Origin of the sequence: Streptomyces caeni (assembly GCF_042678285.1) — a bacterium.
GTDB lineage: Bacteria > Actinomycetota > Actinomycetes > Streptomycetales > Streptomycetaceae > Streptomyces > Streptomyces caeni.
In genome coordinates this window covers 1-41,902 of the sequence record NZ_JBHUDX010000139.1, presented here as the reverse complement: position 1 = coordinate 41,902, position 41,902 = coordinate 1, and the positions used below count along the sequence as shown (strand labels likewise).

The 41,902-nt window shown below is 71.9% G+C and carries 33 protein-coding genes and 4 pseudogenes; 13 read left to right on the top strand and 24 right to left on the bottom strand.

The window, feature by feature from the left end; all coding sequences use genetic code 11:
• Nucleotides 1–526 (bottom strand): annotated as a pseudogene (locus ACFSL4_RS36130) (protein phosphatase 2C domain-containing protein); the annotation flags it as partial.
• 557 nt (nt 527–1,083) lie between these two features.
• On the opposite strand from ACFSL4_RS36130, the gene ACFSL4_RS36125 reads away from it, so the two are divergent.
• Nucleotides 1,084–2,064, top strand: coding sequence for a helix-turn-helix domain-containing protein (locus tag ACFSL4_RS36125; protein WP_381092241.1), 981 nt, complete (start codon nt 1,084–1,086; stop codon nt 2,062–2,064).
• A gap of 85 nt (nt 2,065–2,149) precedes the next feature.
• Here ACFSL4_RS36125 and ACFSL4_RS36120 read toward each other — a convergent pair whose 3' ends face one another.
• From ACFSL4_RS36120 to ACFSL4_RS36065, 12 genes and pseudogenes are all read right to left on the bottom strand, one after another.
• Nucleotides 2,150–3,382, bottom strand: coding sequence for an SGNH/GDSL hydrolase family protein (locus ACFSL4_RS36120; RefSeq protein ID WP_381092239.1), 1,233 nt, complete (start codon nt 3,380–3,382; stop codon nt 2,150–2,152).
• Between the two features lie 204 nt (nt 3,383–3,586).
• A pseudogene (locus tag ACFSL4_RS36115) lies at nt 3,587–4,081 on the bottom strand (methylated-DNA--[protein]-cysteine S-methyltransferase); the annotation flags it as partial.
• Between the two features lie 2 nt (nt 4,082–4,083).
• A complete protein-coding gene (locus tag ACFSL4_RS36110; protein ID WP_381092246.1) occupies nt 4,084–5,559 on the bottom strand; it encodes a DNA-3-methyladenine glycosylase 2 family protein in 1,476 nt (491 codons plus the stop codon).
• 140 nt (nt 5,560–5,699) lie between these two features.
• Nucleotides 5,700–6,809, bottom strand: a complete 1,110-nt coding sequence (gene rsgA / locus ACFSL4_RS36105) for a ribosome small subunit-dependent GTPase A (protein WP_381092237.1) — start codon at nt 6,807–6,809, stop codon at nt 5,700–5,702.
• Nucleotides 6,810–7,085: 276 nt separating this feature from the next.
• Complete coding sequence (locus tag ACFSL4_RS36100) at nt 7,086–7,529, bottom strand: NAD(P)H-dependent flavin oxidoreductase (protein WP_381092235.1); 444 nt, start codon at nt 7,527–7,529, stop codon at nt 7,086–7,088.
• Nucleotides 7,522–7,860: pseudogene (locus ACFSL4_RS36095) on the bottom strand (3-hydroxyacyl-CoA dehydrogenase); the annotation flags it as partial. The pseudogene ACFSL4_RS36095 and the gene ACFSL4_RS36100, both read right to left, overlap by 8 nt.
• A complete protein-coding gene (locus tag ACFSL4_RS36090; protein WP_417822062.1) occupies nt 7,772–8,338 on the bottom strand; it encodes an enoyl-CoA hydratase/isomerase family protein in 567 nt (188 codons plus the stop codon). The pseudogene ACFSL4_RS36095 and the gene ACFSL4_RS36090, both read right to left, overlap by 89 nt.
• Nucleotides 8,339–8,465: 127 nt before the next feature.
• Nucleotides 8,466–9,674, bottom strand: coding sequence for an acetyl-CoA C-acetyltransferase (locus tag ACFSL4_RS36085; protein WP_381092229.1), 1,209 nt, complete (start codon nt 9,672–9,674; stop codon nt 8,466–8,468).
• 97 nt (nt 9,675–9,771) lie between these two features.
• The gene (locus ACFSL4_RS36080) at nt 9,772–10,935 is read right to left on the bottom strand and encodes an acyl-CoA dehydrogenase family protein (protein WP_381092227.1); all 1,164 of its coding nucleotides are present in this window, start codon (nt 10,933–10,935) and stop codon (nt 9,772–9,774) included.
• Between the two features lie 51 nt (nt 10,936–10,986).
• Complete coding sequence (locus ACFSL4_RS36075) at nt 10,987–12,045, bottom strand: alcohol dehydrogenase catalytic domain-containing protein (protein ID WP_381092226.1); 1,059 nt, start codon at nt 12,043–12,045, stop codon at nt 10,987–10,989.
• Nucleotides 12,042–12,509: a DUF4334 domain-containing protein gene (locus tag ACFSL4_RS36070; protein WP_381092224.1), complete on the bottom strand. Its 468-nt coding sequence runs from the start codon at nt 12,507–12,509 to the stop codon at nt 12,042–12,044. The genes ACFSL4_RS36075 and ACFSL4_RS36070 overlap by 4 nt, the downstream gene beginning before the upstream one ends.
• 8 nt (nt 12,510–12,517) lie before the next feature.
• A complete protein-coding gene (locus ACFSL4_RS36065; RefSeq protein WP_381092222.1) occupies nt 12,518–14,143 on the bottom strand; it encodes a succinic semialdehyde dehydrogenase in 1,626 nt (541 codons plus the stop codon).
• Nucleotides 14,144–14,340: 197 nt separating this feature from the next.
• Here ACFSL4_RS36065 and ACFSL4_RS36060 point away from each other — a divergent pair, with 197 nt between their 5' ends.
• The gene (locus ACFSL4_RS36060; RefSeq protein ID WP_381092220.1) at nt 14,341–15,549 is read left to right on the top strand and encodes an oxygenase MpaB family protein; all 1,209 of its coding nucleotides are present in this window, start codon (nt 14,341–14,343) and stop codon (nt 15,547–15,549) included.
• Nucleotides 15,550–15,844: 295 nt separating this feature from the next.
• Here ACFSL4_RS36060 and ACFSL4_RS36055 read toward each other — a convergent pair whose 3' ends face one another.
• Nucleotides 15,845–17,011, bottom strand: coding sequence for a TetR/AcrR family transcriptional regulator (locus tag ACFSL4_RS36055; protein ID WP_381092218.1), 1,167 nt, complete (start codon nt 17,009–17,011; stop codon nt 15,845–15,847).
• A 215-nt stretch (nt 17,012–17,226) separates the two neighbouring features.
• Here ACFSL4_RS36055 and ACFSL4_RS36050 point away from each other — a divergent pair, with 215 nt between their 5' ends.
• Nucleotides 17,227–18,810, top strand: coding sequence for a long-chain-fatty-acid--CoA ligase (locus ACFSL4_RS36050; protein WP_381092216.1), 1,584 nt, complete (start codon nt 17,227–17,229; stop codon nt 18,808–18,810).
• Nucleotides 18,811–20,360: 1,550 nt separating this feature from the next.
• Nucleotides 20,361–21,719, top strand: a complete 1,359-nt coding sequence (locus ACFSL4_RS36045; protein WP_381092214.1) for a PP2C family protein-serine/threonine phosphatase — start codon at nt 20,361–20,363, stop codon at nt 21,717–21,719.
• 342 nt (nt 21,720–22,061) lie between these two features.
• Here the strand turns inward: ACFSL4_RS36045 and ACFSL4_RS36040 are convergent, their stop codons facing one another.
• Complete coding sequence (locus tag ACFSL4_RS36040) at nt 22,062–22,289, bottom strand: hypothetical protein (RefSeq protein WP_381092244.1); 228 nt, start codon at nt 22,287–22,289, stop codon at nt 22,062–22,064.
• A gap of 490 nt (nt 22,290–22,779) precedes the next feature.
• Here ACFSL4_RS36040 and ACFSL4_RS36035 point away from each other — a divergent pair, with 490 nt between their 5' ends.
• The gene (locus ACFSL4_RS36035) at nt 22,780–23,532 is read left to right on the top strand and encodes a hypothetical protein (protein ID WP_381092212.1); all 753 of its coding nucleotides are present in this window, start codon (nt 22,780–22,782) and stop codon (nt 23,530–23,532) included.
• Between the two features lie 436 nt (nt 23,533–23,968).
• Here ACFSL4_RS36035 and ACFSL4_RS36030 read toward each other — a convergent pair whose 3' ends face one another.
• Nucleotides 23,969–24,982: a hemolysin family protein gene (locus ACFSL4_RS36030; protein ID WP_381092210.1), complete on the bottom strand. Its 1,014-nt coding sequence runs from the start codon at nt 24,980–24,982 to the stop codon at nt 23,969–23,971.
• Nucleotides 24,979–26,307 carry a hemolysin family protein gene (locus ACFSL4_RS36025; RefSeq protein ID WP_381092208.1) on the bottom strand — a complete coding sequence of 443 codons (1,329 nt, stop codon included), beginning with the start codon at nt 26,305–26,307 and terminating at the stop codon, nt 24,979–24,981. The genes ACFSL4_RS36030 and ACFSL4_RS36025 overlap by 4 nt, the downstream gene beginning before the upstream one ends.
• 527 nt (nt 26,308–26,834) lie before the next feature.
• Here ACFSL4_RS36025 and ACFSL4_RS36020 point away from each other — a divergent pair.
• The 4 genes from ACFSL4_RS36020 to ACFSL4_RS36005 all read left to right on the top strand — a co-directional run bounded on the left by ACFSL4_RS36020 (nt 26,835) and on the right by ACFSL4_RS36005 (nt 28,979).
• On the top strand, nt 26,835–27,053 hold the full coding sequence (locus ACFSL4_RS36020) for a hypothetical protein (protein ID WP_381092206.1): 219 nt from the start codon (nt 26,835–26,837) through the stop codon (nt 27,051–27,053).
• 75 nt (nt 27,054–27,128) lie between these two features.
• Complete coding sequence (locus tag ACFSL4_RS36015) at nt 27,129–28,133, top strand: sporulation protein (protein WP_381092204.1); 1,005 nt, start codon at nt 27,129–27,131, stop codon at nt 28,131–28,133.
• A 99-nt stretch (nt 28,134–28,232) separates the two neighbouring features.
• Nucleotides 28,233–28,688 carry a tellurite resistance TerB family protein gene (locus tag ACFSL4_RS36010; protein ID WP_381092202.1) on the top strand — a complete coding sequence of 152 codons (456 nt, stop codon included), beginning with the start codon at nt 28,233–28,235 and terminating at the stop codon, nt 28,686–28,688.
• Between the two features lie 27 nt (nt 28,689–28,715).
• Nucleotides 28,716–28,979 carry a GlsB/YeaQ/YmgE family stress response membrane protein gene (locus ACFSL4_RS36005; protein WP_381092200.1) on the top strand — a complete coding sequence of 88 codons (264 nt, stop codon included), beginning with the start codon at nt 28,716–28,718 and terminating at the stop codon, nt 28,977–28,979.
• Nucleotides 28,980–29,052: 73 nt separating this feature from the next.
• Here the strand turns inward: ACFSL4_RS36005 and ACFSL4_RS36000 are convergent, their stop codons facing one another.
• From ACFSL4_RS36000 to ACFSL4_RS35985, 4 genes are all read right to left on the bottom strand, one after another.
• Nucleotides 29,053–29,982: a M56 family metallopeptidase gene (locus ACFSL4_RS36000; RefSeq protein ID WP_381092198.1), complete on the bottom strand. Its 930-nt coding sequence runs from the start codon at nt 29,980–29,982 to the stop codon at nt 29,053–29,055.
• Nucleotides 29,983–29,990: 8 nt separating this feature from the next.
• Complete coding sequence (locus tag ACFSL4_RS35995; protein WP_381092196.1) at nt 29,991–30,374, bottom strand: BlaI/MecI/CopY family transcriptional regulator; 384 nt, start codon at nt 30,372–30,374, stop codon at nt 29,991–29,993.
• Between the two features lie 189 nt (nt 30,375–30,563).
• On the bottom strand, nt 30,564–31,778 hold the full coding sequence (locus tag ACFSL4_RS35990; RefSeq protein ID WP_381092242.1) for an MFS transporter: 1,215 nt from the start codon (nt 31,776–31,778) through the stop codon (nt 30,564–30,566).
• A 77-nt stretch (nt 31,779–31,855) separates the two neighbouring features.
• Nucleotides 31,856–32,533 (bottom strand): ArsR/SmtB family transcription factor, encoded by a 678-nt coding sequence (locus tag ACFSL4_RS35985; RefSeq protein WP_381092194.1) that lies wholly within the window; start codon nt 32,531–32,533, stop codon nt 31,856–31,858.
• 118 nt (nt 32,534–32,651) lie between these two features.
• Between ACFSL4_RS35985 and ACFSL4_RS35980 the strand changes: the two genes are divergently transcribed.
• A complete protein-coding gene (locus ACFSL4_RS35980) occupies nt 32,652–33,941 on the top strand; it encodes an MFS transporter (RefSeq protein ID WP_381092192.1) in 1,290 nt (429 codons plus the stop codon).
• Nucleotides 33,942–34,176: 235 nt separating this feature from the next.
• Here the strand turns inward: ACFSL4_RS35980 and ACFSL4_RS35975 are convergent, their stop codons facing one another.
• The 3 genes from ACFSL4_RS35975 to ACFSL4_RS35965 all read right to left on the bottom strand — a co-directional run bounded on the left by ACFSL4_RS35975 (nt 34,177) and on the right by ACFSL4_RS35965 (nt 38,014).
• On the bottom strand, nt 34,177–35,709 hold the full coding sequence (locus ACFSL4_RS35975) for a cellulose binding domain-containing protein (protein ID WP_381092190.1): 1,533 nt from the start codon (nt 35,707–35,709) through the stop codon (nt 34,177–34,179).
• Between the two features lie 214 nt (nt 35,710–35,923).
• Nucleotides 35,924–37,279, bottom strand: coding sequence for a radical SAM protein (locus ACFSL4_RS35970; protein WP_381092188.1), 1,356 nt, complete (start codon nt 37,277–37,279; stop codon nt 35,924–35,926).
• Nucleotides 37,280–37,339: 60 nt separating this feature from the next.
• Complete coding sequence (locus ACFSL4_RS35965) at nt 37,340–38,014, bottom strand: pyridoxamine 5'-phosphate oxidase family protein (protein ID WP_381092186.1); 675 nt, start codon at nt 38,012–38,014, stop codon at nt 37,340–37,342.
• A gap of 157 nt (nt 38,015–38,171) precedes the next feature.
• On the opposite strand from ACFSL4_RS35965, the gene ACFSL4_RS35960 reads away from it, so the two are divergent.
• From ACFSL4_RS35960 to ACFSL4_RS35950, 3 genes and pseudogenes are all read left to right on the top strand, one after another.
• Nucleotides 38,172–39,428: a D-arabinono-1,4-lactone oxidase gene (locus ACFSL4_RS35960; RefSeq protein ID WP_381092184.1), complete on the top strand. Its 1,257-nt coding sequence runs from the start codon at nt 38,172–38,174 to the stop codon at nt 39,426–39,428.
• 106 nt (nt 39,429–39,534) lie between these two features.
• On the top strand, nt 39,535–40,779 hold the full coding sequence (locus ACFSL4_RS35955; RefSeq protein ID WP_381092182.1) for an ROK family transcriptional regulator: 1,245 nt from the start codon (nt 39,535–39,537) through the stop codon (nt 40,777–40,779).
• 390 nt (nt 40,780–41,169) lie between these two features.
• Nucleotides 41,170–41,865, top strand: a pseudogene (locus tag ACFSL4_RS35950) (ABC transporter substrate-binding protein); the annotation flags it as partial.
• Nucleotides 41,866–41,902 lie beyond the last annotated feature (37 nt).

The following is a 41,902-nucleotide window of genomic DNA, read 5'->3' as shown; positions in this document are numbered from 1 at the left end:
GGCCGACGGGCGGCGGCGCACCGGGCGCGGCCCCGTCGGCCCCGGCCGCCCCGCTCGTCGGGAGTGCGTCCGTCGGCGGGCGGCCCGGCAGGGGTGGCGGGCCGCCCGGGGTGGCGTCGTGCGGGGGCTCCGCGCGAAATCCCGGTGGAGTGCGTCCGGGCGGGAAGGTCGAGGGGTCCGGTGGCCGGCCGGCCGGGGGATCCCATGCTGCGGGCCGCTGGGCGGGACCGCCGAGCCGACGGGGGTCCTCCCCGGCGAGCGGCGCAGGGGGACGGCCCGAGGGCGGGGAGGCCGCATCCGCAGGCGTGCCGGGCCGGGGTCCCGCCGCGCGTTGCCCCGGCACCGTCGACGGTGCCTCGGGCCCGTCCCCGGTCACCCCCGAGCCCACGGTTCCCGCTGCCGAGGCGAAACGGTCGTCGAGGCTGTCAGCGGCGGGAGCCGCCCCCGTGTCCCCGGCGGAGTCGTCGTACAACTGCCCCCACCAGTCGTCCTCGTGGCCGGTGGGCCTCTCCCCCTGTTGGCTCATGCCCCCAATTGTCCACCGCGCGGGCCCTGTGAAAACGGGGCATCGGGAAAATCCGGCCGGGCGAAAGGCTCCTGACGGCGTGTCGGGTCACCCGGCTCGAACGGCGACTCGACCGGTGACGCGACCGGCGATACGGGACGGGCCCACGCCGGGCAATCCCGCCCCCCACACACACAGGGGAACCGCCCGGCGGCACCGCGGTGACCGGGTCCGGCACGCCTCCGGGCCCGTCACGCTCTCAGGGCCCCGGCCACCCCCGGCCCGGTGGACCGGTGTGCGACTCGTCGCCCGGGGTGGTGCCCGGCACTCCGGGGCGTCGTGTGCGACGACCGGGGCCGGCCTTCCCCGGGTCCCCTCCCAGGGTCGCCCGCCCGTGTCCGCGCAGGCCGGGTCGCCCCATTCCGGGCATTGCGGATGGCGCTCGCCACCGCGGTGGCGTCACCTTGGCAGAGTGACAGGAGGTACGGCGATGATGTGCCGGGGCGGGTTTGCACCGTGGCCGTTCTCGGCCACGGACCGCACCGCGGGGTCTTGTCTTCGGGGAGGGACAACGGCTGATGCTGGCAGCGATAGGGCTGGACGAGACGCACGAGTCGGCATACCGGGCACTGGTGTCCGTGGGCGCCGCCGACGTGCCGGATCTGGCGCGGCGGCTGATGCTCGGTGAGCACGACACCGAGCGCGCCCTGCGCCGTCTGGAACGGCAGGGCCTCGCGGCCCAGTCGTCGGCCCGGCCGGGCCGCTGGGTGGCGGCACCGCCGCGGGTGGCACTGGGCGCGCTGCTCACCCAGCAGCGGCACGAGCTGGAGCAGGCGGAGCTGACCGCCGCGCTCCTCGCCGAGGAGTACCGGGCGGCGGCCGGGGAGCCCGCGGTGCACGACCTGGTCGAGGTGGTGACCGGCGCCGCCGCGGTCACCCAGCGTTTTCTGCAGCTCCAGCTCGGCGCGGCCGAGGAGGTGTGCGCCCTGGTCACCGGCGCTCCCGTGGCCGTGACTGGCATGGAGAACCACGCGGAGGAGCAGGCGGCCGGGCGCGGGGTCCGCTACCGGGTGGTGGTCGAGCGGGCGGTGCTGGACGGGCCCGACGGCATCACCGAGCTGCACACCGCGCTCGCCCGTGACGAACAGGTGCGGGTCGCGGACACGGTGCCGACCAAGCTGGTGGTCGCCGACCGGTCGCTGGCCATGGTGCCGCTGACCTCGCACACCGCGGAGCCGGCCGCGCTGGTGGTGCACGCGAGCGGACTGCTGGAACTGCTGTCCGGTCTCTTCGAGTCGGTGTGGCGGGAGGCGCTGCCCCTGCGGCTCGGGGCGTCCGGCGTCACCGAGCAGGGACCGGACGGCCCCGACGGCATCGATCTGGAGGTGCTGTCGCTCCTGCTGGCCGGGCTGACCGACGCGAGTGTCGCCAAGCAGCTCGACCTGGGGCTGAGGACCGTGCAGCGCCGGGTGAAGCGGCTCATGGAACTGACCGGGGTGACGACCAGGCTGCAACTCGGCTGGCACGCGTACGAACGGGGCTGGGTGGCGCGCGACTGATCCGCGCGGTCCCCGGACGCCGCCCGGACGTGCTCATCGGCACGGTGCCGGTGTCCCTGGGCCCCGCGCCGGGACGCGGGTCCGGTCAGCGGGTCAGAGCGGCCAGGTCGACGGCGTCGGCGAGCGCCTTCATCCCCGCGTCGTTGAAGTGGAGGTGGTCGCCCTGGTCGTAGGCCGGGCGGATGCGGTCCGGGCGGGCGGGGTCACGGACGGCGGCGTCGAAGTCCGCCACCACGTCGAACAGCCCGCCGCGGATGAGGGCGTTGATCTCCCGCCGTGCGCCCTCGCGGGCCGGCGTCCAGCCCCTGTTGCCGCCGAACGGGGTGAGGGTGGCACCGACGACGCGGAGGCCCTGGGCGTGCGCAAGGGCCACGATCCGGCGGTACGCGCGCACGAAGGCGCCCGGATCGGTCAGGGGCGGAGTGCCCTTGAGGTCGTTGACGCCCTCCAGGACGATCACCGTGCGCGCTCCCGTGCGGGAGAGGACGTCGGCGTCGAGGCGGGCCAGGGCGCTGGGGCCCACGCCGTCGCGCAGGAGGCGGTTGCCCGCGATCCCGGCGTTCAGCACGCCGGGCCGGCCGCTCGCGGGCCGGGCGGCACGCAGGCGCTGCGCGAGCCGGTCAGGCCAGCGGTGGTTGGCGCCGTACGTGGATCCGTTGCCGTCGGTGAGCGAGTCGCCGAGCGCGACGACGCTGCCGGCGGCCGGCCCGAGGACGTCGACGCCGGTCACGTAGTACCAGTGGGAGACCTTGGTGGTGTAGGCGGCCCCGCCCGTGTCGCCGGCTCGATTGCCGTGCCGGGCGAGGAAGTTGGGCTGCAGGGCGGTGCGGTGGTAGGTCGCCGGGCCGCAGTCGGTGGGGGTGTGCACGGTGACGAGGAGGTTGGCGTCGGCGGGGACCCTCAGCCGGACGGGATCGGTGACGCGGTCCTGGCCCGGCGGGACGGTCACCGAGGTGGCCCCGGCGAAGGTGGCGGTGCGCAGGGAGCCCGGGACCGCGTCGGGGCTCGCGGGGGCGTCCGGGCGCTGCAACGCGACGGTGACGGCGTCCAGCCGGAGGGGCGCCGTGCCCAGGCGGTTGGTGATGCGGACGCGGACGGCGCCGCCGCCGACGCTGGTGTGCACGACGTTGCGGATCGAGGCGTCCGGCAGGGCGGGGGCCGTTCCGGAGGGGGCGGCCTCCCAGGTGCCGGTCCATCGCGGGGCCGTCTCCGGGCGGGTGGACGCGCCCGGGAAGGTGGCCGCGGTGGACACGACGGTGAGCGCCAGGACGGCGAGGCACCGGCGCCGGGCTCCGGCGGCGCGCTGCGGGTGGACCATGTGGACGCGCCCTTCCTCCCCTGCGGTCTCCGTGGCACGGGACCGGCGAGCTCTCCATGGCTTCCCACGACACGCCGGGGAGGCAACACCGCTTCACCCTTTCGGGCGCACGGCGGGCGGGTCGGAGGGCGGGGTGGAGAGCAGGCCGGAGGGCGCGTGGGAGGCCGGGGCGGAGAGCGCGTGGGAGGCCGGGGCGGAGGGCGGCTGGAGCGCGCCTTCCAGGGTGAGCAGCCGCAGTTTGCGGTCGAGACCGCCCGCATAGCCGGTGAGGGAGCCGTCGGCGCCGATCACCCGGTGGCAGGGGCGGACGATGAGCAGAGGGTTGGCGCCGATCGCCCCGCCGACGGCGCGGACGGCGGCCCGGGACGCCCCGATCCGGGCGGCGATGGCACCGTAGGTCGTGGTCGCGCCGTACGGCACGGCGGCGAGCGCGGCCCAGACCCGCTCGCGGAACGCGGTGCCGTCCGTGCGGAACTCAAGGCGGAACTCCTTGAGTTCACCGGCGAAGTAGGCGGCGAGCTGCCGCTCGGCCTCCCGGAACGCGGCGGGTGCGTGCCGCCATTCCGGCCGGAGGGTGCGGCCGCCCTTCTGCCCCGGCACGGACAGGGAGGTGAGGGCGCCCGACGCGTCGGCGGTCAGCAGGAGGCGGCCGACGGGGCTGTCGAGCACGGTGTAGTGGACGGCGTCGTGCTGAGCCATGGTCAGTGGTCTTCCTGTGCGTCCGGTTGGATCGGTTCAACCGCTGTCCGAAGGTGCTGAACGGCGTAGGAGCGCCACGGGCGCCACGCTTCGGGCAGGTCCTCGCCGGGTGGCGCCACATCGGGGTCGCCGAGGGCGCGGGTGCGGATGACCGCGGCGGTGCTCGGGTCCATGCCCGGCAGCGCGAGCAGCGCCCCGTGCGCGTCGTCGCGGTCGGCGCCGGCGTCGAGGCGGAGGGTGCCGTCGGCGAGGGCGGAGGTGAGGGCGGCGAGCGTACCGTGCGGCCCGGCCGCGGTGCCGGTCCCGGCGTTGCCCGCCGACGCGGCGCCGGCGAGCGCGGCCGGCTCCGGGAAGACGTGGGTGAGGGTGCCGTACGGGAGGTCCAGCGCCTTCCCGTACCGCTGGACCAGCCGCTCGGCCCGGGACCGTCCGACGAGGGCGCGCACGGCGAGCTCCTCCGGGTCGGCCGCGCCGGGCGAGCGCAGTCCGGGGCGGGCCGCCACCAGCGGGGCGAGCCGGGCGTCGGCGCCGAGGCGTTCGTCGACGGCGTACGGATCGGCGTCGAGGTCGAACAGCCGCCGCAGCCGCTGGACGGCGGTGGTGAGGTCGCGCGGGTCGGTGAGGTGGAGCCGGGCGTCGAGCCAGCCGCCGGGGTGGGCGGCCTGCCTCGCCTTTGGCCGGTGGGGCGCCCGGCCGCCCTGCCGCCGCTCCTCGACGGCGACGACGGCGGTGCCGTAGGGCAGCCGGAGCGTACGGCGGTAGGTACGGCCGCCGCGCGGACCGTCGACCTCCTCGACGCCCGCGACCGCCTCGCGGGCGAGCAGGTCGAAGACGGCGGTGGACTGGTACGGGCCGCGGTGGGCGAGCCGCAGCGGGATCCCGGCGGACGCGGCCTCCGGGCGGCGCACGGCCGGTCCGCCGCGTGGTGCGGCGGCACGCAGTTCGCTCGGGGTGGCGGCGTAGACCGCCCTGACCGTGTCGTTGAACTGGCGCACGCTGGCGAACCCGGCCGCGAAGGCGATCTCCGTGACCGGCAGCGCGGTGGTCTGCAGCAGGACGCGTGCCGTGTGGGCGCGCTGCGCGCGGGCCAGCGCGACGGGTCCGGCGCCGACCTCGGCGGTGAGCTGCCGCTGCACCTGGCGGGCGCTGTACCCGAGGTGCCGGGCGAGCCCGCAGACGCCTTCGCGGTCGACCACGCCGTCCTTGATCAGGCGCATGGCACGCCCCACGACGTCCGCGCGCACGTTCCACTCGGCGGAGCCGGGCACGGAGTCCGGACGGCACCGCCGGCAGGCCCGGAACCCGGCGTGCTGCGCGGCGGCCGCCGTCGGATAGAACCGCACGTTCCGCCGTTTCGGCGGCACGGCGGGGCAGCTGGGTCGGCAGTAGATCCCGGTCGTCTCGACGGCGAAGAAGAACTCCCCGTCGAACCGGGCGTCCCGGCTGCGTACCGCCTCGTACCTGGTGTCTTCGTCTATCACGCCTTCCAGTCTGGTCGACGGGAGGGGGACGGGTCCGGCGGGTTTCGGACACCGAGTCCCCGGCCGCCGTCCCCCGCGCCGCCCCTCAGCGGCGACGCCCCCGCTTCATCTCCATCGCCCGTCCCCCGCGCCGCCCCTCAGCGGCGACGCCCCCGCTTCATCTCCATCGCCGCCCTGCCCTGGGCCCCCCTGCGTTTCCACTCGCGCCGCAGTTCGGCCCGTACCCGGGCATCCGTCTTCGCCACGATCCGCTGGTTCTCCCGGAGCAGCTTGCGGTAGCTCTCCAGCCGCCGCTCGGACAGCTCTCCGTCCGCCACCGCCGCGAGCACCGCGCAGCCGGGCTCGGCGACATGCGCGCAGTCGTGGAAGCGGCAGCGGGCGGCGAAGTCCTCGATCTCGGAGAACACCTGGCCCACGCCGCTCCCGGCGTCCCAGAGCCCCACCCCCCGCAGACCGGGGGTGTCGATGAGGACGCCTCCGCCGGGCAGGGCGAGCAGATTGCGCGTGGTGGTGGTGTGGCGGCCCTTGCCGTCCACGTCCCGGGTCTCCCGCACCGTCATGACGTCCTCGCCGAGGAGCGCGTTGGCGAGGGTCGATTTCCCCGTGCCGGACTGCCCGAGCAGCACGGCCGTGCCGCCAGCCAGGAGCGCGGCGAGGGCGTCGAGTCCTTCTCCGCGCCGCGAACTGACCGGCAGCACCTGCACCCCGGGCGCGGTCTGCTGCACGTCCTGGAGGAGGTACGAGAGCGTCACCGCGTCCGGCACCAGGTCGGCCTTGGTGAGCACCACGACGGGCTGCGCCCCGGACTCCCAGGCCAGCGCGAGGAAGCGTTCGAGGCGGCCCAGGTCCAGTTCGGCGGCGAGGGAGACGGCGATGACGGCGTGGTCGACGTTGGCCGCGAGGATCTGCCCCTCGGACCGCTTGGAGGAGGTGGAGCGCACGAAAGCGGTGCGGCGCGGCAGATACGCCCGTACGTAGCGGGGGGTGCCCGCGGGTTCGACGGCGGCCCAGTCGCCGGTGCACACGACCCGCAGGGGGTCGTGCGGGGTGACGAAGGCGGTGTCGGCTCGGACGGTGCCGACGGGGGTGACAACGTCGCACTGGCCGCGGTCGACACGTACGACACGGCCGGGCAGGAAACCCTGCTCGGCATACGGAGCGAACTCCGCTTCCCACCCCTCGTCCCAGCCGTAAGGGGCCAGAAGGTGCGAGGAAGCGGAAGAAGCCGAAAGAGAAGAGAGATTCAAGGGGAACCCTTCACAAAGGGCCCCGGCCGCGCGCACTCGCAGGCGCGAAGAAACAGGAAAGATCAGCCGGAGACCGCGGAGGTGGAGTGGATGAACTTCTGATTGCGGGCAGCGCCCGTCACAGAGACAGCCATCGGTCACACCTCCCGTTCCTCACTCGGCCGACAGCAGCGGCCGACAGCCGCTGCGAGAAGCGAACCTCACCCTAGAGGCACGCACACTCGGGCGCCACCGATTTTCGGCAGGGTCACAGCCCGTGCCCGTCGAGGAGCCGCATCAGGTTCCGCCTGCGCGCTGCAGCCGGGAGCCCTTGGCGAACAGTCCGGTCACTCGCGTGATCACGTCGTGCGCCTCGCTCACGATCCGCCTCACCAGATCGGGACTCGATCCCGCGGTCTCGACGATCGTCACCCCGGAGTCGACGATGGCCCGCCGGTCGTCGTCGTAAGGCGGGGGTGTGATCGTCGGCAGGATGGTGAGGTTGACACCGAACGGCTTGTCGGCGAGTCTGCGCGTGCGCTCGATCTCGCGCGCGAGGTCCGCCGGGGTGGGTTGGGTGAGGGCCGTGATGATGCCCAGGCCGCCCGCCTCAAAGACGGCGGCGGCCAGTTCCGCCCGGCAGACCCACATCATCCCGCCCTGGACGATGGGGTGTTCGATCCCCAGGAGTTCGGTCAACCTGGTGCGCAGCAGGGTTCCGGCCGGGCCGTCCTCACGCAAGGATCTCACCGCGCTCGGCGCGCTCCACCAGCGATGCGGGCGGCAGGAACCGCTCGCCGTAGGTCGCGGCGAGTTCCCGCGCCCTGGTGACGAAACCGGGCAGTCCGCCGTCGTACTGGTTGACGTACTGCAGGACGCCGCCGGTCCACGCCGGGAAGCCGATGCCGTGGATCGAGCCGATGTTGGCGTCGGCCACGCTCGTCAGCACGCCGTTGTCGAGGCAGTCGACGGCGTCGAGGGCTTCAGCGAAGAGCATCCGCTCCTGGAGGTCCTCGATCGGCAGCACGCGCTGCCCCGAGCCGTACCGCTCGCGGACACCAGGCCAGATGCTCGTCGACGAGGCCGAGGGCCAGCGCTGCCCGGGGGGTGAACTTCTTCGCGGGCAGGATCACCTCCGAGAGCGCTTTGTGCAGGCCGAGCATGCGCACGGTGCGGGTGATGCCTCCGCCGCCGGGAAGCAGTCCAAGGCTGACCTCCGGCAGGCCGAAGCGGCTGCCGGGCAGGTCGGCGGCGATCCGGTGGTGGGCGCAGAGGGCGACTTCGAGGCCGCCGCCCAGTGCGGTGCCGTTCAGCACCGCGACGACCGGCCTGCCGAGTTGTTCCAGTCGGCGCATCCAGCCCTTCATCCGGTTGATGTACGCGGTCTCCTCGGCGGCTTTCTCGGCGCTGCCCGCACGCAGCCGGTTCAGATCACCGCCGGCGAAGAAGGTCTTCTTGGCGGACACGAGCAGCACGCCGGCGATCTCGTCGCGCTCTGATTCCAGCCGTGGGACGCACTGCTCCAGGCCGGTCATGAAGGCGTCGTTCATGGTGTTGACCGACGAGGTGGGGTCGTCCAGGGTGAGGGTGACGATGCCGTCTGCGTCGCGGGCGTAGGTGATGGCGGATTCGGTCATGTCTCTGGCTCTCTTCGGTATGCGGTGAGTCCGGAGGGTGTCAGAGGCGCTCGATGACGGTGGCGATGCCCATCCCGGCGCCGACGCACAGCGTCGCGAGGCCGCGGTGTCCGCCGGTGCGCTCCAGTTCGTCCAGGAGGGTGCCGAGGATCATGGCTCCGGTGGCGCCCAGCGGGTGGCCCAGCGCGATGGCACCGCCGTTGACGTTGACCTTCTCGTCGGGGACCTTGAGGTCGCGCTGCCACTTCATGACGACCGCGGCGAAGGCTTCGTTCAGCCCGAACAGGTCGATGTCGTCGATCTCCAGGCCCGCGTTGGCGAGAACCTTCCTGGTGGCCGGCGTGGGGCCGGTGAGCATGATGGTCGGCTCCGCGCCGGTGACGGCGGTCGCCACGATGCGGGCGCGCGGGACGAGACCGAGGCGCTCGCCGATCTCCCGGGTGCCGATCAGGGTCAGCGCGGCGCCGTCGACGATGCCGGAGCTGTTGCCGGCGTGGTGGACGTGGTTGATCCGCTCCAGGTGGTGGTACTTCTGCAGCGCGACCGCGTCGAAGCCGGCCTGCGCGCCGACGGCGGCGAAGGACGCGGGCAACGACGCGAGGCTCTCCACCGTGGTGCCGGGCCGGCGGTGCTCGTCGTGGTCGAGCACCAGCACGCCGTTGAGGTCACGGACGGGCACGATCGACCTGCTGAAGCGGCGCTCGCGCCAGGCGGTCTCGGCCCGCTCCTGCGAGCGGGCGGCATAGGCGTCGACGTCCTCGCGGCTGAAGCCTTCCAGGGTCGCGATCAGGTCGGCGCCGATGCCCTGGGGCACGAAGTACGCGTCGTACGCGGTGGTGGGATCCTGCGCGTAGGCCCCGCCGTCCGAGCCGATCGGGACCCGCGACATCGATTCGACCCCGCCCGCGAGCACGAGGCTTTCATAGCCGGAGGCGACCTTCTGTGCGGCGAGGTTCACCGCTTCCAGGCCGGAGGCGCAGAAGCGGTTGATCTGGACACCGGCCACCGTGTGCGGCAGCCCTGCAACCAGGGCGGCGGTGCGGGCGATGTCGCCGCCCTGCTCGCCCACCGGCGACACGACACCGAGCACGAGGTCGTCGATGCGGCTCGGGTCGAGTGCGGGAGTGCGCTCCTGGATCGCGTGGATCAGCCCCACGGCCAGGTCGACGGGCTTGGTGCCGTGGAGCGCGCCGCCGCGGTTCCTGCCGCGCGGCGTCCGGACGGCGTCGTATATGTAGGCGTCGGACACGACGCCCCCTTTCTCGGGACGGGACGTTGTGCAGAACGGCTCGGACACCGGAGCGCTCGGCGCGGGAGATCTCCCCCCGGGGCGCCTCAGCGGGGGTCTACAGGCCCAGGTCGCGGCCGACGATCTCTTTCATGATCTCGGTGGTGCCGCCGTAGACGGTGGTGATGCGCGAGTCGAGGTAGTCGTGGGCGATGCGGTATTCGAGCATGTAGCCGTAGGCGCCGTGGAGTTGCAGGCAGCGCCCGACGATGGTGACGTACTGCTCCGTGGCCCAGAACTTCGCAGCCGCGGCGTCCACCGCCGTGAGCTCGCCGCAGGAGTGCCTGGCGAGCAGATCGTCGAGGTAGGCGCGGCCCACCCGGGCGGTAGTGACCATCTCGGCCAGTTCGAAGCGCGTGTTCTGGAAGGAGCCGATCGGCCTGCCGAACGCCTTGCGTTCCCTGACGTACTCCAGGGTGCGTTCGAGCACCCCCTCGACGGAGGCCACGGCGCCCGCGGCGATCGAGATCCGTTCCTGCGGAAGGTTGCGTATCAGGGACGTGAAGCCCGAACCTTCCTCACCGAGCCGGTTGGCGGCCGGCACTCGGACGTCCTGGAAGAACAGCTCGCTGGTGTCCTGGGCGTGCAGGCCGATCTTCTCCAGGTTGCGGCCGCGCGAGAAGCCGGGACGATCGGCCTCGATGACCAGCAGGCTGATCCCGCTGTGGCGGTCCGGACCGGTCCGGACGGCGGTGACGACGAGGTCGGCGTTCTGGCCGTTGGAGATGAAGACCTTGCTGCCGTTGACCACGTAGTCGTCGCCGTCACGGACGGCGGTGGTGGTGATGCCGGCCAGGTCGCTGCCGGTCCCGGACTCGGTCATCGCCACCGCGACGATGAACTCACCGGCGGCGATGCCAGGCAGCCAGCGGGCCTTCTGCTCGTCGTTGGTCAGGTCGGTGAAGTAGGGCACGACGATGTCGTTGGACAGCACCACCCCGGCGAGCCCGTCCGACACCGGACGGCGCGAGAACTCCTCACCGATCACGGCGTTGAAGCGGAAGTCGGTGACCCCGCCGCCGCCGTACTCCTCGGGGATGTTGAAACCGAGGATCCCGGCGCGGGCGGCCTCCTGGAACAGCGAGCGGTCGACCTTGCCCTCGGCCCGCCACCGCTCGGCGTGCGGGGCCGCGTGCTTGTCGGCGAACGCACGAACCGTCTCCCGCAGGAGTTCGTGCTCGTCCTCGTACAGCGACCGCTCCGCGGAGATCACATCGGCCATCAGAACTCCTGTTCCAGATCATGATCGGGGGGGGAAAGGCAGTGCGCGCGGTCAGCGTCGGCTCCCCGGCAGGAGAACCGGCTTCAGCGTCACTCCGGCCTGCTGGTCGGCCACCGCCCGATCGAAGTCGCCCAGGGGGTAGGTGGTCACCAGGTGGTCGAGGGGCAGGAGACCGGACCGGTACCGCCGGACCAGTTCGGGTATCAGGACCGATGGTTCGGCATCGCCCTCGACGCAGCCGCGCACCTGGAGCCCACGCAACATCAAAGTCCGCATGTCGAGGCTGACTTCGGCAGGGCCGAGCCCGACCAGCACCAACACACCGTGCGGCCGGAGCAGGGTGAGTGCGCGAGCGATCGACTCGGGCCGCCCCGTGGTGTCCAGCGCGTGGGTCACCGCCGGGATCGAGTCGGCCGGCGAGGCGACGGCCGTGGCACCGTACCGGGCTAGGAGTGCGCGGCGCGCCGCGACAGGCTCCGCCACGACGACCTCGACGCCTTCGGAAAGAGCCGTCAGTGCTGCGGCGGCGCCCACGCCGCCGGCGCCGACCACCAGCAGGCGGTCACCCGGCCGAGGGCGAAGGACGTTGAGCACCGCGCCCGCGCCGGTCAGGAATCCGCAGCCCAAGGATGCGACGGCTGCCGGTGGCACGTCGCCGACCGGAACGCATGATCCGGCATCGGCCAACGCGGCCGTGGCGAACGACGACTGGCCGAAGAAGGCCCCGAAGACCGGCTCGTCGCGGACGCGTATGGTCGGCGTTTTGTCCAGCCGCCGCCCCGAACCGTTGAGCGCGGTCGCCCAGGCGCAATACCCCGGCCGGCCGGCCCGGCACTGGGCGCATCCTCCGCACGACGCGAAGGAGATCACAACCCGGTCCCCGACCGCGAGCCCGTCGACGGACGAACCCAGGTACTCGACGGTGCCGCAGCCCTCGTGGCCGAGGACCGCCGGCCGCTCGCCGAGCTTCTTGCGGGTGACGAGGTCCGTGTGGCACACCCCGACCGCCTCGATCCTGACGATCACCTCGTCGGGCCGTGGGTCGTCCAGCTCGGCTTCGACGAGTTCGCTGGGCGCGGAGCCGCGCGAGAGCAGCGCGGAGATCTTCATTCGCGCTCCAGGCCGAAGTAGAAGAGGTGGCCGTCGGCGGACACGGCAGCCGCCTTGCCGTTCATCACGCCCATGAGGGTGTCGTCGTCCACCTGTTTGAAGTGGTCGAAAACCGGCATGCCGTCGTACACCATCGTGGCGGTCACCTCGCCGCGGAACTCGATGTTCCACAGGCTGGCCTCGCCTCGGCCCGAGGCGGTGTCGGAGTAGAGGCCGCCGTCCTGCGCCCGGCAGATCAGCGGTTTGGCGTCGTCCAGTGCGACGAACCTCTTGCCGTGCCACCGGCTGCCGGTCAGCACCCGCTCGACGGGATGGCCCGTCGGGAAGGCGAAACCCCGCCAGGAGCCGAGGATCGACGAAGCGTCGACGGTCTTGAGGTCCGCCCACAGGGCGTCGAGCTCGCCCGGGTCTATCGGGCCCGCCGCTGCCCGCAGGGCTCGCCACCGCTCGGGTACCGGGGGCATGCCGCCGCTCATCGCACACCCAGCCGACGCATCAGGGCCAGTTGGCCGTTGGTGCGGCGGACGAAGCTCTCCACCGGCTGCTTCGGCGACGGGCCGAGCGGCCTGATGCGCTGCACGGCGACCGTCTGGCTCTCGGTGTACTTGAGGATGCCCTCGGCCCCGTGGCGGCGGCCGAGTCCGCTGTCGCCCATGCCGCCCATGCCGGCCTCGATGCTGCCGGCCGCCGCGGCGGCACCGTCGTTGATGTTGACCGATCCGGAGCGGATCAACCCGGCCATCCGCTCGGCCTCGCGGGTGTTCTTCGACCAGATCGACGCCGACAGACCGTAAGCCCCCTGGTTGGCCAGCCTCAGGGCCTCGCTGTCCGTGGCATAGGGGTACAGCGAGATGACCGGGCCGAACGTCTCCACCGCGCAGACGGCCATCTCGGAGGTGACGCCTTCGAGGATCGTCGGCTCGTAGCACAGCGGCCCGATGTCGGGCCGGGCCCGGCCGCCCGCGAGCACGGTCGCTCCTTTGGCCACCGCGTCGTCGACATGGGCCTCGACCGCCGCGAGCTGCGCCGGCGAGACCAGCGACCCGATGTCCGCCGAGTAGTCGTAGGACTGTCCGAGCCGCAGCGCCTTCGTCGCCCTTACGAACTCGTCGCGGAACGCGTCGTAGACCTTCTCGTGCACATAGGCGCGTTCGATGTGGATGCACATCTGCCCGGTGTTCGCGAAGGCGGCCACGACCGTGCCCGCCGCCGCGGCGGCGATGTCGGCGTCGGCGCGCACGATCAGCGGGTTCTTCCCGCCGAGTTCGAGGGAGGAGCCGATGAGTCGCCGGGCGGCGCGCTCCGCGACGGTGCGTCCGGTGGCGGTGGACCCGGTGAAGCAGACGAAGTCGACGGTGTCGACGACGGCGGTCCCGACCACGGCGCCGTCACCGGCAACGATCTGCCACAGATCGGCGGGCAGGCCCGCCTCGGCCAGCAGGGCGCGAGTCCACAGCATGGTCAGCGCGGCCTGGGAATCCGCCTTGGAGACAACGGCGTTGCCGGCCAGCAGCGCCGGGATCACATCGCCAACCCCGAGGTAAAGGGGATAGTTCCACGGGGAGACGACCCCGACCACGCCCTTCGGCACCCGCAGTTCCCTGACCTTCGTCAGACCGGGCACCATCCCGCGCACATGACGGGTCGCCAGGTATTTCACGGTGCGGCGCGCGTAGTGCCGGGCGATGGCCGCGATCTGCGCCACCTCCTGCCAGGCGTGGTACCGCGCCTTGCCGGTCTCCCACTGGATCAGGTCGAGCACCTGGCCCTGCCGTTGCAGCAGCAGGTCGTGGAAGGCGAGCACGATGTCGGCCCGGCGCGCGATCGGCGTCCGCGCCCACTCCCGCTGCGCGGCCCGGGCCGCGGCGGCGGCGGACTCGACGTCCTCCGGGGCGCACGCGGGGACGGGCGCGATCGGCGACAGATCGTACGGCGCGACCGCGGTCGCCGGGGCGACGGCGCCCCGCTCTGGACGGGTCTCGTCCCGGTGCACCCACGCACACCACTGCCCGATCAGTTCGTCGGTCACCCATGCGGGTCGGGGGCTCGCCGCCGTCCGGGGCGGAGGCGCGTCGATCTTTTCCTGCTCCGTGCTCATGGGGCTCCTAGGGATGCCGGACGGGTGCGGGACGGCTGCGGTGACGTCTGGGCCGTGCAGAGGCCTTGCCGCCGGGGTGACGCCTCGTTATGTTAATCAAAAATCACACCTATGGGCAACCTTGAAATCAGCTCGCATCCTGCGCTTCAGGCACAGATGCTGGGTGAGATGCAGCCTGCCCCGAAGTAGGGAAGTAAATGGAAAATCTCACTAGAAGGCGCATTCTGACGCTTGGCGCCGCGCTGGGCCTCGTGAGCGTGGCGGACGTGTCCCACGCATGGTCGTGGTCGTCCACGGGCTCGATCGCCGGGACCGACACGGTCACCGACCCGTTCTCGGTCTGGGATCCCACGGCGGACGAAGTGGCGGCCCGGCTCCTCGCCGACGGCGCGATCCCGGCGGTCAACACGGCCTGGGAGTCGTGGGTCAACAACAGCGACTCCCTGCCGTCCGGCATGCCGGACTACCTGACCGACTACCTGTCGCAGGTCAACCGGCTGCCGTCATGGGCCGACTCCGCCCTGCTCGCCGCGTCCCAGAAGCTCTACAAGCGCCTGAGCAGCTATCTGTTCGTGTCCGAGAGCCTCGGCAGCGGAATCCTGAGCACCGTGATCCCGCGGGAAGCCAGAGCGGTCTACTGGTCAGCCGGCGGCGCCGACATGAAGGCCCGCGCGGCCAAGACCTTCACCTTCGGCTACGACCTGCACAGCGAGAGCGCCTGGGAGCCCACGGGGCACTTCGTCGTCAGCGCCAACAAGACGCGCCTGGTGCACTCCGCGGTCCGCAACCTGCTGCCGAACTCGCCGCACTTCATGGCGACCGCGGATGAGCCGAAGCCGATCAGCAACGGCGACATCCTGATCACGTTCCACTCCGTGGCCACCGTCGCGCACAACAACCTGCAGAAGTGGGGCGTCACGCTGTCGGCCGCGGAACAGGCCGCGGACCTGCACGCCTGGCAGGTCGCCCTCCACCTCCTCGGCGTGCAGGACCAGTTCATTCCCGCCAGCTGGTCCGACGCACAGCAGCAGGCCACCCAGATGCTGTGGCCGGTCGTCGCCCCCACGGTCGAGGGCACCAGCCTGGCCAAGACACTGCTCGGGTACGTCGAGGACCCCGTCCTGGGCCTGGACACCGGGTTCGTCAGCGAGATGGTCCGCTACCTGATCGGCGACGAGTACTCCGACTGGCTCGGCCTGCCCCACGACCTGGTGTCGCGGGCCCTGATCAAGGCCGCATGGCCGGCGTACGTCAAGTTCCGCGAAGGGCTGTCGCCCATCGTGCCGGACGGCTTCTACCTGTTCGACCAGTTCGTGCGCGGCATCGCCATGCTGTACCTGAACAACGGCACCTCGGCGACGCAGACCCCGATCACCCTCCCCACCGCGAACCGGCCCGGCGCCTGAGCCGGCGGACCCGCTCACGTGACGCCCCGCGACCGGCCCGGCGGGTCGCGGGGCGCCTCCCGCCCGGCTCAGAACACCCGCTCCGTCCCGAGGTCCTGACGACCCGTCTCAGAGCCGGCATGGGCATTCGCAGCCCGGCCCGCGCCACTCGCACCGTGCTCGCCGCCAGGGCCCCCGCGGCGGACCCCGCGCATGCCATGGCCCGGAACCGCCGGTACGGGCTGTCCTGGAGGGAGTTCAGTCGTGGACTCCACGTCCGCAGCGGTCCCCTGCGGCGATCGGCCGGAGGGCACCGCTACTGCAGGCCCAGGGCACCTACGACCAGGGCGGTGACGGCGTCCCGGTGTTCGCGCGTGTCCTGCCAGTGCAGCCTGCGACCGGCCTCGACCACGACGCCGAACCCCGCGTGCACCAGGACCCGGGCCTGGCGCGCATCCAACTCCGGTCGGGCCAGCCGCAGTTGCTGCTCCCACACGGCGATGTGCTCGCGCTGCGCGAGGATCAAGGGCTGTCGCAGGTCTGCCGGCAAGCCGGCGACCTCGGCTTCGGCGACGCTGGTGAGCTCGGTGTGCTCGAAGCTGTAGGCCACGTACGTCGCCGCCAGCGCGACCACGGCGTCGTGCGGGTCGGTCACCTCGTCGAGGTTCTGGTCGACCGCCTGGGCCAGCAGTCCCGCCGCCTGCAGGCAGGCAGCCACCAGGATGTCCACCTTGGTGGGGTAGTGGCGGTAGATGGCGGACGTTGTCAGTCCCACCGCCTCTGCGATCTGCCCGTTGGTGACCTTGACGAACCCGTCCCGCGCGAACAGCGGGACGGCGGCGGCCAGAATCTCCGCGCGCCGAGTGCGCGGCACCGGCTGGACGGGCAGCTCGACAGGGCGCGGGCCGCCGACGGACGTGGCGGGGTCGGTCGTGGCCACGCGCAGGGCACACGCCGACAGCACATCCTCGACCCGGCGTTGGGCGATGGAGACGTGATGCATCGTGATGGACCCGATCGCCCCGAGGGCCGCCGCGGCTCGCAGCTGCGCGTCCGGCAGCGGGGACTCGCGCCGCACCGCCTCGGTCACTCGCCCGACAACGCGCGCGAACTTCGCCCAAAGGAGCCGGCGGTCCTCACGATCGAGGTACCGGGCCTCCCACCGGTAGAGGCCGCCCGACGCGCGCTGGGCCACGGTGACCTGGGTGACGGCGCCGAGCACCGCCGTCAGGTCCGCCTCGGGCGGCACATCGTCGAGCGCTGCGACGAGCCGGTCCACCATGACGTTCGCACACTCGGCGAACAGCGCGTACTTGTTGGGGAAATGCCGGTACAGGGCCGCCGCGCTGATGCCCACACCGGCGGCGATCTCTTCCATGGACGCCGCGTGGTAGCCGCGCTCGCTGAACACTCGGCCGGCCGCCTCGACGATGAGCCGCCTACGGTTGCGCGGTCGAGTGGCCGCGATCGGATCGGCGTTCACCGGCGGGCAGGAGTACGCGGAGACAGGGCCATGCGCGCTAGTGAATCACAAGACGATCGAGGGTCAGAACCCACTGCGGCGCTGGTCGCGCCGCGCGTGACTCCCCCTTCACTTCCCATGTGATTTTCCATTAACAAAAGGCTTCTTGACCGGCGCTATCGCAGGCATAATGACGCACGATCCCGCCCCCACCCACCCGGAACCCGAGGAGTGGCATGTCCACTGACACGGCTCCCGCCTGGTCCTTCCGCCACCACTGGATGGCACAGGCGGCCACCCACGCGATGATGCGGCCCGACAAGCCCGCGCTGCGGTACCTCGGGGCCACCAGGACCTGGGCTGAGCTGTCGCGGCGGTCGCTGCGACTGGCGGCCGCACTCGCCGACCGAGGCGTACAGGCGGGTGACCGGGTGGCCATGCTCACTCTGAACCACCCATGGTTCGTGGAGAGCGTGTTCGCGGCCAACAGCCTGGGGGCCATGGCCGTCCCGCTCAGCTTCCGGCTGGCGCCGCCGGAGGTCGGCTACATCCTGGCCGACTGCACTCCTTCGGCCGTCGTGGTCGACGCGCAGCTGCTGCCGCTGCTCCAGGCGGTGCCGGCCGCCGCATCCATCGCCACGGTGATCGTCATCGGCGAGTCGGACGCGGCCGAGGGATACACCGGTTACGAGAGCTTCCTGGCCGCGCACGAGCCGATGGAACTGCCCGACATCAGCGAGGAGTCCACGGCGCTGATCATGTACACCTCGGGCACCACCGGTCGGCCGAAGGGCGTGATGCTGTCCCACCGCAACATGCAGGTACAGGCGATCACCTGCATCCGGGCCATGGAGATGTTCGACGACTCCGATGTCGGCTTCCTGACCGCACCGTTCTTCCACATCGCGGGCCTCGGTTCGATCGTCGCGAACTTCCTGGTCGGCGGCACGGTGGTGATCCACCCGCTCGGGGCCTTCGATCCGCAGGCCGTGCTCGACGCCTATGAACGCGAGGGCGCCACCATCGTCTTCAACGTGCCGCAGCAGTGGGACCTGATCTGTGCTCAGCCCGGCATCGACCAGCGTGATCTCAAGCTGCGCGTCATCAGCTGGGGGGCCGCGCCTGCGAGCGACGCGACGCTTCGAGCCATGGCGGAGAAGTTCCCCGACGCCCTCAATGTCGCGGTGTTCGGCCAGACCGAGACCTCACCGATCACCTGCGTCCTTCGGGGTGAGGACTCGCTGCGCAAGCTCGGATCGGTCGGCCGGCCGATCCCGACCGTCCAGTACCGCATCGTCGACGCCTCCATGAACGACGTCGCGGTCGGCGAAATCGGTGAAATCGTCTACCGAGGCCCCACCGTGACACAGGGGTACTGGAACAAGCCCCAGGAGACCGCGGACGCCTTCCACGGAGGCTGGTTCCACTCCGGCGACCTGGTCAGGCAGGACGAGGAGGGCTTCATCTGGGTGGCCGACCGCAAGAAGGACATGATCATCAGCGGCGGCGAGAACATCTACTGCGCCGAGCTGGAGAACGTCATCGCCGAGCACCCCTCGGTGCTGGAGGTCGCGGTGATCGGCAGATCCGACGAGCGCTGGGGCCAAGTGCCGGTCGCGTTCGTCGCGGTCGCGCCGGAGACCGACCTGTCGCTGCGGAGGCTGACCGCCTTCCTCGACGGGAAGCTCGCCTCCTTCAAGATGCCCAAGGCCCTCGTGGTGGTTCCCCGGCTTCCCCGTAACGCCGGCGGAAAGGTCGTCAAGAGCATGTTGCGCGCCCAGGACGCGCACGGACACCTGGCACGGACCGAATCGCATTGACGGTTCAAGGGTTCCCGCACGGCCGTCGCACCCGCGGGGATGGTCCCCGTCACGCACGGCCGGCACTGCACCGGCCGCGCCGCTCCCCGCACCCGCGGGGCCGTCCTCGGAGATGCTCTCCCGCAGCCGGGAGTACGCCGGGGGCAGGCCGCCGCTCGCCACCAGCCGCAGCCCTCGGGCGATGTCCCGCACGCATATGTGGGCCATGCCGCCCAGCGCTCCGAGCTCGGCCATCGCCAGCCGCAGGGCGCACTGCAGCACCCGGGCATCCCCCAGACGGCCGTCCACCGCATCGAGGAGCCTCAGCCGGTCGACCCGAACGCGATCAGGCCCTTCCCGGACGTCTTCGCGATGCGCGGCTTGCGCGGCCGTGCCGGACTCCCGATCGGTCCTCTCCCGACACATCGAGCACTCTCACCCGGCGATCAGGGATCCCGGCCGGTCGGCGATCACCGGGCATGTCCGACGACACACTTCACCATGACGTCGCATCCAGGGCGCGTGCGACCAGCGCGGAGCCTTCCGCAGGCACCCCGGCAGCCGGGCGTGCCCGCGCCCTCCCCCTCGCAAGCACCGTCAGATCGGAGGCCGAGGAGCCGAGCCCGCCGGTCGCAGCCCGCTACTTGACATATTCACCTCCGTCACTTTCCGTGTTCGTCTCCGTCGCCCTGTTCAAGACCCGTGCATCGCCCCCATGCGCACAGTGACGCAGCCCTCCGCCCAGGGTGGGCTCACAGCCCTAGGGGGTGTTTCGAGAGTCCTGTGCGGTGCCCGCGGTGTCCGGTGCGTGCTCTCGGCGTGCCGGACGAAAGCCCTCGTACTGGACGTGCTCGGGGTTTCGCCCGGTGCGGCGAGTGGGGGTGCCCCCTGCTCGAAGAGCCTGGGGGAGCGTGCCGGGCGCCGTGGGTGCTGTGCGGGACTTTCGAAACACCCCCTGGCTAGACGGCGTCCGCGCCTTTACGCCGAACATTTCGGTGGACGGCCTCTCCACGCCATTGACGATCAAGAGGGGCCGGAGGTTCTGAGGACCGCCTGGGCGGGCTCGCCGTCGATCTGTCCGTGTCCGCGCAGGGCCCGGGCACCCGATCGGCCCCATCCGGGCAGCGCGGATGGATGCTGCGCGGGGCTGGGCTCACCGAAGCGCCCGACCGGTGAGCGACGCGCAGCATGGAAGGAACGAACAGCCCCGGTCCCTCCTCCCAGAGGTGAGGTGCGATGGCCCTTCCCGCACGACATCGGTCCGGCAGTCCGCTGGAGCACGCCTTCCCCTGGTCGAGCCGACGGCCGCGAACTTCGACAGACTGTTGGAGAGGACGAACCGGTTCCTGAAGACCGCCGCGCCGTCCTGGACCGAGCCGACCGACCCGAGCAAGATCGGTGACGCACACGTTCCGATGGCGCAGCCGCCAAGCCCCGCCCTGTGGAGCTCCCGGCCGGGCCCCTACTGGGCCGGGCAGTGGCCCGTCGGCCGGTGCGGACGGGTGGAATGGCCGTCTGCTTCTGCCCGCGTCGGAGGGCCTCGGCAGCGTGGATGCAAGGGGAAAGACCTGATGGAGCGCGAAGAGCCGTCACAGCCCAGCCTGCACGTTCCTGACCTGCGGTCCGCTCAGGACGCCGATCTGGAGCGGATCGGTGAGACCTTCCAGGTGCTGGCCCGCGCCCAGGACCGGCTGCAGGGTCTGCTGGATGCGGTACTGGCGATCAGCCGCGAGCTGGAGCTGCCGGCGGTACTGCACCGGATCGTCACCACAGCCATGGAACTGGTCGACGCCCGCTACGGAGCGCTGGGCGTGCTCGACGAGGCGAGCGAGCAGCTGGGGCAGTTCATCCCGGCTGGATTGAGCGAGCGGGAGCGTGCCGATCTGGCCGGTGTGGAGTTGCCCCGCGGCCGGGGGGTTCTGGGGCATCTGATGCGCCATCCCGAACCGCTTCGGGTCGAGGACGTTCCCTCGCATCCCGCCTCTGCGGGGTTCCCGCCCGGTCATCCGCACATGCGTACGCTGCTGGGTGTCGCGATCAGCGTACGTGGCGAGATCTTCGGAGACCTGTACCTGTCGGAGCGCCGCGACGGACGGCCCTTCGACCGGGCCGACGAGGACATCGTCGTCGCGCTGGCGGGTGCCGCCGGGATCGCCATCGAGAACGCCCGCCTCTTCGATCAGGTCCGAGCCGGTGCGGAGCAGTTCCAGCGGCTGCTGCTGCCGACCCTGCCGGATCTGCGGCCCTTCACCGGGGCCGCCGTGTACCGGCCCGCCAGTGCCCCCGCGCACCTGGGCGGTGACTGGTACGACGCGGTCCTGCTGCCCGACCGTGTCTGCGCGGCTGTGATCGGCGATGTCGTCGGCCATGACCTGCGTGCCGCAGCTGCCATGGCCGCCACCCGCAATATGCTTCGCGCCCTGCTGTTCGACCGGCGTACCCCGCCCAGTGCCGTCCTCACCCAGCTCGACCACACCCTTCACGCGATGACCGAGAACCCCGTCACCACGGCCTGCCTGGCCCGCATCGAACCGGTCGGTGACGACTGGAGACTGCACTGGTCCACCGCCGGCCACGTCCCGCCGCTTCTGATCGCTCCGGACGGCCGGGCGGAGTACCTGCATGCCGAGCCCGGCGTGCCTCTCGGGGTCGATACCGCGCAACGGCGCCCCGACCACACCCGACCGCTGGCTGCGGGAGCCACCGTGGTCTTCTTCACCGACGGGTTGATCGAGCACCCGGCCCACCCCATCGACGTCGGCCTGCGCGCCCTCGCCGAGCTCGCCACGGCCTACGCCGGTCTGCCCCTGGACGATCTGGTACAGGCATTGGCCGACCACCATCCCAGCGACGGCCACGACGACATGGCCGTCCTCGCCCTGCGTACTCCCGCCCGGGCCCAGTCACCGGCCGCCGTGCCCTGCTGCTGAGCATGGCGCCCTCCGTCGTACCGACGGTGCCGATCTTGCGCGGCAGGTCCGCATTCAAGCGGTCGGGGCGGGTCCGGGGAGCCGGTCCCCCGCCGCGGCCAAGCGGTTTCTCGCTCGGACCGTTCAAGGGAACCGGCACGGTACCACGGTGATCGTCGCGGACAAGCTCCGCTCCCACGACACCGCTCACCGCGAGGTCATGCCTTCCGTGGAGCGCAGCCCGCACAAGGGCCTGAACAACCGGGCGGCGTAAGCCACGGGCCCCCGGCAGCATGAACGCGCGATGAGAGACTTCCGCTCCATGAGCGCGGCGCAGCGCCTCCTACGAACCGTCACGAGGCCTTACCTACGGAGGTTCAATCGCTGGGCGGCGAACAGTTCCAGGTGCGCACAGTTCGGGCAGCGGAAGGCATCGATCTGCCACTGCGGCAGGCCCCGCGTCCTGGCTATGCCTATCACGCCCCGCTCAAGGAGGCTTCCGAACCATCGTGCGTACCCGCGGGCGCCGCTGCCGCTGTCGCTGACGAAGCCCTGCTCAAGACCGACCTGGCCGCATTGGGTGCACCGCATGTTGTTCACCGGGGAAGTGTAAGTGGTGGCCGGGGATTGATGCCGGTGAGTGTCGCGTCTTCAACTGTCGCGAGTTCCCCGGGTCGCCGGGTCCACTACCTGCGGATCCCACGCGCCCGACAACGTGGCGCGTACCGGGCTGCGGCGGCAGCAGCCCGGCACGACGACTCCGTGGTGGACTGCTTCGAGCCCGCGACTGTCAACGTGGTCTGCCAGGCGCACGCACGGGAGGCAACGCGGTTGCCGGTCGGGCGCCCGTCGGCGCAGGGGCCGCGGCCGCTCCCCGGAGCCGATTCGAAGGCTTTGCATTCGGTGCCGGGTTGATCGCGCATCAGATGATCGACGGTATGCGGTCGGCACGACATGTGCACCTGAGTGGCCCTCCTGGATCACACCTGCATCACGCCCAATATGACACTAAAAGCCGCCTTCAGTACCTTCGTCGAAGGTCGGCTGTCCGGCCGACGTCTCTCAGATGGAGGGAAGTGACATGCCTACGCGCACCTTCGCTGTGGCCGCCGCCGTAGTGGGCGCGGCGGCCCTTGCCACCACCGGTATCACCTACGCCACCTCGATCGTCGACGCCAACGAGAGGGCGGCCCCGCCCGGCCACCACGCGGCCCCGTCGGCCCAGCCGTCGTCACCGTCCGCGCAGCGATCGGCCTCGGCTGCCCACGCCAGCGGCAGCGCCGGGGGAAAGAAGGAGAACCGCAGCCAGGAGAACCGCAGCCAGGAGAACCACGAAAAGCAAGACCACGACAAGCAAGGCCACGACAAGCAAGGCCACGACAAGCAAGGCCACGACAAGCAAGGCCACGACAAGCAAGGCCACAACAAGCAAGGCCAGGACAAGCAACTCCAGGGCCAGGGAGGCGGGGATCACGGTGACGGCCACGACCGCGGCCACGGATACGGGTTCGGCGACGACCGCGGCTACGGATACGGCTACAGGCACAAGGGAAGGATCTACTTCAACGGCCGGACGTACTCCGCCCACGCGGACGGCTGCGTCACCGTGGCCAAGAGTCTGAGCTCCAACAGCTTCAACGTCTACAACGACAGCGGGCTGATCATCGAGGTCTTCCGGGGCTTCACCTGCGACAACGCCGCTCCCGTCGCCACCGTCGGTCCGCACGACCGCAGCAACGGCGTCGTGGCCCGCAGGGCCCGCGGGGGCGTGTCCGGCGACAACGACGTGGTAGGCAGCTTCCGGGTGATCGGCCGCCACCACGACGACTGGTGACCGTGCCGTCCGGAGCGGGGGAAGACGCCGGCGGGGTCGCGGCGGACGCGCTTGCCGATACGCGAACGGGGCGGTCCTGTGCGCTTCCCGGACTGCCAGGCGTGGAGATATCCGCAAGGGGCCGCGCCATCGACGCCCTCGCTGCCCGCTCCCCCCGCCCAGCGCCGGGCCGGCGATGCTCGCTCCGAGTGCTGCCCAAGCAGCGCGCTCGGCAGGCCTGACCCGGTTGCCGCTGCTTCGGGTGTTGAGGATCGGTAACCGGGACCCCCTCCCGGTGAAGGCTGAAGACCGGGCTGGGGCATGGGTGTTCACCAGCTGTCCCGTCAGCGGTTCAGCGTCCTCCGGTACGTTCAGGTGAGCGAAGGGGCCGGCATGGCCCGCATCGGCGATGCCGAAGATGCCGACTGGGCCATCGGCGGTGAGCGGCCGGATTTCGTCAGGTCGTGGGGCCGACGAGTTCGGAGAGAACGTCTTCCATGGTGACGAACCCCAGCACGGTTCCCTTGTCGCCGGTGACGGCCGCCAGGTGGGTGCCGTCGGCTCGCATCGCGGTGAGGGTGTCGTCGAGCGGGGTGCCGGTCTTGACACGCGTGACGGTGTGCAGCGCGGTGCGGGGGAAGGGCTTGTGGCGTTCGGTGACGCCGAGGGCGTCCTTGATGTGCAGGTAGCCCAGGACGACGGAGCCGGGGGCGAGGACCGGCAGACGGGAGTAGCCCGCGGTGGTGGCGGCGCGTTCGAGTTGCGCGGGGGTGATGGTGTGGTCGACGGTGACCATCTTGTGGATCGGGACGAGGATCTCGCCGACGGGTCGGGTGCCCAGTTCCAGGGCGTCGCGCAGGCGTTCGCCGTCGGCGGCGTCCAGGAGGCCGGCCTGGCTGGAGTCGGCGACCAGGCGGGCGAGTTCGTCGTCGGTGAAGACGGATTCGACCTCGCCCTTCGGATCGACCTTGAGCAGGTGCAGCAAGGAGTTGGCGAAGGCGTTGATGCCGAAGACGACCGGTTTGAGGGTGCGGGTGAGGGCGACCAGCGGGGGTGCGAGCAGCAGGGCGGTCGGTACGGGCGCGGCCAGGGCGATGTTCTTGGGCACCATCTCGCCGATGAGCATGTGCAGATAGGTGGCCAGAGTCAGTGCGACGACGAAGCCGATGGGGTGGATCAGCGCGTGCGGGACGTGCACGGCATCGAAGGCGGGCTCCAGCAGGTGGGCGATGGCCGGTTCGGCGACCGCGCCCAGCACCAGCGAGGAGACGGTGATGCCGAGCTGGGCGGTGGCCAGCATCGCCGAGAGGTGCTCGATCCCCCACAGAGTGATCCGGGCTTGCTTGTCGCCGGCCTGTGCCCGGGGTTCGATCTGGCTGCGGCGTACCGAGATCAGGGCGAACTCGCCGCCGACGAAGAAGGCATTGGTGAGCAGGGTCAGCGCGCCGACGAGGAACTGGACGGTGGTCATCGGGCGCTCTCCTGCTCGGCCGGGGTGGTCGCGGGCGCGGTGAGGGTGACACGGCCGGCGCGGTGATGGTCGACGGCAAGGACCGTGGCGTCCCAGCCGTCGAGGTGGATGCTGTCGCCTTCGGCCGGGATGCGTTCCAGACGGGTGGCGATCAGGCCGGCCAGGGTCTCGTACGGCCCGTCAGGCGCCGCAAGACCGATCTCGGTGAGCTGGTCGAGGCGGATGCCGCCGTCGGCCTCCCACACCGCGCGGCCGTCAGCGGCCGGGGCGGGGAGCAGGGCGGGGACTTGGTGGGGGTCGTGTTCGTCGCGGACCTCGCCGACGACCTCCTCGACGATGTCCTCCACGGTCGCGACCCCGGCGGTGCCGCCGTACTCGTCGATGACCACGGCCATGGTGCGCGTCGCGCGCAGACGCTCGAGCAGGGTGTCGACCGGCAGGCTGTCGGGCACCTGCAGCGCCGGCGTGATCAGGTCGGTGACCGGGGTTGTGGGGCGCTTGCCCTCGTCCAGGGCGAGAACGTCGCGTATGTGCACGGTGCCGATGACCTGGTCGAGGGTGTGGCGGTAGACCGGGAAGCGGGACAGTCCCGTGGCGTGGGTGAGGTCGGCGGCGTCCGCGGCGGTCGCGTGGGCCTCGAGTGCCTTGACGTCGATGCGCGGGGTCATGACGTTCTCGGCGGTCAGCTCGCCCAGGTGCAGGGTGCGCACGAACAGCTCGGCCGCGTCCGCCTCGATGGCGCCCTCGCGCGCCGAGTGCCGGGCGAGGGCCACCAGTTCCTCCGGGGTGCGGGCCCCGGCCAGTTCCTCGGCGGGCTCCAGGCCGAAGCGGCGCACGAATCCGTTGGCGGTGTTGTTCAGGTGCCGGATGAAGGGGCTGAAGGCGGCGGTGAAGCCGCGCTGCGGACCGGCGACCGCCCTGGCGACGGCCAGAGGGCGGGAGATCGCCCAGTTCTTGGGCACCAGCTCTCCGACGACCATGAGCAAGACGGTGGAGACCGTCACGCCGAGCACGGTGGCGGCCGTGGCGGCGCCGCCGCCCAGGCCGATCGCCTCCAGCGGCCCGCGCAGCAGGGCGGCGAGCGACGGCTCGGCGAGCATGCCGATCACCAGCGAGGTCACGGTGATGCCCAGCTGGGCACCGGAGAGCTGGAAGGTCAACGTGCGTACGGCCTTCAGGGCGCCGTCGGCACCACGCTCGCCGGCCTCGGCGGCCCTCTCCAGCTCACCGCGTTCGACGGTGGTCAGGGAGAACTCGGCCGCCACGAAGACGGCGCACGCCAGGGTGAGGGCCAAGGCGAGCAGGAGCAGCAGGATCTCGGTCACCGTGCCACCCCCGTACCCGTCCGTATCGGCCGGCGGGAAGCGGCACGGTTGGTACTGGGAGGTTCACCCATTGCGGGCCTACTGCTCCTTCGTCGACGAGGACCGGGCGGTCCGGTCCTTGCATGTCCGGCGGGAAGGGATGTTTCCCCGAACCCATCGTAAAGGGTCTGCAAAGCACCTCGTCGGGCGAGCGTCCCCAGCCCGTCGGCGGGGCGCCTTTTCGGACTTTTCCCCAGCCGTGACGCAAGGAACCCCCCGAGGGCCGCACCACCTCTATGCTTCTACATGCTTGTAGAAAACGCGAGGGGCCGGCCGGCTGTTCCCGACCGCTTTCGCGCGCAGACGTCCGCCGGAGAAGGAGGTGCCGCGCGATGAGCGGTGATCCGCTCGCCGCGAGCGGCGACGGGTCGACGTACCGTCGGCCGGCGCGGTTCCCCACCGCACGTCACCGTGGTCCGCCCCGGGAACCGGGCGCCGCATACGCCCGCACGCGTCCTCACCCACTCACCTCGCCCGGGAGGGCACACATGGCTTCGACCGACCTGGGCAAGGTGGTGGACAGGGCGTGGGCAGGCAGGAGCCTGCCGGAGATCCCGGCCGCGCCCGTCGCCGCACTGAAGGGGGTCTCCGACCGTGACGGCGAGCTGCCGAAGGAGGCGTTCGGCGTCACCACCGTCGCGGACCTGGCCGAACTGAAGTACGTCCGCCGGACCCAGGCCCTGGCCGCCATGGAAGCGGACAAGTAACCATCGCGCCCGGTGGTGCGGCCGGCCGCACCACCGAAGCGCCGTACGTCACGCACACGAAGGAGTGAACGCCAGATGGTGTTCAAACGGCTGCTCGGCTCGCTCGGTGTGGGCGGGCCCACAGTGGACACGGTCCTCGCCCCGGGCGCTGTCCTGCCCGGCGGCACCCTGTCGGGCCGGGTCCACCTCGAGGGCGGCAACGCGGACTTCGACATCGACCGCATCACCCTCGAACTCGTCGCCCGCGTCGAGGCCGAGCACGACAGCGGAGAGAGCGAAGGTGTCGTCGTCTTCGACCGGTTCACCATCGGCGGCGGCTTCCGCCTCGCCGCGGGCGAGCAGCACGGCGTCCCGTTCAGCCTCACGCTGCCGTGGGAGACGCCGATCACCGAGCTGCACGGGCAGGGCCTGGGCATCGCACTCGGCGTGCGCACCGAGCTGGCGGTGGCCGGCGCGAAGGACAAGGGCGACCTCGACCCGCTCGCGGTGCGCCCGCTGCCGGTGCAGGAGGCGGTCCTGGAGGCCCTCGGCCAGCTCGGGTTCGGCTTCAAGTCCGCCGACCTGGAGTACGGGCGCATCCGCGACACCGGCCAGCAGCTGCCCTTCTACCAGGAGATCGAGCTCACCCCGGCGCCGCAGTACGCGCACCGGGTGAACGAGATCGAGGTGACCTTCCTCGCCGCCCCGGGCGGCATGGACGTGGTACTGGAGGCCGACAAGCGCGGCGGCTTCTTCTCCGCCGGCCACGACGCGCTGACCCGCCACACCGTCTCCCACGACGGCGTCGCGCACCAGGACTGGAACGCCGTGGTCGACGGCTGGATCCAGCAGCTCGTCGAGCACCGCACCGCCCACGGCGGTCACGGCTCGTACGGGCACGGCGAGCCGTACGTGGGCCACGGACACGGCGACCACCACGGTGACCACCATGGCGGCCACCGGTCGGGGCCCGGGATGGGCACCGCGATCGCCGCGGGCGCGGCCGGTCTCGCCGTCGGTGTGGTCGGCGGCATGGTCGCCGCCGAAGTCGTCGACGAGGTCGGTGACTTCTTCGAAGGCGACGAGGAGGACGAGGGCTGAGGAACCACCTCACCCTGCTAGCTTCTACATAATTGTAGAAAATTTTTGGTGTCCGGGCCGCCGTGCGGCCCGGACCGCCGACCGAGACCGGGAGTGCTCATGGCCCTGTGGGACCGCATCAAGGAATCCGCCGCCACCATGCAGACGCAGCTCGTGGCGAAGAAGAACGACCTCAAGTCCGGTGCCTTCCGCGACGCCTCCATGGCGATGTGCGCGCTCGTGGCCGCCGCCGACGGCACCATCGACCCGGCCGAACGGCAGCGGGTGGCCCAGCTGATCGCCACCAACGAGGTGCTGCAGAACTTCGACGCCATGGACCTGCAGCGCCGCTTCGAGGACAACCTCGCCAAGCTGACCGCCGACTTCGCCTTCGGCAAGGTCAGCGTGCTGCAGGAGATCGCCAAGGCGAAGAAGAAGCCCGCTGAGGCCCGTGCCGTCATCCAGATCGGCATCGTCATCGGCGGCGCCGACGGCGACTTCGACAAGACCGAGCAGGCCGTCGTCCGCGAAGCCTGCTTCACCCTCGACCTGCCGCCCCACGAGTTCGACCTGTAGGCCGCAACACCAGAGAAGGAGACCGGTGTGGAAATCTCCGGGATCATCAGCGCCATCGTGATCGGCATCGTCATCGGCACGCTCGGGCGGCTGGTGCTGCCGGGCCGGCAGCGGATCGGCGTGCTGTGGACGATCGCCGTCGGTATCGCCGCAGCCTTCGTCGGCACCGGCATCGCCACCGGCCTGGGGGTGGCCGACACCAGAGGCATCGACTGGATCGAATGGCTCATCCAGATCGCTCTCGCGGCCGCGGGCGTAGCCGCCCTCGAACGCTTCAAGGCCCGCACCTGACCGACGTTCCCGCCAAGGGCGCCGACGCCTGCCGGGCGCCGGCGCCCCCTGGGGCACGCGGCGGCCTTCCCGTCTATACGGGAGTGGCGGCGTGCAGGATGAGGAACAGTGTGACGGCCGAGTTCGCCGAGGACAGCGCCGAGGCGGTGGCGCCCGCCGCGGCACCCCAGACGGCCAGACCCACCGCGGTGAACACCGGCGGCCAGACACCCCCGGTGGGAATGGGGCCCAGCAGGGCGGCCACCCGGCGCGGCACCGGACCCGTGGCCGCGAAGCCCGCCAGCGAGGCGGCCGGCCCGCCCCGGGAGATCAGCGCGGACCGGCCGACCGCCAGCGCCACGGTGCGTCGGCTGCCGACCGTCTGGGCCGCCTCCTCGTCCGCCCATCGCTCAGTCGTGTACGTCACCGCGGTCCTCAGCGGGCGCAGGAACGGGTTCGCCCGCGCCGCCAGCTGCACGGTCAGCAGGAACCGGTGGTGACGGCGGACCAGGTGCGCGCGCTCGTGGGCGAACAGGGCCCGACGCTCCGCCGAGGTGAGACCGGCCAGCATGCTCGAGCTCACCACGATCCTCCCCCGCCTGCCCGGCAGCGCATAGGCGTACGGCAGCCCGTCGGGCAGCACCGCCACCTCAGTCGCGGGCAGACCGGCAAGAGCGCGCTCGGTGCGGCGCCGCACGCGACGATGGCGCCACACCACCCGCGTACACGCGGCCAGCACCGCGAGCAGAGCGGGGATGGCGGCCCTGCCCGCGACCTCGTCGCACGGCACCGCCTCACGCACCTCCGGATCCGACCAGCCATCAGGCAACGGGTTGCCCGGAAGCTGCGCGGTGCCGACCACCATCAACAGCCCCAGGCACAGCGTGCTGCACACCGCGAGCACCCCTGCAACCGCCGACAACAGCCAGGTCGCCGCCCGCGGGTGCAGATACTGCTCGGCCAGACGGGCGAGCGGCCACGCCGTCAAGGGCAGCACCAGCGGCAGGAAGACGAAAACTCCCATGACCGCCTCTACTCCTCCTCTTCCCGTGCCCGCTCCAACAGCTCCCGCAGCACCTGCTCATCCTGCGGCGGCAGACCGGTCACGAAACTGGCCAGCACCGCCTCCCGGTCACTCTCCCCGTCCAGGACCCGCCGCATCCGCAGCGCCGCCAGACCCGCCTCGTCGGCCCTCGGCGTCCACACGAACGACCGGCCCGCCTTCTCTCTCGCCACCGCGCCCTTGGCCAACAGCCGCGTCAGAATGGTGATCACCGTGGTGTAGGCCAGGCCGCCGCCGAGACGCTCCTGCACCCACGCCGTACTCACCGGCACCGGCGCCTCGCGCAACGCCGCCAGCACCTGAGCCTCCAGCTCGCCCTGGCCGCGCCGCCGCCCACGCTCCTGGTCCCTCACCCGTCTCCCTCCAGCCGCACGCCCTGCTCGCCCCACGCGGAGGCGGTCCATCGTAGCCAGCGGCCCCACGGCCCCCTGACCCACACTTCTACGGTGCCGTAGATCCACCGCGTCGTCCCGGGCGTGAGCGTGCTCCCCTGCGCGGGCATGAGGGCGGCACCCGTCGAGCGCCCGGTCCGTGGCGGGTGGTCATCGGCCGTGGGCGGTGGCGGCCACCGCGGGCAGGACGGCGAGGGAGAGGATGCCGCCGGTCAGGGCGAGGACCGGGTAGCCGGCGAGGTCGACGACGACGCCGGAGGCGAGACCGCCGGTGGCGCCGGCGATGGCGATGGCGACGTCGACCGTGCCCTGGGTCCTGGCGCGGGTCGCCAGGGGCACGGTGTCGGTGATGATCGCGGTACCGGACACGAGGCCGAGGTTCCAGCCCAGGCCGAGCAGGGCGAGGGCGAGCGCGAGCAGGGCGACGGAGTCGGCGGGAGCGGCGGCCGCGAGGATGCCGGCCCCGAGGAGGATGATGCCGGAGGCGGCGGCGACGGCCAGGCGGCCGTAGCCGTCGACGAGGCGCCCGGTGAGCGGTGAGGGCAGGTACATCGCGCCGACATGGATGGCGATGACCAGGCCGGAGGCGGCGGTGCCGTGGCCATGGTCATGCATGTGCACGGGCGTCATGGTCATGATGGCGACCATGACGAGCTGGGTGACGACCATGACGAGTGCGCCGAGCACGGCCCCGCCCCGCGCCCGCGGCGGTGCCGCGGGCGCCTGGGCCCCCGTCTCGACCGCCGGCTGCGCGGTGTCGAGGGTGCGGGCGAGGCGCAGGGGGTCGGGGCGCAGCCAGAGCGCCAGGACGAGGGCGCCGCAGGCATAGGCGGCACCGGCCAGCAGGAAGGGGCCGGCCAGACGGGGGATGCCGAACGTGGCGGCGAGGTCGCCGGTGGGCGCGGCCAGGTTGGGGCCGACGACTCCGCCGAGGGTGGTGGCGACCAGGACGGTGGAGATGGCGCGGGCACGGTGGGTGGGGGCGGCGAGGTCGGCGCCGGCATAGCGGGCCTGGAGGTTGGTGGCGCTGCCCGCGCCGTAGACGAAGAGGGCGGCGAACAGCAGGACGGGGTTGTCGAGGACGGCGGCGGCGATGACGCCCGCGCTGCCGAGCGCGCCGGTCGCGTAACCTGCCGCGAGTCCGGGGCGGCGTCCGTGGGCCTGGGAGACGCGGCCGACGGTGATCGCGGCGACGGCGCTTCCCGCAGTGAACAGGGCGCTGGGCAGCCCGGCGAGGCTGGTGCTGCCGAGCATGTCCTGGGCGAGCAGGGCACCGACGGTGATGCCGGCGGCCAGGCCCGCGCCGCTGAGGATCTGGGAGATGACCAGAACGGTCAGGGTCCGTCGCTGTGCGGCGGTGCGTATGTCTGTGGGCGCGGCGGCGGCGCGGCCCGGACGGACCGGCCCGCCGGCCGGTCCCCGATGCGTCGGGACGTCCTCGTTCACACCATGGCCCCTGTTTCGACGGGGAGTTCGGCCAGGCGCCACTCCAGCATGCCGTCGTCGAGGCGGATCGCACGGCGGCCACGGGCCTTCAGCAGCCGTACCGCGTCGTAGGCGAGCACGCAGTACTCGCCGCGGCAGTACACCACGATCTCCGCGCCCTCGGGCAGTTCGTCGATCCGCTCGGCCAGTTCCTCCACCGGGATGGACAGCGCGCCGGGGATGTGTCCGGCCTGGTACTCCTCCGCCGGGCGCACATCGAGGACCAGGGCGTCGCCCGTCCCGGGCCGGGCGAGCAGTTCCTCGCGGGTGACCTCCGCGGCGCCGTCGTCGCCGAGGTAGGCGTCGCGGGCGGCGGGCACGGCGGTCCGGTGCGCCGCGGCGACCCTGCGCAGCAGCGCGAACAGCCGCGCCACATCGTCTCCGGCCAGCCGGTAGTGGATCCGTACGCCCTCACGGCGGGTGGCTACGAAGCCGGCCTGCTTGAGGATCTGGAGGTGGGCCGAGGCGGTGGTCAGGTTCAGCCCGGCCGCCTTCGCCAGCGCGTCCACCGTGCGTTCGCCCTGCGCGAGCAGGTCCAGGAGCTCCAGGCGCTTTCCGCTGGCCAGCGCCTTGCCGCTGACGGCGAACGCCTCGTAGAGCTGCGCCTTCACATGGGCCTTCGTGTGCTCCGCCACAGACATCCTCCATAACTCCATGGAATACCGTAAGGGAGGACGGGCGCAGAAGCCAGAGCCCTTCCGCCGCCTTCCCCGAACGGGCCGCCGGCACCGGCCTCGACCTGGAGCACGGATCATGCCCCACCCCACCCCCGCCCTGCCCGCCTCGCTCGGCCCGATACGCCTGGGCCTGCGGGCCAACCTGGCCCAGTTCGTGCTGCTGGTCGCCGTCAACGCCCTGGTAGGCGGCGAACTGGGCCAGGAGCGCACGGTCGTGCCACTGCTGGCCGACCAGATCTTCCACCTGTCCGCGTACACCGCCGCGCTGACGTACATCGTGGCGTTCGGCGCCACCAAGGCGGCGGCCAACTTCTTCGCCGGAACGCTCTCCGACCGGTTCGGCCGCAAGCCGGTTCTGGTGGCGGGCTGGCTGGTCGGAGTGCCCGTACCGCTGATGCTGATCTGGGCCCCCTCCTGGGGCTGGGTGGTCCTCGCCAACGTCCTGCTCGGCGTCAACCAGGGCCTGGCCTGGTCCACCACCGTCATCATGAAGATCGACCTGGTGGGCCCGGCACGCCGGGGCCTGGCCATGGGGCTCAACGAGGCCGCCGGCTACGGCGCGGTGGCGGTCACCGCGATGGCCACCGGGGCCATCGCCGCCCACTCCGGGCTGCGGCCCGAGCCGTTCTTCCTCGGCATCGCCTACGCCGCCCTGGGACTCGGCCTGTCGGCCCTCGCGGTCCGGGAGACCCGCGACCACGCCCGCGCCGAGGCCGCCCTCCACCCGGCGCCCAGGAACCCGGACCGCCACGGCGAGCTGACCACCGGCCGGATCGCCCGGCTCACGAGCGTCGGCGACAAGGCGCTGTCGTCCGCGAGCTGGGCGGGCATGGTCAACAACCTCAACGACGCGCTCGCCTGGGGCGTCTTCCCCCTGCTGTACGCCGCACACGGGCTGTCCGTCGCCCGGATCGGCCTGCTCGCCGCCCTCTACCCCGCCGTCTGGGGCGCCGGGCAGCTGCTGACCGGCTGGTGGTCCGACCACATCGGGCGCAAGCATCTGATCAGCGCCGGAATGCTGCTGCAGGCGGCCGCCATCGGCCTGGTCGCCGTCGGCACCGCCTTCCCCGTCTGGGCGGTCGCCCAGGTCCTCCTCGGCGCGGGCACCGCCATGGTCTACCCGACCCTGCTCGCCGTGATCGGCGATGTCGCCCACCCGGCCTGGCGGGCCCGCGCGGTCGGTGTCTACCGTCTGTGGCGCGACGGCGGCTTCGCGGTCGGCGCCCTGCTCGCCGGAGCCCTCGCCGACGCCTACGGCATCATCACGTCGATCTGGGCCGTGGCCGCGCTCACCGCCGCGGCCGGCCTGGTGGTGGCGGTGCGCATGTACGAGACCCACCCGCGGCCGGCGACCACCCCGCGGTGACACCGACTCCGGCACACCGGGCGCCGGAACACCCGACGGCAGAACACCCGGCCGGCGGCGGGAGGGCGGTGCACGGCGGCCGTCCCGGCGGCGGTGCCTTCCCCCGCGGCGGTGCCTCCGCCCGCGTCCGTGCCTTCCCCCGCGGCGGTGCCTCCGCCCGCGTCCGTGTCTTGCCCCGCGTCCGCGCCTCCGGGCCCGGCGGTGAAGACCCGCCGCAGCGCGTCCGGTGGCGGGTTCAGCCCGCCGTGGAGCACCTGGCGCCGTTCACCGTGAAGTCGTAGGGCGCCGTGTTGCTGCCGTGCCACGAGGAGAGGAAGCCGACGGCGAACGTACCGTTCGCCGCCACCTTCTTGTTGTAGTCGGCGGCCTTGGCGGTGACCTCGGAGCCGTCCTGGGTGTACGTGCCGTCCCACATCCGGGTGATGCGCTGACCGTTCCCGAACGTCCAGGCGATGCGCCAGTCGTCGAGGGCCCTGGTCGAGGTGACGGTGACGGCGGCCTGGAAGCCGTCCGGCCATTCGTCGACCACCTCGTACCTGACCCGGCACGTCGACGGTGCCCGCGTGCCCGGGTACGACGGGGACGGCGGGGACGGCGGTGACGGCGGGTCGGCCATGGGGCTGGTCGACGTGCCCTGCGGTTCCGCGTCCCGGTCGCCGCTCTCCGCCTCGGGGCCGGGGGTCGCCGGGTGCGAGGTCGGGGAGGGGCCGGACGCGCCGTTGCCGGAGGGCGAGCCGTTGCCGGAGGGCGAGCCGAGGGACGGCAGGGACGGTGCCGGGTCGGCGACCGGCCGGCGGTCCGACGGGTCGCCCGCCGCGGAGGTCCGTGCGTCCGAGGTGCCGACTTGCATCAGCGAGACCGTCAGTGCCAGCGCGGACACGATGACGGCACCGGCCAGGACCCCGGCCCGGCCCATCCGGGGCCGCGCCGCGGTGCCCACCGTGACGCCCCGGTCGCTGCCCGCGTCCGCGCGTCCGCCGATGAGCCCTGCCTCCGCGGCCCGGCGCCGCCGCTCCAGGTAGGCGAGCCCGCCCCACCCGATGACGCCGCCCGCCAGTGCGGCGGGCGTCCCCCCGCCGCGCAGCCGCAGGCATGCCACCGCCTCCGCGCACTCCACGCAGGTGGCGAGGTGCTTCGAGAGGTCCTCCGGCGTCTCGGCGGCCGGCGAGCGGGTGACCGCGTCCAGGAGCCGGGCGTAACTGCGGCATGCGGCGTCCATGGGCGTGTCGAGGTGGTTGCGTTGGCAACGGTCTCGGAACAGCGCCCGTACCTGGCTGAGTTCCTCGGACGCGGTCGCCGGGTCCAGGCCGAGCCGGCGGGCCACGTCGGCCGGCGGGAGCGCCTCCACTTCCACCAGCCACAGCAGCGCCGCGTCCGGTTCCTGCATGTCCTTGAGCCCGCGCAGGGCCAGGGGGCGCCGCAGGGGCGGTCCCGCGTACCGCGCGGCCTTCTCGGAGTTGAGCCACAGCCGCAGATCCGGGTCGAGCCACTGCCCCTTGCCCTCGGCCTCCCAGGCGGCGGCGGTGGTGCGTACCGCGGTCAGCAGCAGCGGTATCCGGGGCAGCCGCGGAATGCGGCGTCCGCTGGCCTTCACCTGGGCCTCGGCCGCGCGCGCCTCATGGATCCCGTGGGTGAACGCCTCGGTGGCCAGTTGTCTGCCGGCGGCGGAGCCGGAGGTGCACAGGTCGGCGTACGACAGGACGGCGTCCCAGCACTCCGAGAACAGTGCGGCCTCAGCGGCGTCCTGGGGGGTCGGCAGGTCTGACATGGGGGCTCCTGCATCCATGCTTCCACAAGCAAAGCCAACTCCCCAGAGATTCAGGGGAGTTGACGATGTCTCACGACAGGCCCAGAGCTTTTCACGATTCCCACACAACTGACAAGCGGCATATTCAATTACCGTTACCGCGTGGTTGCGCTCTGTTGAGTTGTACGGATCGCGGGCCCACTGTGCTCAGTCAGCGGGGCACACGGTGGTCGTGTTACACGCGGGACGCGCGGGGCGGGTCCCCGGCCCCTTCCTTGTCCTCGTCCTCCGCGGGGAGGCTGTCCATGAAGGAGCTGACGGAGAACACAGCGCGGCCCGGGCCGGGCGGACCGTAGCCGGGGGGCGAGGAGAGGCCGAAGTCGTCCATCGTGGCGCGGTACGCCTCAAGCAGCCGGATGTGGTACTCCAGTGGCGCGCCCTGCGGGTTGGCCTTGCCCAGCGGGGTGGTGGGCTCCGGGCACCAGGTGGTGAAGCGGGGCGTGATGCCGTGCGACATGAAGAAGCGCAGGCCCTCGGTGGTGGAGGCGATCGCCTCGTCGACGGTGGTGAAGCCGAAGGGCTCGGCCATCTCGACCCCCGCCACGAAGTTGGGGATCACATTACGGGCACCGAAGACGTCCGCCGAGTCGAGGATGCGCCGGTGCCACTCGTCCCGGCCGACGTACCGTTCCTTGCCGGGGCAGTACAGCTCGAACAGCCGCCGGTCCCACACCTCGAAGTTGGGGTGGTAGATCCGCACCCCGTAGTCCTTGAACCGCCGCACGTCGTCCTTCGGCAGCGCCTGCGCGACCACCTTGCCGATCCAGCGGCCCGGGAAGCGCTCCTCGATGGCCTTGGCGTAGTGCCCGTAGAAGTCGGCCTCGTCTCGGCCCGCGACCTTCGAGGTGATGGCGCCGCCGGTGAGGGTGTAGGCGGTGGACGCCTTCGCGGTGTCGTACCGGTCGATGATCTCCAGCGCCTCCAGGACCTCCGCCACGTCCTTGACACCGGTGTAGGGCCGCCCGGCCGCCTTGTGCTGGCGCCAGTTGTGGTTGATGTCGCAGTACTGGCACTCCTCCTTGGCGCCGAAGTACTGGCAGACGCGGAAGACGGTGAGGTAGATCAGGTATCCCCACTGGATGGTCGGGGCGACCTCCATCACGGACTTCCCGCTGGAGAGGGTGTGCCGGTAGTACTCGGGCATGGGCGGCACGCCGACGTCGGCGATCCGCCGCCCATCGAGGTAGAGCCCGAGCAACCCCTCCTCGTCGGCGGCCACCCGGTAGGGCGAGGAGGGGTTCACACGCACCGAGACGACGGTGCGCCGCAGGTCGTAGGGGCCTCCGGTGAGGACGATCTCCTCGGGCGGGCGCCGCAGGGCCGCCTCGCCCAGTTCGGGCAGGGTGCCGTGGTCGAAGGAGAAGATGAAGTACGACTTCGGCTTGACCTCACCGCCCTCGTTGTCGCTCAGCGCGGAGGGGTCGAAGGCCACACCGCCCCGCAGCAGGTCCTCCTTGAAGACAGCCTCCCGCGGCACATGCGGGAACCGCTGCATCAGATCCTCGACCAGCGCGGTGCGGCTGTCACCCATCCCGTTCTCCTCGCTTCGGCGTACGCGTTCGACTCCTCACGGTATGCCCCCGCCCGCGCGTCAGCCGTGCCGGGTCCCCGCGCGGCGTGCGATGTGCTCGGGCGGCAGGATGCCCGGCGCCAGCAGGGGGTCGGGCTCCGGGACGCCCCAGGTCGCGGTGAGCGGCAGGGTCCCGGCCCAGACGCCCGACCCGGCGTCGGGCCCGTCACCGTCGTCGGGGGCGCCGGCACGGATCTTCACCGACGCCTCTTCGAGGGACAGGGCGAGCAGGGTGGTGGCGGCCAGTTCCTTCCGGTCGGGCCGCCGGGCGTACGACCACTGCCCCGGCGTCGCGTGCTCGGTGAGCCGCCGCAGCCCCGCCAGCTTCTCGTCGGGGTCGGTGACCTTCCGGGCGGTGCCGTGGATGATCGCACTGCGGTAGTTCACGCCGTGATCGAAGACCGAGCGCGCGAGGACCAGCCCGTCGACGTGCGTGACGGTGACGCAGACCGGGGCGCCGCCCGCGAGGCTGCGGCTGGCCACCGAGCCGTGCAGATACAGCCGCCCTTCGTCCCGGCCGTACACCGTGGGCACCACCAGCGGCCGCCCGTCGACGACCACCCCGAGATGGCAGACGAAGCCCGCGTCGAGGATCGCGTCGAGATCGGCCCGCCGGAGGCTGCCCTGCTCGCGCAGGCGGCGGTGCCGGGTGAGCCCGGTCTGCGGGAGGAGGGACGGGAGCGGATGCTGGGCCATGACCCCAGAGACTACCGATACCGCAGGATGGATAAAAGATATTTGCGAAATCGGCATAATACCTCCTTGCTTGGGACGGAATCCGCACCAGCGACTGTGGGCGAGGTAGGTTCCCGTGCGTGCGTGGCCCTCGGTGCCACGGGGAGGGACGACGGCGATGACGGACTCGGTCACCAACTGGGCGGGCAACATCACCTACACCGCCGGGGAACTGCACCGCCCCCGCTCGCTCGACGCGCTCCGTTCGCTCGTCGCGGGCAGCGCGGCCGTGCGGGTGCTCGGCAGCGGGCACTCGTTCAACGGGATCGCCGATCCCGGCCCCGAGGGCGTCCTGCTCTCGCTGTCCGCGCTGCCGGCCGAGGTGGACGTCGACACCGCGGCCCGCACGGTACGGGTCGGCGGCGGCGTCCGGTACGCCGAACTCGCCCGCGTGATGCACGAGCACCGCCTCGCCCTGCACAACATGGCCTCGCTGCCGCACATCTCGGTGGCGGGCTCGGTGGCCACGGGCACGCACGGCTCGGGTGTCACCAACGGCTCGCTGGCCTCGGCCGTGCGCGAGGTGGAGCTGGTGACGGCGGACGGCTCGGCGCTGCGGATCGCCCGCGGCGAGGACCGCTTCGACGGCGCGGTGACCGCGCTCGGCGCGCTCGGCGTGGTCACCGCGCTCACCCTCGACCTGGAGCCCGGCTTCACGGTCGAGCAACATGTGTTCACCGAACTGCCCCTGGAAGGGCTCGACTTCGAGACGGTCGCGGCGACGGCGTACAGCGTGAGCCTGTTCACCGACTGGCGCGCGCCGGGCTTCCGGCAGGTCTGGCTGAAACGGCGCACCGACCAGCCGTTGCCGGACTTCCCGTGGGCCGCGCCCGCCACCGAGGCGCTGCACCCGGTGCCGGGCATGCCCGCGGCCAACTGCACCCGGCAGTTCGGTGTCCCGGGACCCTGGCACCGGCGGCTCCCGCACTTCCGGGCGGAGTTCACACCGAGCAGCGGGGCCGAACTGCAGTCGGAGTATCTGCTGCCGCGGCCGTTCGCCCTCGACGCGCTGCGCGCCCTCGACGCGATCCGGGCGACGGTGACGCCCGTGCTGCAGACCTGCGAGGTGCGGACGGTCGCCGCCGACGCACAGTGGCTGAGCCCGGCGTACGGTAGGGACACGGTGGCGGTGCACTTCACCTGGGTCCCGGACACGGCGGCCGTGCTGCCCGTGGTGCGGCGGGTCGAGGAGGCCCTCGACGACTTCGGGGCCCGGCCGCACTGGGGCAAGGTGTTCACGGTGCCGGCCCGGACGCTGCGCGAGCGCTACCCCCGGCTCGGCGACTTCGCGGCGCTGGCGCGGGAACTCGATCCGGCGGGAAGGTTCAGGAACGCCTTCGTACGCGGAATCATGGAGAGTGGGGAAGCTTCGTAAACCCCCTTTCCTAACCCCTTGCAGAAGCTCCCTACCCGGCATAGGCTCACGCCGCGCAGAGGCACGGGGCCTCGCCGTGGCCTGGAGGGATCGAAGGACCGTGCCGGTGAAGCGCACCTCACGCGACATTCGGACCGCGAACCGCTACGGGGTGCTGCGCCAGATCATCGCCCGCTCACCCACGTCCCGGCAGGAGCTGGCGGCCGCGACCGGGCTGAGCCTGGCCACGGTCTCCACGCTCGTCGGAGAACTGCTCGATCTCGGCATGCTGACCGAGGTCGGCTTCGAGGACTCCGCGGGCGGCCGCCCGCGCGGCTTGGTCGCCGTCAACGCGCCGGGCGGCGCGCTGATCGGCGTGGACATCGCGGAGACGTACGTGCGCGTCGAGCTGTTCGACCTGGCGCTAACCGTGCTCGCCCGCGCCGACGAGGACATGCGCCCCGGCGAGAACCGCCCCGAGCAGGTCGTCGCGCATGTCGCCGCCGCCGTCGGCTCGGTGGTCACCCAGGCCGGCGTGGAGGGCGCCCGCGTCCTGGGCGTCGGCGTCAGCGTGCCCGGCCAGGTCGACCGCGCCCGGGGTGTCAGCGAGTACGCCCCGAACTGGGACTGGCACGACGTACCGCTGCTCGACCTGCTCGCCGGGCACATCGCCTACCCGCTGTACCTGGACAACCCGCTGCGCGCCTGCGCGGTCGCCGAGCTGTGGTTCGGCGCGGCCCGCGGACGGGATGACGCGGTGGTCGTCAATCTGGGCACGGGGGTCGGCGCCGGCCTGGCGCTGGGCGGCGGACTGCACCGCGGAGTCAGCAACAGCGCCGGCGAATGGGGCCACACCACACTGGTGCTGGACGGGCGGCTGTGCCACTGCGGCAACCACGGCTGCGTGGAGACGTACGTCGGGGCGCCCGGCATCATGCAGAACCTGCGGGAGCTGAGCCCGCGCAGCACCCTGCTGCACCCCGAGGACCAGACCGCCACGATCGACGCGCTGGCACGCGGCGTCGCCGCGCAGGACCCCGTCGCACTGAAGGTCGTCCGGGACACCGCCCGCTATCTCGGGGCCGGGATCGCCGACCTGGTCAACCTGCTCAACCCCGAAGTGGTCGTGCTCAGCAGCTGGGTCGCGGTGGCGCTCGGCGAACCGCTGCTGGCCGAGGTGCGCGAGGCCGTGGGCCGGCACGCGCTGCGGCGGCCATACGCCGCCACCGAGATCGTCCTGTCCCCCATCCCCACCGACCCGGTCTGCCTCGGAGCCGCGGCCTTCGTCCTGGAGGGCGCGCTCCAGCGGGTCGGCCAGAGGCCCGCCGCCCGCACGGCCCCCGCAAGGAGCCGTACCGCGCCGCCTTCATGACGTCGGAAGGGACGCACCGCCAGCACGCGCCGGCGGCACACTGAAGAACGCGAACGGCCGCCTGCCGGCCGGGCGGTGGCTGCTCGACACCAACGGGCAGATCGTCGACGGCCAGGCCGAACGAGGTCCTGACCCACCCTCACCCGGGGCGCGTGTGCGGTATCCCGCACGCCGTACAACGTTTCACACCGACTTCGTCCAACCCCTTGCCGAAGGCTTAGCCGAAGGTTAACGTCCCGCACCGCAACCGCTTTCCAGCCATCCCGTGCCCTCCGCGCGCCCTCCCGCCAGCCATCCCGTGCCATGCCGCGCCGAACACGCAAGAGCCGCAAGAGCCGCACCCGCACCCGCACCCGCACCCGCACCCGCACCCGAGACAAGGACGTCAGCATGTCGGCAATGAGCAGTACCTGGGACCGCCGTTCGATACTCCGGGCCGCAGCGGGCCTGACCGCAGCGGGCGCGCTGTCCGCCTGCGGCGGCAACAACGGCCGCGGCGGGGGCGGTTCCGGCAAGAACCTCGTCCAGTACTTCCACGCCTACGGGGAGGCGGGCACCGAGCAGGCCATCAGGCGCTATGCGAAGGCATACAAGGGCGCCGGCGTGACCACCCAGTGGATCACCGGCGCCGACTTCGAGAGCAAGCTGTTCACGACGCTGCTCACCGAGAACGCGCCCGACGTCTTCGAGTTCCACCCGCAGATCCAGCTCGTCAAGAGCGGCCAGGTGGCGGACCTGACCGACATCATCGAACCGGTCAAGGACGACTTCAACCCGGCCGACATCCAGTCGCACACGGTCGACGGGAAGATCTACGGCGTCCGGATGATCGACGACCCGCAGTTCTTCTTCTACCGCAAGTCGCTGCTGGAGAAGGCGAACATCCAGCCGCCCACCACCCTCGACGAGCTGATCGAGGCCGCCGCCAAGCTCACCACGGGCAAGGTCAAGGGCCTGTTCCTCGGCAACGACCTGCACGCGGTGATCAACCCGATGATCTGGTCGGCCGGCGCCGACACCCTCACCGACAAGAACGAGATCGCCTACCACACGGACGGTGTGGTCACGGGCGTCAACTTGACCCGGTCCTGAAGGATCGGGCTTGGAGGTAGTGCCCAGCTGG

Excerpts from the sequence above, each read along its gene's own strand:
- ACFSL4_RS36050 (WP_381092216.1), top strand. The coding sequence starts at position 17,227 with ATGTCCACTGACACGGCTCCCGCCTGGTCCTTCCGCCACCACTGGATG.
- ACFSL4_RS36030 (WP_381092210.1), bottom strand. The coding sequence starts at position 24,982 with ATGACCACCGTCCAGTTCCTCGTCGGCGCGCTGACCCTGCTCACCAAT.
- ACFSL4_RS36070 (WP_381092224.1), bottom strand. The coding sequence starts at position 12,509 with ATGCCCCCGGTACCCGAGCGGTGGCGAGCCCTGCGGGCAGCGGCGGGC.
- ACFSL4_RS35980 (WP_381092192.1), top strand. The coding sequence starts at position 32,652 with ATGCCCCACCCCACCCCCGCCCTGCCCGCCTCGCTCGGCCCGATACGC.
- ACFSL4_RS36065 (WP_381092222.1), bottom strand. The coding sequence starts at position 14,143 with ATGAGCACGGAGCAGGAAAAGATCGACGCGCCTCCGCCCCGGACGGCG.
- ACFSL4_RS35960 (WP_381092184.1), top strand. The coding sequence starts at position 38,172 with ATGACGGACTCGGTCACCAACTGGGCGGGCAACATCACCTACACCGCC.
- ACFSL4_RS36000 (WP_381092198.1), bottom strand. The coding sequence starts at position 29,982 with ATGGGAGTTTTCGTCTTCCTGCCGCTGGTGCTGCCCTTGACGGCGTGG.
- ACFSL4_RS36015 (WP_381092204.1), top strand. The coding sequence starts at position 27,129 with ATGGTGTTCAAACGGCTGCTCGGCTCGCTCGGTGTGGGCGGGCCCACA.
- ACFSL4_RS36020 (WP_381092206.1), top strand. The coding sequence starts at position 26,835 with ATGGCTTCGACCGACCTGGGCAAGGTGGTGGACAGGGCGTGGGCAGGC.
- ACFSL4_RS35975 (WP_381092190.1), bottom strand. The coding sequence starts at position 35,709 with ATGTCAGACCTGCCGACCCCCCAGGACGCCGCTGAGGCCGCACTGTTC.
- ACFSL4_RS36120 (WP_381092239.1), bottom strand. The coding sequence starts at position 3,382 with ATGGTCCACCCGCAGCGCGCCGCCGGAGCCCGGCGCCGGTGCCTCGCC.
- ACFSL4_RS36090 (WP_417822062.1), bottom strand. The coding sequence starts at position 8,338 with ATGAACGACGCCTTCATGACCGGCCTGGAGCAGTGCGTCCCACGGCTG.
- ACFSL4_RS36045 (WP_381092214.1), top strand. The coding sequence starts at position 20,361 with ATGGAGCGCGAAGAGCCGTCACAGCCCAGCCTGCACGTTCCTGACCTG.
- ACFSL4_RS36040 (WP_381092244.1), bottom strand. The coding sequence starts at position 22,289 with ATGCGGTGCACCCAATGCGGCCAGGTCGGTCTTGAGCAGGGCTTCGTC.
- ACFSL4_RS36075 (WP_381092226.1), bottom strand. The coding sequence starts at position 12,045 with ATGAAGATCTCCGCGCTGCTCTCGCGCGGCTCCGCGCCCAGCGAACTC.
- ACFSL4_RS36060 (WP_381092220.1), top strand. The coding sequence starts at position 14,341 with ATGGAAAATCTCACTAGAAGGCGCATTCTGACGCTTGGCGCCGCGCTG.
- ACFSL4_RS36125 (WP_381092241.1), top strand. The coding sequence starts at position 1,084 with ATGCTGGCAGCGATAGGGCTGGACGAGACGCACGAGTCGGCATACCGG.
- ACFSL4_RS36035 (WP_381092212.1), top strand. The coding sequence starts at position 22,780 with ATGCCTACGCGCACCTTCGCTGTGGCCGCCGCCGTAGTGGGCGCGGCG.
- ACFSL4_RS35965 (WP_381092186.1), bottom strand. The coding sequence starts at position 38,014 with ATGGCCCAGCATCCGCTCCCGTCCCTCCTCCCGCAGACCGGGCTCACC.
- ACFSL4_RS36080 (WP_381092227.1), bottom strand. The coding sequence starts at position 10,935 with ATGGCCGATGTGATCTCCGCGGAGCGGTCGCTGTACGAGGACGAGCAC.
- ACFSL4_RS36010 (WP_381092202.1), top strand. The coding sequence starts at position 28,233 with ATGGCCCTGTGGGACCGCATCAAGGAATCCGCCGCCACCATGCAGACG.
- ACFSL4_RS35970 (WP_381092188.1), bottom strand. The coding sequence starts at position 37,279 with ATGGGTGACAGCCGCACCGCGCTGGTCGAGGATCTGATGCAGCGGTTC.